Annotated in this window: 54 protein-coding genes (2 of these 54 only partly in view); 29 read left to right on the top strand and 25 right to left on the bottom strand. The window is 69.0% G+C overall.

Annotation, left to right across the window (positions count from 1 at the left end; genetic code table 11):
• Positions 1-139 carry the 5' end (the start) of a TonB-dependent receptor gene (locus BLT45_RS02240; protein ID WP_093294608.1) on the bottom strand. The gene continues 2552 nt to the left of window position 1, outside the view, so only the first 139 of its 2691 coding nucleotides appear in the window; it begins with the start codon at positions 137-139; its stop codon lies beyond the left edge, outside the window.
• 114 nt (positions 140-253) lie between these two features.
• Complete coding sequence (locus tag BLT45_RS02245; RefSeq protein WP_093294614.1) at positions 254-1267, bottom strand: glucokinase family protein; 1014 nt, start codon at positions 1265-1267, stop codon at positions 254-256.
• A gap of 390 nt (positions 1268-1657) precedes the next feature.
• Here BLT45_RS02245 and BLT45_RS02250 point away from each other — a divergent pair, with 390 nt between their 5' ends.
• The 6 genes from BLT45_RS02250 (at position 1658) to BLT45_RS02275 (ending at position 8642) form a co-directional block, all read left to right on the top strand.
• Positions 1658-2974, top strand: coding sequence for a sugar MFS transporter (locus tag BLT45_RS02250; RefSeq protein ID WP_093294617.1), 1317 nt, complete (start codon positions 1658-1660; stop codon positions 2972-2974).
• Positions 2975-2985: 11 nt separating this feature from the next.
• Positions 2986-4053: a LacI family DNA-binding transcriptional regulator gene (locus BLT45_RS02255; protein WP_056880252.1), complete on the top strand. Its 1068-nt coding sequence runs from the start codon at positions 2986-2988 to the stop codon at positions 4051-4053.
• Complete coding sequence (locus BLT45_RS02260; RefSeq protein WP_093294620.1) at positions 4050-5087, top strand: SIS domain-containing protein; 1038 nt, start codon at positions 4050-4052, stop codon at positions 5085-5087. The genes BLT45_RS02255 and BLT45_RS02260 overlap by 4 nt, the downstream gene beginning before the upstream one ends.
• On the top strand, positions 5084-6229 hold the full coding sequence (gene nagA / locus BLT45_RS02265; protein ID WP_175455699.1) for an N-acetylglucosamine-6-phosphate deacetylase: 1146 nt from the start codon (positions 5084-5086) through the stop codon (positions 6227-6229). The genes BLT45_RS02260 and nagA overlap by 4 nt, the downstream gene beginning before the upstream one ends.
• Before the next feature lie 10 nt (positions 6230-6239).
• Positions 6240-7310: an acyltransferase family protein gene (locus tag BLT45_RS02270; RefSeq protein ID WP_093294623.1), complete on the top strand. Its 1071-nt coding sequence runs from the start codon at positions 6240-6242 to the stop codon at positions 7308-7310.
• A 108-nt stretch (positions 7311-7418) separates the two neighbouring features.
• Positions 7419-8642, top strand: coding sequence for a PQQ-dependent sugar dehydrogenase (locus BLT45_RS02275; RefSeq protein ID WP_175455798.1), 1224 nt, complete (start codon positions 7419-7421; stop codon positions 8640-8642).
• Here the strand turns inward: BLT45_RS02275 and BLT45_RS02280 are convergent, their stop codons facing one another.
• The 5 genes from BLT45_RS02280 to BLT45_RS02300 form a co-directional block, all read right to left on the bottom strand.
• A complete protein-coding gene (locus BLT45_RS02280) occupies positions 8643-8972 on the bottom strand; it encodes a lipid-A-disaccharide synthase N-terminal domain-containing protein (protein ID WP_093294626.1) in 330 nt (109 codons plus the stop codon). It abuts the gene before it with no gap.
• A gap of 5 nt (positions 8973-8977) precedes the next feature.
• On the bottom strand, positions 8978-9712 hold the full coding sequence (locus BLT45_RS02285) for a glycosyltransferase family 2 protein (RefSeq protein ID WP_093294629.1): 735 nt from the start codon (positions 9710-9712) through the stop codon (positions 8978-8980).
• Between the two features lie 24 nt (positions 9713-9736).
• Positions 9737-11404: a phosphoethanolamine transferase gene (locus BLT45_RS02290; protein ID WP_093294631.1), complete on the bottom strand. Its 1668-nt coding sequence runs from the start codon at positions 11402-11404 to the stop codon at positions 9737-9739.
• A complete protein-coding gene (locus tag BLT45_RS02295) occupies positions 11401-12120 on the bottom strand; it encodes a phosphatase PAP2 family protein (RefSeq protein ID WP_139187872.1) in 720 nt (239 codons plus the stop codon). The genes BLT45_RS02290 and BLT45_RS02295 overlap by 4 nt, the downstream gene beginning before the upstream one ends.
• Positions 12121-12250: 130 nt before the next feature.
• Positions 12251-13969 (bottom strand): ArnT family glycosyltransferase, encoded by a 1719-nt coding sequence (locus BLT45_RS02300; RefSeq protein ID WP_093294637.1) that lies wholly within the window; start codon positions 13967-13969, stop codon positions 12251-12253.
• A 137-nt stretch (positions 13970-14106) separates the two neighbouring features.
• Here BLT45_RS02300 and BLT45_RS02305 point away from each other — a divergent pair, with 137 nt between their 5' ends.
• From BLT45_RS02305 to BLT45_RS02320, 4 genes are all read left to right on the top strand, one after another.
• A complete protein-coding gene (locus BLT45_RS02305) occupies positions 14107-14811 on the top strand; it encodes a response regulator transcription factor (RefSeq protein ID WP_093298393.1) in 705 nt (234 codons plus the stop codon).
• Complete coding sequence (locus BLT45_RS02310; RefSeq protein WP_093294640.1) at positions 14795-16054, top strand: sensor histidine kinase; 1260 nt, start codon at positions 14795-14797, stop codon at positions 16052-16054. The genes BLT45_RS02305 and BLT45_RS02310 overlap by 17 nt, the downstream gene beginning before the upstream one ends.
• A 55-nt stretch (positions 16055-16109) precedes the next feature.
• On the top strand, positions 16110-16346 hold the full coding sequence (locus BLT45_RS02315; RefSeq protein WP_093294643.1) for a lysozyme inhibitor LprI family protein: 237 nt from the start codon (positions 16110-16112) through the stop codon (positions 16344-16346).
• 99 nt (positions 16347-16445) lie between these two features.
• Entirely contained in the window at positions 16446-16748 is a 303-nt protein-coding gene (locus BLT45_RS02320; protein ID WP_093294646.1) for an MliC family protein, read from the top strand.
• Between the two features lie 42 nt (positions 16749-16790).
• Here the strand turns inward: BLT45_RS02320 and BLT45_RS02325 are convergent, their stop codons facing one another.
• The 3 genes from BLT45_RS02325 to BLT45_RS02335 all read right to left on the bottom strand — a co-directional run bounded on the left by BLT45_RS02325 (position 16791) and on the right by BLT45_RS02335 (position 20734).
• On the bottom strand, positions 16791-17459 hold the full coding sequence (locus BLT45_RS02325) for a DUF3011 domain-containing protein (protein ID WP_093294649.1): 669 nt from the start codon (positions 17457-17459) through the stop codon (positions 16791-16793).
• A 94-nt stretch (positions 17460-17553) separates the two neighbouring features.
• Positions 17554-18780: a multifunctional CCA addition/repair protein gene (locus tag BLT45_RS02330; protein WP_093294652.1), complete on the bottom strand. Its 1227-nt coding sequence runs from the start codon at positions 18778-18780 to the stop codon at positions 17554-17556.
• 28 nt (positions 18781-18808) lie between these two features.
• Positions 18809-20734: a transglycosylase SLT domain-containing protein gene (locus BLT45_RS02335; protein WP_254771831.1), complete on the bottom strand. Its 1926-nt coding sequence runs from the start codon at positions 20732-20734 to the stop codon at positions 18809-18811.
• A 130-nt stretch (positions 20735-20864) separates the two neighbouring features.
• On the opposite strand from BLT45_RS02335, the gene BLT45_RS02340 reads away from it, so the two are divergent.
• The gene (locus tag BLT45_RS02340; RefSeq protein WP_254771768.1) at positions 20865-21647 is read left to right on the top strand and encodes a sulfite exporter TauE/SafE family protein; all 783 of its coding nucleotides are present in this window, start codon (positions 20865-20867) and stop codon (positions 21645-21647) included.
• Between the two features lie 260 nt (positions 21648-21907).
• On the top strand, positions 21908-24703 hold the full coding sequence (locus BLT45_RS02345) for a TonB-dependent receptor (protein ID WP_254771832.1): 2796 nt from the start codon (positions 21908-21910) through the stop codon (positions 24701-24703).
• A gap of 54 nt (positions 24704-24757) precedes the next feature.
• Here the strand turns inward: BLT45_RS02345 and BLT45_RS02350 are convergent, their stop codons facing one another.
• From BLT45_RS02350 to BLT45_RS02365, 4 genes are all read right to left on the bottom strand, one after another.
• Positions 24758-25534 carry an endonuclease/exonuclease/phosphatase family protein gene (locus BLT45_RS02350; RefSeq protein WP_093294661.1) on the bottom strand — a complete coding sequence of 259 codons (777 nt, stop codon included), beginning with the start codon at positions 25532-25534 and terminating at the stop codon, positions 24758-24760.
• A gap of 23 nt (positions 25535-25557) precedes the next feature.
• Positions 25558-26394: a thiol:disulfide interchange protein DsbA/DsbL gene (locus BLT45_RS02355; RefSeq protein WP_093294664.1), complete on the bottom strand. Its 837-nt coding sequence runs from the start codon at positions 26392-26394 to the stop codon at positions 25558-25560.
• Positions 26395-26490: 96 nt separating this feature from the next.
• Complete coding sequence (locus tag BLT45_RS02360) at positions 26491-27141, bottom strand: thiol:disulfide interchange protein DsbA/DsbL (RefSeq protein ID WP_093294667.1); 651 nt, start codon at positions 27139-27141, stop codon at positions 26491-26493.
• A 131-nt stretch (positions 27142-27272) separates the two neighbouring features.
• Complete coding sequence (locus BLT45_RS02365) at positions 27273-28055, bottom strand: c-type cytochrome (protein WP_093294670.1); 783 nt, start codon at positions 28053-28055, stop codon at positions 27273-27275.
• Between the two features lie 129 nt (positions 28056-28184).
• Here BLT45_RS02365 and yihA point away from each other — a divergent pair, with 129 nt between their 5' ends.
• From yihA to BLT45_RS02400, 7 genes are all read left to right on the top strand, one after another.
• Positions 28185-28784, top strand: coding sequence for a ribosome biogenesis GTP-binding protein YihA/YsxC (gene yihA, locus BLT45_RS02370; protein ID WP_093294673.1), 600 nt, complete (start codon positions 28185-28187; stop codon positions 28782-28784).
• A 214-nt stretch (positions 28785-28998) separates the two neighbouring features.
• Positions 28999-30363 carry a glutamate--cysteine ligase gene (locus BLT45_RS02375; RefSeq protein ID WP_093294676.1) on the top strand — a complete coding sequence of 455 codons (1365 nt, stop codon included), beginning with the start codon at positions 28999-29001 and terminating at the stop codon, positions 30361-30363.
• Between the two features lie 183 nt (positions 30364-30546).
• A complete protein-coding gene (frmR, locus tag BLT45_RS02380) occupies positions 30547-30822 on the top strand; it encodes a formaldehyde-responsive transcriptional repressor FrmR (protein WP_093294679.1) in 276 nt (91 codons plus the stop codon).
• 19 nt (positions 30823-30841) lie between these two features.
• Positions 30842-31951, top strand: coding sequence for an S-(hydroxymethyl)glutathione dehydrogenase/class III alcohol dehydrogenase (locus tag BLT45_RS02385; protein ID WP_093294681.1), 1110 nt, complete (start codon positions 30842-30844; stop codon positions 31949-31951).
• Positions 31952-32003: 52 nt separating this feature from the next.
• The gene (locus tag BLT45_RS02390) at positions 32004-32303 is read left to right on the top strand and encodes a DUF3658 domain-containing protein (protein WP_175455700.1); all 300 of its coding nucleotides are present in this window, start codon (positions 32004-32006) and stop codon (positions 32301-32303) included.
• A gap of 7 nt (positions 32304-32310) precedes the next feature.
• Positions 32311-33141 carry an S-formylglutathione hydrolase gene (fghA, locus tag BLT45_RS02395; protein ID WP_093298399.1) on the top strand — a complete coding sequence of 277 codons (831 nt, stop codon included), beginning with the start codon at positions 32311-32313 and terminating at the stop codon, positions 33139-33141.
• Positions 33138-33497, top strand: a complete 360-nt coding sequence (locus BLT45_RS02400; RefSeq protein ID WP_093294683.1) for a putative quinol monooxygenase — start codon at positions 33138-33140, stop codon at positions 33495-33497. The genes fghA and BLT45_RS02400 overlap by 4 nt, the downstream gene beginning before the upstream one ends.
• On the opposite strand, the gene BLT45_RS02405 is transcribed toward BLT45_RS02400, so the two are convergent.
• The 3 genes from BLT45_RS02405 to BLT45_RS02415 are packed head-to-tail and all read right to left on the bottom strand — an operon-like array spanning position 33479 to position 35506.
• The gene (locus BLT45_RS02405) at positions 33479-34189 is read right to left on the bottom strand and encodes a Dph6-related ATP pyrophosphatase (RefSeq protein WP_343123876.1); all 711 of its coding nucleotides are present in this window, start codon (positions 34187-34189) and stop codon (positions 33479-33481) included. The genes BLT45_RS02400 and BLT45_RS02405 overlap by 19 nt on opposite strands.
• Positions 34159-34503, bottom strand: coding sequence for a hypothetical protein (locus tag BLT45_RS02410; protein ID WP_093294685.1), 345 nt, complete (start codon positions 34501-34503; stop codon positions 34159-34161). The genes BLT45_RS02405 and BLT45_RS02410 overlap by 31 nt, the downstream gene beginning before the upstream one ends.
• Positions 34504-34558: 55 nt before the next feature.
• A complete protein-coding gene (locus BLT45_RS02415) occupies positions 34559-35506 on the bottom strand; it encodes a DegV family protein (protein WP_093294690.1) in 948 nt (315 codons plus the stop codon).
• Between the two features lie 260 nt (positions 35507-35766).
• On the opposite strand from BLT45_RS02415, the gene BLT45_RS02420 reads away from it, so the two are divergent.
• Positions 35767-37449, top strand: coding sequence for a sensor domain-containing diguanylate cyclase (locus BLT45_RS02420; RefSeq protein WP_175455701.1), 1683 nt, complete (start codon positions 35767-35769; stop codon positions 37447-37449).
• A gap of 14 nt (positions 37450-37463) precedes the next feature.
• On the opposite strand, the gene BLT45_RS02425 is transcribed toward BLT45_RS02420, so the two are convergent.
• Together BLT45_RS02425 and BLT45_RS02430 are read right to left on the bottom strand one after the other, a co-directional pair.
• A complete protein-coding gene (locus BLT45_RS02425) occupies positions 37464-38732 on the bottom strand; it encodes an amidohydrolase family protein (RefSeq protein WP_093294695.1) in 1269 nt (422 codons plus the stop codon).
• Positions 38729-40150 carry an amidohydrolase gene (locus BLT45_RS02430; RefSeq protein ID WP_093294698.1) on the bottom strand — a complete coding sequence of 474 codons (1422 nt, stop codon included), beginning with the start codon at positions 40148-40150 and terminating at the stop codon, positions 38729-38731. The genes BLT45_RS02425 and BLT45_RS02430 overlap by 4 nt, the downstream gene beginning before the upstream one ends.
• A 113-nt stretch (positions 40151-40263) precedes the next feature.
• Between BLT45_RS02430 and BLT45_RS02435 the strand changes: the two genes are divergently transcribed.
• The 4 genes from BLT45_RS02435 to BLT45_RS02445 all read left to right on the top strand — a co-directional run bounded on the left by BLT45_RS02435 (position 40264) and on the right by BLT45_RS02445 (position 42496).
• Positions 40264-41040, top strand: a complete 777-nt coding sequence (locus BLT45_RS02435) for an AMP nucleosidase (RefSeq protein ID WP_093294700.1) — start codon at positions 40264-40266, stop codon at positions 41038-41040.
• 13 nt (positions 41041-41053) lie between these two features.
• A complete protein-coding gene (locus BLT45_RS18045; protein WP_139187877.1) occupies positions 41054-41488 on the top strand; it encodes a hypothetical protein in 435 nt (144 codons plus the stop codon).
• A gap of 66 nt (positions 41489-41554) precedes the next feature.
• Entirely contained in the window at positions 41555-41923 is a 369-nt protein-coding gene (locus BLT45_RS02440; RefSeq protein ID WP_217629522.1) for a VOC family protein, read from the top strand.
• 33 nt (positions 41924-41956) lie between these two features.
• Positions 41957-42496 carry a DUF924 family protein gene (locus BLT45_RS02445; protein WP_093294702.1) on the top strand — a complete coding sequence of 180 codons (540 nt, stop codon included), beginning with the start codon at positions 41957-41959 and terminating at the stop codon, positions 42494-42496.
• Between the two features lie 196 nt (positions 42497-42692).
• Here BLT45_RS02445 and grxD read toward each other — a convergent pair whose 3' ends face one another.
• Positions 42693-43622 carry a Grx4 family monothiol glutaredoxin gene (gene grxD, locus BLT45_RS02450; protein WP_093294704.1) on the bottom strand — a complete coding sequence of 310 codons (930 nt, stop codon included), beginning with the start codon at positions 43620-43622 and terminating at the stop codon, positions 42693-42695.
• 50 nt (positions 43623-43672) lie between these two features.
• Here grxD and BLT45_RS02455 point away from each other — a divergent pair, with 50 nt between their 5' ends.
• On the top strand, positions 43673-44500 hold the full coding sequence (locus BLT45_RS02455) for a polysaccharide deacetylase family protein (protein WP_175455702.1): 828 nt from the start codon (positions 43673-43675) through the stop codon (positions 44498-44500).
• Positions 44501-44626: 126 nt separating this feature from the next.
• Here BLT45_RS02455 and BLT45_RS02460 read toward each other — a convergent pair whose 3' ends face one another.
• The gene (locus BLT45_RS02460) at positions 44627-45274 is read right to left on the bottom strand and encodes an SGNH/GDSL hydrolase family protein (RefSeq protein ID WP_093294708.1); all 648 of its coding nucleotides are present in this window, start codon (positions 45272-45274) and stop codon (positions 44627-44629) included.
• A 103-nt stretch (positions 45275-45377) separates the two neighbouring features.
• The gene (locus BLT45_RS02465; RefSeq protein ID WP_093294710.1) at positions 45378-46658 is read right to left on the bottom strand and encodes a pyridoxal phosphate-dependent aminotransferase; all 1281 of its coding nucleotides are present in this window, start codon (positions 46656-46658) and stop codon (positions 45378-45380) included.
• 91 nt (positions 46659-46749) lie between these two features.
• On the opposite strand from BLT45_RS02465, the gene rsgA reads away from it, so the two are divergent.
• Positions 46750-47883, top strand: a complete 1134-nt coding sequence (gene rsgA, locus BLT45_RS02470; protein WP_093294712.1) for a ribosome small subunit-dependent GTPase A — start codon at positions 46750-46752, stop codon at positions 47881-47883.
• Positions 47884-48051: 168 nt separating this feature from the next.
• On the opposite strand, the gene gltS is transcribed toward rsgA, so the two are convergent.
• Positions 48052-49254: a sodium/glutamate symporter gene (gene gltS, locus BLT45_RS02475; RefSeq protein ID WP_093294714.1), complete on the bottom strand. Its 1203-nt coding sequence runs from the start codon at positions 49252-49254 to the stop codon at positions 48052-48054.
• 103 nt (positions 49255-49357) lie between these two features.
• On the opposite strand from gltS, the gene BLT45_RS02480 reads away from it, so the two are divergent.
• Together BLT45_RS02480 and BLT45_RS02485 are read left to right on the top strand one after the other, a co-directional pair.
• A complete protein-coding gene (locus tag BLT45_RS02480; protein ID WP_093294716.1) occupies positions 49358-50593 on the top strand; it encodes a flavohemoglobin expression-modulating QEGLA motif protein in 1236 nt (411 codons plus the stop codon).
• A 48-nt stretch (positions 50594-50641) separates the two neighbouring features.
• On the top strand, positions 50642-51286 hold the full coding sequence (locus BLT45_RS02485) for a response regulator (RefSeq protein WP_093294719.1): 645 nt from the start codon (positions 50642-50644) through the stop codon (positions 51284-51286).
• A 1-nt stretch (position 51287) separates the two neighbouring features.
• Here BLT45_RS02485 and BLT45_RS02490 read toward each other — a convergent pair whose 3' ends face one another.
• Both BLT45_RS02490 and BLT45_RS02495 read right to left on the bottom strand, forming a co-directional pair.
• Complete coding sequence (locus BLT45_RS02490) at positions 51288-52202, bottom strand: AEC family transporter (protein ID WP_093294721.1); 915 nt, start codon at positions 52200-52202, stop codon at positions 51288-51290.
• 22 nt (positions 52203-52224) lie between these two features.
• A complete protein-coding gene (locus BLT45_RS02495; protein WP_175455799.1) occupies positions 52225-54867 on the bottom strand; it encodes a hybrid sensor histidine kinase/response regulator in 2643 nt (880 codons plus the stop codon).
• Between the two features lie 136 nt (positions 54868-55003).
• Here BLT45_RS02495 and BLT45_RS02500 point away from each other — a divergent pair, with 136 nt between their 5' ends.
• Positions 55004-55652: the start of a dicarboxylate/amino acid:cation symporter gene (locus tag BLT45_RS02500; RefSeq protein WP_093294726.1), read on the top strand. 707 nt of this gene lie beyond the right edge of the window; the window shows 649 of its 1356 coding nt (coding positions 1-649); the start codon lies at positions 55004-55006; its stop codon lies off the right edge, out of view.

Consider the following 55652-nt stretch of genomic DNA (forward strand, 5'->3'; position numbering starts at 1 on the left):
CGCGGATGCCGGTGACGACGACGGTATCGAGGTCGGTCGCCTGGGTTTCGGTCGGTTGAGCGTCCTGCGCCTGCGCCTGCACCGCTACACCCAGACAGGTCACGATGGCGGCGGAAAGGATGGATCTGCGGTAATTCATGATGTCTCTCCCATCATTCATTGTTTGAGTTTCGGCAGGTCTTGCTCGCGCTTGCTCCGCCGTGCCTGAAGCCTGTGTTGCAATCGACACCACGCCTGTCCCGGCGCTTCCATTTCAATCGTCCTGGTGGTGCTCCAGGTACCACTTGGCGGCACCCACCACCCCCAGCTGCCCGTGTTCCACCAGCTTCACGGGGATGCGTTCGAGCGCCTCGCGCATCGATCCCTTGTTGAGGAAGCGCGCCACGAAGCTGCTCTGGATCAGGAAATCGCGGATCTTCGGCAGGATCCCGCCGGCGAGGTACACGCCGCCCTGCACGCCGTAGAGCAGCGCCATGTCGCCGACCACGCTGCCGAGCAGGCCGCAGAACACGTCGAGGCTTTCGCGCGCCAGGGGGTCGTCGCCGGCCAACGCGGCGGCGGTGATCTGGCCCGGATGCGTATACGAAGACGGCGCCGCGCCGCGCACGGCGCACAGCGCCGCGTGCAGGTTCAACAGCCCCGGGCCGGACAGCGCCTGTTCGACCGGCACATGCGTGCGGGTCTTCAGCATCTCCGCCAGCAGCGCCATCTCCAGCGGATTGCCGGCGGTGAGCGCGGCCTGGCCGGCTTCGGTGGCCAGCACCACGGCGCGCGCGCCGACCGGGATCCACACCGCCGCGCCCAGGCCGGTGCCCGGGCCCAGGATCAGGGTCGGTCCGCGGGTCGGTGCGATGGCGGGGCCGGTGAGCTGCAGCACCTGGCTGGCGTCGACCTGCGCGGCGGCGTGCGCCACGGCTTCGAAATCGTTGACCAGGCGGACATCGTCGAAGCCGAGCTGCGTGCGCAGGTCGGCCAGCGAGAGGCGCCAGGGCAGGTTGTTGGTGATGACCGTGCCGTCTTCCAGCGCGTAGCCGGCGCTGGCGATCACGCCGCGCGACACCCGGCCGTGGCCGAGGGTGGCGAGGAAGTCCTGGATGATGTCGCCGAGCCCGGCATGGTCGGCGCAGGCGTACTTGCGGTACTCCAGCACGCTGACCGCTGCGCCCGGGTCGCCGCTGCCGCGGACCAGGCCGATACGCACATGGGTGCCACCGACGTCCGCCGCGATGAACGCGTCGTGCGCCCCGTGGGCGTCATTCGTCGGCATTGGATTGGCGATGGCGACCACACGTCTCCCCACATGTTCGCGGCCGGGACTCCCGCATCCCGATATGGCCGGAGTGTGGAAACTGTTTGACAACGTTGTCAAGAGTCTGTCATGAAATAGCCGTCCGGCCGGCAAGGATGCGTCGGTAATCAACAACAATTCCCGTATTCAGCATTCGATTGGATGCAGAAGTGTTGTTAATCATTGAACAGGAAGGGCAAATTCGGTGAAGTCCACCAGGACTTGATGTTGCGGCGCAGGATGCCGGTGCACTCACAGATGGGGTCTTCGATCCATCCGAACTGCCTGCTTTACGCCGTTCGTCCGAAAGCCCTGACAACGTTGTTCCCGGCGCCGCGCCCGCGTGACGCCACAGATCGAGGGGAGTCCATGACCACTGCCGCCGGTTCCACCCCGTTCCGCTCGCTCGCCATCGTCGGCGTGCTGTTCTTCATCATCGGGTTCTTCACCTGGATCAACGGGCCGCTGATCACCTTCGTGCAGCTCGCCTTCGACCTGGACGAGGTGAATGCCTTCCTCGTGCTGATGGTGTTCTATCTGTCCTACTTCTTCCTCGCCCTGCCGGCGGCGGCGCTGCTCAAGCGCACCGGCATGAAGAAGGGGCTGGCGGCCAGCCTGTTCGTGATGGCGGTGGGCGCGGCGATGTTCGGCGAGTTCTCCACCCAGCGCTGGTATCCCGGCGCGCTGGCCGGCCTGTTCGTGATCGGTGGCGGCCTGGCGCTGCTGCAGACGGCGGTGAACCCGTACGTCAGCATCCTCGGCCCGATCGAAAGCGCCGCCCAGCGCATCGCGCTGATGGGCATCTGCAACAAGATCGCCGGCATGCTGGCGCCGATCGTGATCGGCACGCTGGTCCTGCAAGGGGTGGGCGACCTGGCCGCGCAGGTCGAAACCGCCGACGCGGCCGGCAAGGCCGCGCTGCTGGATGCCTTCGCCGCGAAGATCCACCTGCCGTATCTGGTGATGGCCGGCGTCCTGGTGGTGGTGGCCATCGGCATCCTGTTCTCGCCGCTGCCGGAGGTGAAGCCTTCGGACGCCAACGCCGCGCCCGCGGCCGATGCCACCGAGGGCGAGCGCGGCCTGTCCCGATTCCCGCACCTGTGGCTGGGCGTGCTGTGCCTGTTCCTGTACGTCGGCGTGGAGGTGTTGGCGGGCGATGCGATCGGCACGTACGGGCGCGGCTTCGGCCTGCCGCTCGACCAGACCAAACTGTTCACGACCTACACGCTGTTCGCGATGCTGGCCGGTTACCTCGTCGGCCTGGCCGTGATCCCGCGCTTCGTGTCGCAGGAACGCTACCTGGCCGTCTCCGCGGCACTCGGTGTGCTGTTCTCGCTGGGCGCGCTGCTGACGCACGGCTACGTGTCGGTCGGCTTCGTCGCCGCGCTCGGCTTCGCCAACGCGATGATGTGGCCGGCGATCTTCCCGCTGGCGATCAAGGGGCTGGGCCGGCATACCGAGACCGGATCGGCCCTGCTGATCATGGGCATCGCCGGTGGCGCGATCCTGCCGCAGCTGTTCGCGGTGCTGAAGCAGCATTACGACTTCCAGGCCGTGTTCGCCGGGCTGGCCGTGCCGGGCTACCTGTACATCCTGTACTACGCACTGGCCGGGCACCGGGTCGGCCGGGCGCGGCCGGCGACGGCCGTCCCGGAACGCGGCATCATGATGGACTCGCCTCCATGACGGAAACGCCCATGCGCCGACCCACCATCAAGGACGTCGCCGAACGCGCGAAGGTCTCGCTGAAGACCGTGTCCCGGGTCATCAACAACGAACCGTCGGTGCTGCAGGGCACGCGCGCGCGCGTGCTGCACGCCATCGCCGAACTGGACTACGAACCGGACCAGTCCGCGCGCAACCTGCGCAGCGGCACGCCGTTCGTGATCGGGCTGGTGTACGACAACCCCAACCCGTACCACATCATCGGCGTGCAGAACGGCGTGCTGGCCGCGTGCAAGGAAACCGGCTTCGGCCTGCAGATCCACCCCGTGGATTCCACCTCGCCGTTGCTGGCGGAGGAGCTGGTCGAATTCGTCCAGCGCTCGCGCCTGGCCGGACTGGTGCTGACCGCGCCGATGTCCGAACGCGCCGACCTGGTCACCGCACTCGCCGCGCGCGGCGTGAAGCTGGTGCGCATCATCGCCGCCACCGAAGATCCGGAAGACGGCTTGCCCTGCGTCTATGTCGACGACCGCGACGCCGCGTACGAGATCACCGAGCACCTGATCCAGCTCGGCCACCAGCGCATCGGTTTCCTCTGGGGCGGGCTGGCGCACCGGTCCAGCACCGAGCGCTACGCCGGCTACGAAAAGGCGTTGAAGGATTACGGCATCACCCTCGACAAGCATCTGGTGGTGCCCGGCGACTACACCTTCGACGACGGCTTCCGTGGCGCGCGCCGCCTGCTCGCGTTGCGCGAGCCGCCGACCGCGATCTTCGGTTCCAACGACGAAATCGCCGCCGGCGTCCTGGCCGCGGCCAAGTCCGCCGGCATGAACGTGCCCTACGACCTGTCCATCGCCGGTTTCGAAGACAGTCCGTTCTCCAAGCAGTCGTGGCCGCCGCTGACCACGGCCAAGCAGGCCACGCAGGACATCGCCAAGCAGGCCGCGCGCCTGCTGATCGCCGGCCTGCGCCAGGACGCCTACGACGACCATCCCACCGCCGTGCACAACCAGGGCTTCGTGCCGCAGCTGGTGGTGCGCGGCTCCACGGCGCCGGTCCGTCCGCGCGCAGACCGACCCGAACCCCTTTCGCCATGACCGACACGCCGCTGCCCGCTCCCGCCGACACCCTGATGCACCAGGAGGCGGCCCAGACCGCCGACATCATCACCGACCAGTACGCGCGCAACGCCGCCACGGTGAAAGCGCTTGCGGAGGACCTGCGGCGCCATCCGCCGCCTTTCGTGGTGACCTGCGCGCGCGGCAGCTCGGACCATGCGGCCACCTACGCGAAGTACCTGTTCGAAACCCAACTCGGCGTCGTCACCGCCTCCGCATCGCCGTCGGTGGGTTCGGTGTACGAAGTGAAGCAGCGGCTGGCCGACGCGCTGTACGTGGTGATCTCGCAGTCGGGCAAGAGCCCGGATCTGCTGCGCAACGCGAGTGCGGCCAAGGAGGCCGGCGCGCGCGTGGTCGCGCTGGTGAATGTCGAGGATTCGCCGCTGGCGCAGCTGGCCGATACCGTGCTGCCGCTGCGCGCCGGCCCCGAGCGCAGCGTGGCGGCGACGAAGAGCTACCTGGGCTCGCTCGCCGCGATCCTGCAACTCGCCGCCTACTGGAAGGACGAAGCGCCGTTGCATGCGGCGACGGAGGCGTTGCCGGAGGCGCTGCGGCGTGCGTGGCAGGCCGACTGGTCGCCACTGGCCGACGGGCTGGTGGGTGCGCACAACCTGTTCGTGCTGGGACGGGGCCTGGGCCTCGCCGCCGCGCAGGAAGCCGCGCTGAAGTTCAAGGAAACCTGCGGCCTGCATGCCGAGGCCTACAGCTCGGCGGAAGTGAAGCACGGGCCGATGGCGCTGGTCGGCCCCGGCTTCCCGGTGCTGTGCTTCGCCCAGCCGGACGAAACCGAAGCCGGCACGCTGGCGTTGGCGCAGGAATTCCGCGGCCGCGGCGCCCAGGTCTGGGTGGCTTCGCACCAGGGCGATTTGCCGCTGGCCGAGGCGCCGCATCCGGCCTGCGCGCCGCTGCTGACGATCCAGAGCTTCTATCGCGCCATCAATGCGCTGGCGCTGCGGCGCGGCCACAATCCCGACGTGCCGCCGCACCTCAACAAGGTCACCGAGACCGTATGAACGCGATGCATGCCGCCACCGCCCTCTGCAACGCCCGCGTGCTGACGCCGGACGGCTTCGTCGAAGGCCTGGCGGTGTTGATGCAGGACGGCCGCATCGCCGATCTCGTCGCCGACGACGCCATCCCTCTGGACGCAGTGCGGCACGACCTTCGCGGTGCGACGCTGCTGCCGGGCTTCATCGATGCGCAGGTCAACGGCGGCGGCGGTGCGTTGTTCAACAACGACACCACCGTGGACGCGATCCGTACGATCGCGCAGGCGCACCGGCGCTTCGGCACCACCGGCCTGCTGCCGACGCTGATCAGCGACGACGCCGAGGTGATGGGGCGCGCGATCGCGGCCACCCGCGAGGCCATCGCACAGGGTGTGCCGGGCGTGCTGGGCATCCATCTGGAAGGTCCGTATATCGCGCCGGCGCGCAAGGGTACGCACGACGCGGCCAAGTTCCGCGTGCCGGGCGCGGACGAAGTCGCGATGGCGACCTCGCTCGACAACGGCGTGACCCTGCTGACGCTGGCCCCGGAACAGGTGTCGACCGACACCATCCGCACGATGGTCGCGCGCGGCGCGATCGTCGTCGCCGGCCACACCGCCGGCAGTTACGACGAGATCCGCGCGGGCATCGACGCGGGCGTCTCCGGCTTCACCCATCTCTACAACGCGATGTCGCCGCTGCAGGGACGCGAGCCCGGCGCGGTGGGCGCCGCGCTGGAGGACGAGGGCTGCTGGTGCGGCGTGATCGTCGACGGCGTGCACGTGCATCCGGCCAGCCTGCGCGTGGCGCTGGCGGCCAAGCCGCGCGGCAAGGTGTTCCTGGTGACCGATGCGATGCCGATGGTGGGTTCGGGCGATCCGTCATTCGATCTCTATGGCGAAACCATCACCGCCGTCGACGGGGTGGTCCGCAATGCGGCCGGCGCCCTGGCCGGTTCGGCGTTGGACATGGCGACTGCCGTCCGCAACAGCGTGCACCTGCTCGGCCTGCCGCTGGAGGAAGCCGCGCGCATGGCGTCCACCTATCCCGCGGAGTTCCTCGGCCTGGCCGATACGCACGGTCGCATCGCGCCCGGTTACCAGGCCGACCTGGTGGCGCTGGATGGCGACCTGCAGGTCGTCGGCACCTGGATCGGCGGCGCGTGATCGCACGCGCATGAGCGCCCGCCCGGCCCGGTTCGCGTCTGTCGACGCGCTGCGTGGCCTGACGGTGGCAGCGATGCTGCTGGTCAATACGCCGGGCGACTGGTCGCATGTCTACGCGCCGCTGCTGCATGCGGAATGGCATGGCATCACGCCGACCGACCTGGTGTTCCCGTTCTTCCTCTTCATCGTCGGTGTGTCGATTTCGCTGGGCATCGTGTCCCGTGCCGAGGCCGGGGCGCCGCGGGATCGGCTGGTGCGCGCGCTGCTGTGGCGCGCGGCGAAGATCATCGCCCTGGGTCTGGCGCTGCATTTGTTCGCTTACCTGATGCTGGACCGTCCGTACTTCCGGCCGTGGGGCGTGCTGCAGCGGATCGGACTGTGTTTCGCATGCGCGGGCCTGATCGCGCTGTACGTGACGCCCCGCCTGCAGTGGGCGCTGATCGCGGCGATCCTGCTCGGCTACTGGGCATTGCTCGCGCCGTTCGGGTATGCCGCGTACACGCACCTGCCGGCGCGGGTGGATACCGCGCTGTTCGCACCGTGGCTGTACCAGTGGGACGCGACGCTCGGGCGCGGACAGGATCCCGAGGGCCTGCTCAGCACGCTGCCCGCCCTCGCCACCACGCTGCTTGGCGTACGCGCGGGGGCATGGCTGCGCGCCGATGCGCTGCGACGGATGGTGATGGCCGGCGCTGCCGCGCTCGTCGCGGGCCTGGCCTGGGCGATGGTGTTTCCGTTGAACAAGGCGTTGTGGACCTCGTCCTATGTGCTGTTCACGGCGGGCTGCGCCCTGCTCGCGCTGGCGCTCGCCCATGCCGCCGTGGAACGGCGCGGATGGCCGGCGGTGGGGCGTCGCTTCGGGGCGAACGCCATCGCGGCCTATGTTGGCGCTGCCGTCATGACCTACCTGCTGCTGGGGCTGGGCTGGATGGAGCCGCTGTACCGGAAAGGCTTCGCCGACTGGATGACGCCCCAGGTCGGGCCCTATCTGCCTTCGCTGGCCTTCGCCCTCGCGTTCGTCGGGGTGTGGTGGTGGGTCGTGTGGGCGATGGATCGGCGGGGCTGGTATCTGAAGGTCTGAAGGCCCGGCGGCCATCACGCTTTTCTTCGCCTGCCCGGCGTACAACGACGTCACCCCCGCCGGAGCCCCCGCATGAAGCTGCCGTTGCTGCTGGTCTGTGTGGTCTGCATGGCGTCGTGCCAACGCGCGACGGTCGACGAGAACGGGGCGCGGGTCGTGCTCGCGTCCGCACCGCGTGCGACGGCCACCGCGGGCCTGATGGCGGCGCCCCGCGGCGAGCCCCCGGCGCCGTTGCCGGGCGTGGAACGCATCGCGGGGGGCATGTCGCCGCCGCGCGCGGTGCCGGATCCGCCGTTCACCAGCACGCCGGTGGCCACGTTCAACGAGCCGTGGGCGATGACCTTCCTGCCGGACGGTCGCCTGCTGGTCACGGAGAAGAGAGGCGTCTTGCGACTGGCCAACGTGGCGAACGGCCAGGTCGGCCAGATCACCGGCGCGCCGACGGTCGCGTACGGGGGCCAGGGCGGTTTCGGCGACGTGCTCCTGCATCCGCGTTTCGCGGACAACCGCTGGGTCTACCTCAGCTACGCGGAAGCCGGGACCGGCAGTACGCGCGGTGCCGCGGTGGCGCGTGCGACGCTGACGCTGGACGCGAGCGGCAACGGGGGCAGCCTGTCCAATCTGCAGGTGATCTGGCGACAGACGCCGAAGGTCAACGGGGACGCGCACTACGGCCACCGCCTCGCGTTCGGCGCGGACGGCAAGCTGTGGATCACGTCCAGCGACCGCCAGGCGATGACCCCGGCGCAGGACCTGCAGTCCACGCTCGGCAAGCTGATCCGCCTCAACGACGACGGCAGCGTGCCGCCGGACAATCCCTTTGCCGCGCAGGGCGGCATCGCCGCACAAGTGTGGACGCTCGGCCACCGCAACCTGCTGGGCATCGCGTTCGACAACGCAGGGCGGCTGTGGACGCACGAGATGGGGCCGGCGGGAGGCGATGAGCTCAATCTGATCGAGCGCGGCACGAACTACGGCTGGCCGATCGTCTCCAACGGCGACCACTACGACGGCACGCCGATCCCCGACCATCCCACGCGCCCGGAATTCAATGCGCCCGAAGCCTCGTGGAACCCGGTGATCGCACCGGCGGGCTTCGTCATCTACTCGGGCAATCTGTTCCCGTGGTACCGGGGCAAGGGCTTCATCGGCGGTCTGGCGTCGCAGGCGCTGATCGAGATCGAGTTCACCGGCACGCAGGCGCGCGAAGCGCGGCGTTATCCGATGGGAAAGCGCATCCGCGAGGTCGAGCAGGGGCCTGACGGCGCGCTGTGGCTGCTCGAGGACGGCAGTGGCGGGCGACTGTTGAAGCTGACGCCCAACCGGAGCTGATCAGGGGGCGTCTTCCGCGGCGCGCTGCTCGCGTCCGTGGCGGATGTCGAGGTAGAGGCTGTAGGCCGCGGTGAATGCCGGCAGCAGGTTCTGCAGCACGCCCACGGCATCCTGCTTGGACGAGAACAGGAAGTAGCTCAGCGCCATCAGGCTGCCGACCAGGCTCATGTACCAGAACAGGCGCGGGATCACCGGCCGGCGTGCGCGCCGCGAGGCGACGAACTGCACCAGCCAGCGGCCGCCGAACATCGCTGCGCCGGTGAGGCCGATCAGCTTCCACGGCGTCATGTGCAGGCCGGTCCATCCCAGCCAGACGATTTCCTGGTTCATCACGCTCACGGTTTGCGCCCCGCGCCGATTTCGCTGACGGGGGTGACATGGCTGCGCTGGATCAGCCACGACACGCCCATCAGGTCGCGGATGCCGGCGAGCGCGCGTTCCAGGTTCGTGTACTTGGACTGGCCCGAGCCGCGCGCGCGGTGCGACACCGGCACGCTGACCGTCTTCCAGCCTGCGCGCTGCATCAGCGCCGGCAGGTAGCGGTGCATGTGGTCGAAGTAGGGCAGGTCGAGGAAGGCCGCGCGTTCGAACAGCTTGATGCCGCAGCCGGTATCCGGCGTATCGTCGCGCAGCAGGCGCTGCCGGATCCGGTTCGCCCAGCGCGATGCCCAACGTTTGCTCGCCGGGTCCTTGCGATCCATCCGCCAACCGGCGTACAGCCGGGTCTGCGCATCGCCCGCGTCGCGCGCGTCGAGCAGCTTCGGGATGTCCGCCGGATCGTTCTGGCCGTCGCCGTCGAGCGTGGCGATCCAGGGCGAGAGCGCGTGCTTCACCCCCGTTCGGATCGCCTTGCTCTGCCCGCTGCGGCGATGGTGCACCAGCACCCGCAGCTCGGGCACCTCGGCCTTGAGTTCGGTGAGCACGTCGCGGGTGTCGTCCTCGGACTGGTCGTCGACGCACACGATGTCGAACGGCACGCGGCCCCGCAGGTGGCGCACGACTTCGTGCACGAGCGGGCCGATGTTGCCTCGCTCGTTGAACACCGGGATCACGATGGAAAGAGCCGTCATGGCGGACCTCGCGGAAGCAGGGGATTATTGTCCGGGCCGACAGGTCAGGAAAATGTCGTGGTCCGGCCGGTACAGGGCCGTGCGCACGTCAGTCAGCCCCAGCAGGGTATGGAAGAGGTCGTCGTGGCTGTGCGGTGCGGCGGCCACCCGGCGCAGGCAGCCGGCCTCGAGCCCGGCCGATGCACGCCAGCCCTCGGAGAACCAGGCCACCATCGGGACCTCCACCTGTTCGCGTGGCGCGATCGAATAGGGCATGCCGTGCAGGTAGAGGCCCTTCTCGCCCAGCGATTCGCCGTGGTCCGACACGTAGAGCAGCGCGGTGTCGTAGCCCGGCAGGCGGGCGAGTTCGTCGATCGCGCCGGCCAGCACGTGGTCCGTGTAGCCGAGCGCGTTGTCGTAGGCGTTGACGATCTGTTCGCGGGTGCAGCGGCCGAGATCCGAGGTTTCGCATACCGGCGTGAAGCGCTGGAAGGCCGGGGGATAGCGTTCGGAATAAGTGGGCCCGTGGTTGCCCAGCATGTGGAGGACGATCACCTGGTCGCCCGCCCGTCGGCGTGCGGCGTCTGCCAGGCCCTGCAGCAGGATGCCGTCATGGCAGCGCGTGCCGTTGCACAGACCGGGATCGAGGCGCGCATGCAGGTCCTCTACCGGCAGGCCCGCGCAGACGCCCTTGCAGCCGGCCTGGTTGTCGCGCCACAGCGTGGCCACGCCGGCACGCTGCAGCACGTGCAGCACCGACTGGTGGCCGCGGATCGCCCGTTCGTCGTAGTGCGCGCGTCCGTAGGGCGAGAACATGCACGGCAGCGAGACTTCGGTACTGCTGCCGCAGGCGGTGACATGCGGGAAGTTCAACACGCCGCGGCGGGCCAGTTCCGGCGTCGTCTGCCGCGCATAGCCGTTGAGGCCCCAGTTCGCGGCGCGGGCGGTTTCGCCCACCACCAGCACCAGCAGGCGCGGCTTGCGCATGCCGGCGCCGGGCGCCCGCACGGCGTCCTCGCCGATCGGCAGCTGCACACGGGTGCGACCGGGAGGCTCCTCGCTGACCACCTTCGCCAGTGACACCAGCACGTTGGCGGGCGTGACCAGGTAGCGGACTTCGCGCTGGTTGCGCAGGAACGCGGTGAGCGGTTGGGTGACCGGCAGCACGCCGGCCAGTGCGATGGCGACCATACCGGCGAGCAGGGCGACGCGCAGGCCCAGCGTGCGTGCCCACGTGCGTTCGCGCAGGCGCACGCGCCAGATCACGAACAAGGCGGGCAGCGCCGCGAGCAACGACAGCAGCACGTCGCCGCCGGCGAGCTCGCTGGCCTCGCGCCAGTCGGTGTGCAGCACGTTGCGCACCATGTCGGCGTCGATGTAGATGCCGTATGCCGCCATGTAGTGGCCGGCAAGCGCGGCCGTGACCACGAGCAGCGAAAGGACGACGCGCGCCGTGCGGCGCCACACCAGCACCGACAGCCACACGCCATGCACGGCGGTCACGAGCAGGAACAGCGAGAGCGCCCATGTCCCCTGCGCCAGGGGCTGCGGTACGGCCGCACGCCAGAACACGGCGTTGGCGAACAGGCTGAAATACAGGCAGGCGCCGAGGATCAGGGACTCGATACCAACCAGGGGTCTCGCCAGCACGATCGGGCGTATGCGTTGCCAGAAGCGCGAGAGCGGAGTCTCTTGCAGCGTGGTGGTGTTCATGCCTGGGACTCCCCTCCCCGCACCCCGCGTTCCCCGAAGAGCGCGTCGACCGCGCAGGCGACCCCCCAGCACATGGTGAGGCTGGCGACGTCGTGCGAGAGGAAATGCGCGCCGCGCAGTTGTTGCGCGAGACCGAAGACGAGACCCGCGAGCAGGCCGATGCCCAGGCCGGCAAGGCGACAGCGCGGCGCCACGCGCAGGAAGAAGAAGTACAGCGCCACCCAGGCGTAGCCGCCTGCGGCATGCGCGGCCGGGAAGCAGGCCGCGGGCCCCAGCGACGCCGGGCGCGCCTCGAACAGCCCCACATAGGGTCGCTGCCCGCCCAGGCCCGCGAGGTCCCATGGGCAATCCATGTGCGTCAGCGACTTCAGTGCCGCCACGCACGCGATGGACGCGAAGACCGCCAGCAACAGGCGCGCGGCCGGCCGAGTCCACGTGGCGGCGGGCGAGCGCCATCGCGACAGCGTGGCCACGAGCAGCCCCGTCCATGCGAGTTGGCTCAGTTGTCGTCCACCCCGGTGCAGCAGGGTTTCCAGCACGACGCTGCGCTTGAGCGCCCACGCACCGCCTTCCCAGTGGAACAGCCAGGAAGCCCAGTGCAGGTCGACCTGACGCGCGCACCACCACGCGAGCACCAGCCATGGCATCGAGGCAACGAACCGCCGCGAGGTTCCGCTGCGGGCAAACGGAAGGAACAGGGACGAGGAAGCCGACATGCAGGACGGGCGCGGGAAGAGGGTCCGCGCATGCTCGTGGTCGCCATGTCGTAGCGCGGTCGGACTCCCGTCGGAAGTCCGTTAATTGGCGCGCGAGCGAGTCACGCGCGCCATTCCTGTTGTTCGGGGTTCAGTCTTCGCTGACGTCCGCGTTCCAGTTCGCGGGCACCTCGCAACCGTCGATCCAGGCCGCGCCGGGCGCGAGGATCCATTCGCGTCGGTTCGATGCGCCGATGTCGGTCACCTTCGCCGGATCGAGGCAGGGGCCGATGGCCTCCTTGCGCAGGAACAGCCAGCGTCGCTCGGGCGCTTCCAGCAGCCACGCATGCGCGTGCTGCCACTGGTCCACCCAGGATTGCTTGAAGCCGAAGTCGGTGACCGGGCGATCTGCCTGCAGCAGGTGCTGTTCGCGCCAGCCCAACATGGCCAGTTCGGCGTCGGGCCCGATCCGCTGGCCCACGCGCTGCATCAACGCCTTCGCGGAACTGTCGGGGCTCAAAGCCGGCATGAAGCCCATGCCGTACGCCGTCCACAGCGCAGCGGTGACCGTCACCAGCGCGACGACGACCCGATGCCGCGAGGCGCGGGCCACCGCCAGCATCGCCACCAGGGCGACCGCGGCGAACGCGACGAACCAGCGTCCGAGCTGGGCCACGGTGTCCAGGTCCATGCCACGGCCTTCGACCAACGACTGCAGGCGCGCCGGCGGCGCGGCCAGCAGCCATGTGCCGAGCGCGCCGGCCGCGACGACCAGTACGGCCATGTAGCTCCACAGCGTCGCGCGCACGGCACGGCGCTGCAGCAGGGCGGGCAGCAACGGTGCGGCGGCCACTGCCAATGCCGGCAGCATCGGGAAGATGTAGACCTCGCGCTTGCCGGGGCTCGCGCTGAAGAACACCACCACCAGCAGTGCCCATCCCAGCAGCAGCGCATGGCGCGCATCCACGCGCTTCAGCCGTCGCCACCACGCCGGCAGCAGCCACGGCGCCAGCAGCACGCCGGGCAGCCACAGCGTCAGCATCGTCTGCAGGTAGTACCAGGCCGGCTTCACGTGGTGCCACGCATTGGCGTAGCGGGTGCCGGTCTGCTTGAACAGCATCTCGCGTGCGTAGGTGTGCAGCGCGGGGTCGGCCGAGGTCAGTGCGACCGACAGCATCGGCACCAGCCACACGCCCGCGCCGGCGATGAATCCGGCCACGCCGGCCAGCGCATGCAGGCCGCGATGGGGCGGCAGCGCCTGCCGCGACTTCAGCCGCACCCACAGCCAGGGCACGAAGACCAGCAGCGGAAGGAAACCCACGCCCTTCGTCACCGTGCCCAGGCCGGCGGCGAAGGTGCCCAGGGCGAGCAGCCACGGACTGGGCTTCTCCAGCAGATAGCGCAGCAGGGCCCACAGCGACAGTGTGGTCATGCCGACCAGCACCATGTCGATCTGCGCGCGTTTGGCCTGCAACGCGAACTGCAGGCAGACGAACAGCCCGAACACCGCGTACGGCGCGGCGCGCCGCCCCCACAGCCGGCGCGCCAGGTCGCCGGTCAGCCACAACGTCAGCAGCGCGGCCAACAGCGACGGCAGCAGGAACGCGACCTGCCAGCTGCGCACCACCCCGTAGCTCGCCGCCTGCAACCACATGAAGACCGGCGGCTTTTCCGCATACAGCTCGATGCCCCGGTGCGGGAACAGCCATTGCCCCGTCTCGATCATCGTGCGCGCCGCCAGCACGAAGCGCGGCTCGTCGGCCGGCATCGGCTCGCGCAGGCCCAGGCCGGCCAGCAACGCCCAGACCATCAGCAGGAGCAGCAGCGGGGTCTGCCAACGGGGCGCGTTGCGGAGGTGCATCGGGGTCATCGGCGGTCGCGGTGGCCTGCAGCGGGACGCATGATGGTGGATCATGGGGCGTAAGAGAATCGTCGGAACTCCGACGGCGCTTCGACATCCGGCCTGCGATGCTGCCGGCCCTTTCCCGCCTGCACGAGTCCCTGCTGATGCGGCTGCTGGTCATCGAAGACAACCGGAGCCTGGTGGCGAACCTCTTCGACTACTTCGAGGCGCGCGGCCACACGCTCGATGCAGCGCCGGACGGCATCACCGGCCTGCACCTGGCCAGTACCCAGGTCTACGATGCCATCGTGCTCGACTGGATGCTGCCGCGGCTGGAAGGGCCGGAGGTGCTCCGCCGCCTGCGCGAGGAGCATGCCTCCGACGTGCCGGTGATCATGCTGACCGCGCGCGACGAACTGCCCGACAAGATCGCCGGTTTCCGCGCCGGCGCCGACGACTACCTGACCAAGCCCTTCGCGCTACCGGAGCTGGAGGTGCGGCTGGAAGCGCTGATGGCGCGCGTGCAGGGCCGGCAGCGCCGCAAGATGCTGGAAGTGCACGACCTCAGGCTCGACCTCGCCACGCTCGAGGCCACCCGCGCCGGCCAGCCGCTGCACCTGTATCCGGCGTGCCGCAAATTGCTGGAGGCCCTGATGCAGGCCAGCCCCGCCGCCGTCACCCGGCAGCAGCTGGAACATGCGCTGTGGGGCGACCATCCGCCGGATGGCGACATGCTGCGCTCCCACATCTACGAACTGCGGCGCAGTGTGGACGGGCCTTTCCCGGTGAAGCTGATCCACACGCTGCCACGCACCGGCTACCGGTTGGCGGTGCCGCATCGGGAGGACGAAGATGGAAAAGCGTCGTAGCCTGCACTCGCAGATCAGGCGCTTGCTGGGTGGCTACGCCGTGTTGCTGGCCGCCATCATCCTTCTGGTGTTCGCGGACGACTTTCTCGAAGACAGGGTCTGGAAGTCGCTGCTGGAACGCGAGATCGCCCAGCACGTGAAGCGGCAGGCCGACGATCCGCGCGCCGGATGGCAGGACACCGACGCGGTGCGGCTGTACTACGTGCCGGGCCGTCCGCCGCCGCCCGGCCTGTCGATGTTGCCGCAGGGCGTACACGATGATTTCTGGTTCGGCGGGCGCGAGAACGTGGTGCTGGTCCAGCGCGTGGGCGCCGTGGACTACTTCGTCGTGCGCGACATCACCGGCATCGAGACCATCGAGGACGCGCTGATCATCGGGTCGCTCGGTCTGGCGCTCGTCGTCCTGGTGATCATCGGAATACTGGTCGCCCGGGGCGTGCGGAACGCGCTGCGACCCTTGTCCGATCTGGCCGGCGACATCGCCGCACTGTCTCCCCATCACACCGGGCAGCGCGTGGTCGTGACGCAGGACGCCAGTTCCGAGCTGCATGTCATCACCAACGCGCTGAACGACTACCTGCGGCGCCAGGATGCGTTCATCGAGCGCGAACGCGTCTTCATCGATACCGCCAGCCACGAGTTGCGCACGCCCATCGCCATCATCGCCGGCGCCGGCGAACTGGCCCTGGAGCAGCCCGACCTGCCGGCGCCCGCGCGCCAGCAGGTGCAGCGAATCCACCGCACGGCGCGCGACGTCGAGCGCCTGATCGCGTTGCTGCTGACGCTGGCCAAAGATCCCGCACGGCTGTCGCGGAGCAACGAGGTGGTCCTGCTTCACGAACTGCTGCCCGACATCATCGAAGACCACCAGCATCTGATGCAGGGCAAGGACCTGGCCGTGGTGGTCGACGCGCTGGTGCCGTGCAGCGTGGCGGCGCCGCTGCACATCGTGCAGGCCGCGATCGGCAACCTGCTGCGCAATGCGATCGAGAACAGCGACCGCGGCGAGATCCATGTGCGCCTCGATGCCGACGCCACGGTCACGCTGGAGGATCCGGGCCACGGCATGACGCCGGAAGACATCAGCCGCATCTATGCGCAGATGGCGCGTGGCGGCAGCCGCGACGGCGGTGGCATCGGCCTGGAGCTGCTGGCCCGCCTGTGCGAGCACCTGGGCTGGACGCTGTCGATCCAATCCGCGCCCGGTCGAGGCACCATCAGTCGGCTGCGCCTCTCGCGTTGACGCCGCCCTACGCGCCCCGCGCTAGCGTGGCGCCAGCGTTCCGCCGGAGAGTTCCATGAAACCGCTGCTGCTGTGCTCGACCTTCCTGCTGCTGGGCGCCTGCACGGCACCCGCGCCGCCCGTGGCCGCGCCGACGGACGCGCCAGCCGCGCCGGTGGAGACGCCGGTCGCCACCATGAAGACGCCCGCCCCGGTGCCGCCGTCGTTCGATTGCGCGAAGGCCGCATCGGAGGCGGAGAAACTGGTCTGCGGCGACGCCGAGCTCGCCGCGCTGGACCGCCAGCTCGCGTAGCGCTATGCCGAGGCGGAGAAGAAGGACTCTGCGGTCGAGCGGGGCTGGGCGAAGGGACGCGACGCATGCTGGAAGGAGGGCGACGGCGCGCGGCGGTGCGTGCTCGACGCCTACCGGACACGCCTGGTCGAACTGGCGATCCAGGCACCCGGCACGATCATGCCGACAGCGGTCGAGTACCGCTGCAGCGACAATGCCCAGCCGTTCACGATGACGTACTACAACGACATCGACCCGCAGGCGGCCGTCATGACGTGGGGCAACGACCAGGCCATCGTGTTCCCGCAACCTGCCGCAAGCGGCGCCAAGTACGGCCGCGCAGGAATCGAATACTGGGAACACCAGGGCGAGGCGAGCGTGGATTTCTTCGGCAACAGGATGAGCTGCCGTCCGGTGCCGTGACGTGGGCGGGCAGGTGCATCGCACCCGCCCGCGCCGTGGCGCTCAGCGCACCCGCCGGTAACGCACCTCGTTCTGGCGGTCGCCGACCTGCGAGGTGACCAGTCCCTCGCGGGACTGGTCGATGTCGAAGACGGTGTCGCCGACATTGAGGCGGCCGTCGTTGATCCAGCCGTTGATGGTCTGGTCCCGGGTACGTGCCGTCGCGCGGCCGTCATCGGCAATGGTCAGGGTGACGTCGCGGTCGTAGACCGTGTTGTAGCCCTCGAAGGTACCCACCATCCACGAGGGCACATAAGAGCTGTGCCGGGCGCCCTGGTAACGCGTGTCGTCGTACTTGTCGTCCTTCTTGTTCGCGTTGTGGGCGATGGCTCCGAGGATGGCCGCACCGATCAGCACGCCGGCCGCCACCTTCGCATCGTGGTCGTCGTCGTCGTGGCCGGACGAACCGGTGTGCACGCGGAACGTCGCGCGGCATCCGTCGTCCACCCAGATCTCGCGGCGGTTGTAGTCCCAGGTGCGTCCCTGCCGGCACGACGTGCTCGACAGCTGGCGTTCCAGCGTCACGTAGCCGGCCCGGGAGATCGGACAGGTCTGGTAGCGGTCGTTGCGGCTCTCGCAGGTGAGGGTGTCGTCGGCCAGGGCGTCCAGGCTCCAGAGACTGGCGAATGCCAGGCAGACGGGCAGGACGGCGTTCGTGCGCGTGCGTTCCATGTCGGGTCCTCGCGGTGGGTGTGGCGTGCGCGCGGCCCCCTCCGCGTGCCGGCGATCCTCTCACCCCTGTCCGGTAAATGCGAATCGTCGCCGGTCAGCCGGTCCGGCGTGCCTCATGCACGGCGCGCACGCGGGCTTCGCGCAGGGCGTCGCCGATCTCGGGGCCGCTCATTCCGTCGCGCACCACGTCGCGCGCACCGACCTGCAATGCAGCGGCATGCAACCGCACCAGCGAGCGCCCCTGCGGGTAGTCGGCGTCCTCGTTGCCGCCGCGGCCGCGCTTGTCCGCCTCGCAGACCGTGGCCAGCCACGGAATGCGCTCGGGACGACGGAAGGCATCGCAGCGGGTCAGCAGTTCCACCACCGTGGCATCGCGCAGTTCGTCGAGCCGGTGCACGTTGAGGTGCTCACGGCAGGCCATGACCGCCAGGTCGCGGTGGTCCACCGGCACCTTCAACCGCTCGCACAGGGCCATCACCGGTTTCACGCCGGCATGTTCATGGCCGATATGTTTGGGCAGCACGTCGGCCGGGGTCAGCGCCTTGCCCAGGTCGTGCACGAGCGCAGCGAAACCGATCAACGCGTCACCGGGCGCAAGGCGCGCGGCCATGTCGCTGACCATCTGCTGGTGCACACCGGTGTCGATCTCGGGGTGGTACTCCGCACGTTGCGGCACGCCATACAGCGCTTCCACTTCAGGCAGGACCACCGCCAGTGCGCCGCAGTCGTGCAGGGTGGACAGGAAGGCCGAGGGCTGCGCGGACGCCAGCGCGCGGCGCAGCTCCTGCCAGACGCGCTCGGGCACCAGGGCGTCGAGCTCGCCGCTGTCGACCATAGTGCGCATCAACGCCATCGTCTCCGGTGCGACGGTGAAGCCCAGGGAGGCGAAGCGCGCCATGAAGCGGGCTGCGCGCAGCACGCGCAGCGGATCTTCGACGAACGCCGGGCCCACGTGGCGCAGCACACGGGCCTCGATGTCGCGCGCACCGCCGTACGGGTCGACGAGCACGCCGTCATCGGCCTGGGCGATCGCATTGACGGTGAAGTCGCGTCGCTGCAGGTCCTCTTCGAGCGTCACCGAAGGATCGGCATCGACGACGAAACCACGGTAGCCGCGTCCGCTCTTGCGTTCGGTGCGCGCGAGCGCATGTTCCTCGCCGGTGTCGGGGTGCAGGAAGACCGGGAAGTCGCGGCCCACCGCCTTGAACCCCTGTGCCTCCATCTCCGCCTGGGTCGCGCCCACGACGACCCAGTCGCGGTCGCCGGGCGGCAGGCCCAGCAACCGGTCGCGTATCGCGCCGCCGACGAGATAGGTCTTCATGCCGCCATGATAGCGGCGCCGGCCGCTGTCAGCTCTTCGGCATCTGTGCGGTCGGGCAGGCGAACGCTTTCCGCTTCGCCTGCACGCGGCCCATCATCCGATCGGTCACCGGCAGCGCAGTGCCATTGAGGCGCCAGTCGTAGATCACACTGAAAGCCAGCACGCGCGCGACATACTCGCGCGTCTCCTTGTAGCTGATGGTCTCGATCCAGATGTCGGGATCGAAACCCGGGCGCTGCGCCTGCCAGCGGGCGGTCGGCGCGGGCCCGGCGTTGTACGCGGCGATGGCGACATAGGGCACGCCGTACTTGTCTTCCATCTCGCGCAGGTAGGCGGTGCCGATGGCGATGTTGGTGTCCGAGTCGTACAGGCTCGACGCGCCCGCATAGGGAATGCCCAGCCGCTTGGCCACGCCCGCGCCGGTGCCGGGCAGCACCTGCATCAGGCCCATGGCATTGGCCCCGGAGCGGGCCTTGGGATTGAAGATGCTCTCCGCGCGGATCTCGGCGGCCACCCAGGCCGGATCGATCGCATGCTTGGCCGCCTCGCGGCGGATGGTGTCGCCGTGGTGCAGCGGGAACCGCAATTCGTACAGCCGCTGTTCGTCCGGCCGGCTCTCGCCACGCACGCTGCCCAGCGAGAACACCGCACGGTCGAACCAGCCGTTGTCGCGGGCGACCTCCACCGCGATGCGCCGCTGGGTGTCGTCGAAGCGCGACAGCGCGTCGTTCCATTCCGCGGTCGCCCAGCCCGGCCGATCGAGTTGCCACAACGCCATCGCGCGCACGATCGCGGGGTCGCGGGCGATGGCCTGCTTCGCGGGCGCCGGATCGTTCGGTATCCAGGCGCACAGCGCATAGGGCTGATTGACGCGGTCCGCGGCGAGAAAGCCGTGGAATGTCGGGCTGCCTGCGTTCTCGCGGAACAGGCGTTGGGCAGTGGCGCCATCGCCGGCCTTCTCCGCCATGCGCGCCTCGAAGTAACGCCAGCGCGAATCCTCGCGTTGCGAGGCCGGCATCTTCCGCAGGGCAGCCAGGGCAGCAGGCCAGTCGCCGCGCGACAGCGCCTCGCGCACGCGCCACTCGTGCAGGCGCTCGTCGTATGCGGACTCCGGGACGTTGCCCAGGCGACGCGCCGAGTCGGGACCGTACGAAGCCACCGTCCACAGCGCGACCTGGTACAGCACCTGCCCGCGTTCGGCTTCGCCCAGGCCCAGCGCGTCGGCGTACTGCGGCAACAGGCGCTCGGCGGCGTCGGGGTCGTTCTGCGCGAGTTTCGCCAGACCCTGCGCGGCCATGCGACGGCTGCGGTCCGTCTTCGGCCAGGTGAGCGCGCGCGTATGGACGGCGTCGATGAAGGCGGCATAGTCGTTGGCCAGCGCCGCTTCGTCGGCGGGCAGGCCACGCGCGGCGCTGCGCATCACGCCGGTCTGGCGTTCTGCTGCCGCGGCTTCGATCCGCTCCCACCTCAGTGCGGGGGGAAGCCCGCCCTGGCCGGCCAGCACGGCGAACACGGGATCGCAGCCGTCGGGCAACGATTTCGCACCCTTGCGCCACAGCGCCTGCGCCTGCTCCGTCCAGGCCGCATCGGTGCGGCCGGTGGCCTGGCGCGCGGTGAGATGGGCGCACTGCAGTGCGGTGCTTTCGGTGGGCTTCCACGCCGCGAGGAAGGTCGGCCAGTCCTGGCGGCGCGCCAACGCCGCCAACCACAGCGCACGCAGCTGCGAGGCCACCACCTGCCCGTCGTAGCGCCGCAGGAAATCCTGCGCCTGCGTCGTGGTGATCAGGTCGGGGTCGCGGCGCAGCGTGGCGAACTCGATCCAGCCGTACAACGGATGGCGCACGAGCGCGGCCGACTGCGCGGGATCGAGACGGCCGGCGTCTGCGGCTTCCAGCGCGGCCATGACCTGGGCGCGCTGGGGGTCGGCCGTCTGCGCGCGCGCGTCGCGCGACATGCCCGTGCCGAGCGCCGCAGCGAGTACGATGAATTGGGAAATGCGGACCATGCCGGGACTATACCGATGCCGGCTGAACGTCCCTGTAGACAGGCACGGCGAGGAGTGCGATCGAGTGGAAGGCGTGTGGATGTTCCCGTTGTTGGGTGTGCTGGCCGGTGTGTTGGCTGGGTTGCTGGGGATCGGTGGCGGCCTGGTGCTGGTCGGCGCGCTGGCGTGGATCCTGCCGTTGCACGGCGTGCCGAAAGACGCGGCGATGCATGCCGCGCTCGCCAGTTCTCTGGCGAGCATCGTGCTGACCGCGACCTCGTCGGCCTATGCGCATCACCGCCGCGGCAGCGTGTTGTGGCCGACCGTGGCGTGGATGGTGCCGGGCCTGCTGCTCGGCGGCTGGCTGGGCAGCGGGCTGGCGGTGCACCTCGACGACAAGGTGCTGCGCTGGATCGTCGCGGGCTACTGCTTCATCGCCGGTGCGCAGATGCTCCTGGGCGGGCGGGCGCATCCGGAAGGCCGGGGCGTGCCCGCGCCGCGCGGCCCCTGGATGAGTGCCGCCGGATCGGTGGTCGGCGCAGTGTCGGCCGTCGTCGGTATCGGCGGCGGCAGCATGACCGTGCCGCTGCTGGTGTCGCGCGGCGTGCAGCCGGTGCGTGCCGTGGGTACGTCGAGTGCGTGCGGCGTGGCGATCGGCATCGCGAGTGCTGCGGGCTACGCGATGCACGCACCGCCCGGCGCCTTGCCGGAGCATGCGGTGGGCTACATCTACCTGCCGGCCGCCATCGGCGTGGCGATCGCGTCGGTGCTGGCTGCGCCCTGGGGTACGCGGCTCGCGCACCGGATCGGTGGCAGCGCGCTCAAACGCGTCTTCGCCGCCTTCATGGTCGTCATGGGCATTGCGATCCTGGCCAGCGGCTGAGGAAGCGCGCGTCCATCCATTTACTCGTTAAGTATCGTGATAAGCGTGTGTAGAAACTCGCGAGTAAATGCATTCACTCGAACAAAACGGAGATTACCCTCTCTCGGAACGGTGACTTTCTGCTGTTGTTAGGTGGTTGGCGATTACCTACAAGGGAAGGCACGCCGCTTCAGGCATCGGCCGTGAGGCGGGACCCCTACCCGGAGAGAAAGCCCATGAAAGCGCGCCGCCAAAGACTGGCTTCGGCCATCCACGTTGCCATGCTGTGTGCCTTGCCTGCTGTCGCCCTGGCTCAGGACGCGACGACCCTCGACACCGTGACGGTGACCGGCAGCCGCATCAAGCGCGCCGAAATGGAGGGCCGGGTACCCGTGCAGACGCTGTCGCGCGAGGAGATCGAACGCACCGGCCTCACCTCCATCGGCGACATCCTGCAGGAGCTCACCGGCTCCGGTTCCGCGCTCAACACCAAGTTCAATTCGTCCGGCAATTTCGGCTTCTCGCCCAACGGCGACGGCGTGGGCGCGGGCTCCGCGCAGGTGGACCTGCGCAACCTCGGTCCGAAGCGTGTACTGGTGCTGGTCGACGGCATGCGCTGGGTCAACGAATCCTCGGCGTCGGGCGTCAGCGCGGCGGTGGACCTCAACACCATTCCGCTCGCGCTGGTGGACCGCATCGAGGTGCTGGAAGACGGCGCCTCGTCGCTGTACGGCTCCGACGCCATCGCAGGCGTGGTCAACATCATCACCCGGCGGAACTTCGACGGTGGCCAGGTCACCCTGCACTATGGCGAGTACGGCGAGGGCGACGGCGAACTGTCCGGCGCGGACCTGGCATGGGGCTTCGACAACGACCGCAGCAACCTGTTCCTCAGCCTCAGCTACACCAAGCAGGAGGAAGTGAGTTCGGCCGACCGGGCGATCTCGGCGATTCCCATCCAGGGAGGAAGCTCGCGCGTTCCCGGCGGCTTCTTCCGGTTCCGCGATCCGAACGGCGTGGAGTACCTGCTTACTTCGAACGCAGGGCAGACCAATCCCACGTACACGCCCAACCTGCCGGATTGCGCCTCGGGCGTTCCGCGTACCGACGGCTTCCACTGCCTCGACCTCGGCACCGAGGCGTACAACTACGCGCCGTTCAACATGGTGATCACGCCCTCCGAGCGGGTGGGCGTATTCGGCCAGTACCGGTTCGCCGTCAACGAGCAGCTGAACTTCTATGCGAAGGCGCTGTACAACCGGCGCGAGTCCACCAACCGCGCAGCCCCGGAACCGATCGACCTGGGGCCGGGCGCGGGCAGCACCTACACGGCCAACGTGGTGATTCCCGCCAACCATCCGTTCAATCCGTTCGGTTTCGCCCTCGACGGCAATACCGGCGGCAATCTGCTCAGCTTCCGACGCCGCCCGTACGAAGGCGGGCCGCGCATCTTCGAGCAGGAGGTCGATACGCGCTATGTCGCCGTGGGTCTCGAGGGCTCGTTCGGCGGCGAGCGGCAGTTCTTCTGGGACATCAACGCCGCGCAGGGGAAGAACGAGGCCGAGCAGCTCAACCACGGCAGTTACAACGCGCGCAACATCGCGCTCGCGCTGGGCGATCCGGCGGTCTGCGCGGCGACCGCCGGCTGCACGCCCCTGGACATCTTCGGTTTCGACACCATCACGCCGGCGATGCTTTCCTACATCAGCCCGCTGTTCCGCGACCGCAGCGAGCAGAAGCTGACGCAGGTGACCGCGAACCTCAGCGGCGCGCTGTTCCCCGGCTGGGCAGGCGATATCGAGTTCGCGGCCGGCTACGAGTACCGCAAGTACGAAGGCAGCTACAACCCCGACCCCCAGACCGTCGCGGGCGAATACAACGGCGTGCCGTCGCTGCCGACATCGGGCGAGTACGACGTCAACGAGGCCTACCTGGAATTGAACGTGCCGCTGTACGCAGAGCAGGACGGGCCGGGCAAGTTCGACCTGAGTCTGGCCGGGCGGTACTCGGACTATTCCACCTTCGGTGGCGAGTTCACGCCGAAGTACGGCCTGCGCTGGCAGGTGGCGGAAGACCTGCTGCTGCGCGCGACCTACGCGGAAGGGTTCCGCGCGCCGTCGATCGGCGAACTGTACGGCTCGCAGAGCCGGTTCGACGCCTTGCTGGAAGACCCCTGCCTCGTGCCCGCCGGTGCGCCCGCCGGATCGGTGGCGCCGGTCGCGTGCCCCGGCGTCCCCGTGGGCGCGCGCCAGAACGATCCGCAGATCCCGGTGCTGACCGGCGGCAATCCGGCGTTGAAGCCGGAGACGGCGCGCAGCTTCAGCGCAGGCCTCGTGTTCAGTCCGTCGTTCGGCGAAAACGTGGCGTGGTCGGACAAGTTCGACATCGAGGTCACGTACTACCGGCACGACCTCGAAGGCGCCGTCCAGGCCATCGATGCGCAGACCCAGCTCGACCTGTGCGCGACCACGCAGGATCCGCAGTACTGCACCGGCATCAACCGCCTGGCCTCCGGTGAGATCGAGACGTTCGCGAACTTCCTGATCAACCTCGGTTCGATCAAGACCGACGGCTGGGATGCCGACGTGTTCTGGACGCTGCCGGAAACGCGCATCGGGCGCTTCAAGCTGAGCTGGCAGAACACCTTCGTGACCCGTTACGAGGCGCGCGGTGCGGGTGGCCAGCTGCAGCCGCAGGGGCCGGGCCTCGTCGTCAACGACTCGGCCATTCCGGAGTGGACCTCCACCGCGACGCTGGACTGGACGCGCGGCGAATGGACCGCCGCGTGGAGTATCCGCCACCTGTCGGAGATGGAGGAGGCCTGCCTGGCCGCCGAGCCCGACGTGTTCTGTTCCACCGGCACCACCAATACGCTCGGGGCGACGACGTACCACGATCTGCAGCTGGGCTACGAATTCGCGTGGTTCAAGGGCCTGCAGCTGACCGCTGGCGTCAACAACCTGTTCGACGAAGATCCGCCGGTCTGCACCTCGTGCTCGCTCAACGGCTACGAAGCGTCCACCTACGACATTCCGGGTGGTCGGTTCTTCTACGTGCGGGCGAACCTGCGTTTCTGACGCCACTTGCGCCCCGCGCCAGGCGCGGGGCGTCCTCGCCCGGTCGGATCGTCTTCAGCGCAGCGCGGCGTCCGGCACGTCGATGTCCATCGCCAGCGCCAGGTGATCCGAATTGGCGGCAGGCATCGCGCGCGCGTTGTCGGCGCGGAGACCGTCGCTGACCAGGATGTGGTCGATGGCGCGTTGCGGGCGCCAGCTGGGGAACGTGGGCACGCACACCGACGGCGGACGCAGGCGCGTGCGCTTGTAGAGCAGCTCCATTTCCGGGGTGTCGGGCATGCAGTTGAAGTCGCCCATCAGCACGGCGTGCGGATGGCCCGACAACAACTCGCCGATGAAGGCCAGCTGCGAGCGCCGCGAATTGGCGCCGAGCGACAGGTGGGCGACGGCGACCGTCAGGCCCTCGTCGCCCTCGCCGAAGCGCGCCACCAGCACGCCGCGGCCGCTGATGCGGCCCGGCAGGCTGTGGTCGCTCACTTCCACCGGCTCGAGCTTGCTCAGCAGGCCATTGGCGCTGCCGGCCACGCGCGCCACGTTGCGGTTCGGCTGGTGCGTCCAGTAGTCGAAGCCGGCGCGCTCGGCCAGGTAATGCGTCTGGTTGGTGAAGCCCGAGCGCAGGCTGCCGGGGTCCGCCTCCTGCAGGCCGACGATGTCGTGCTCGCCGGCGAGCTGCGCGATCAGGTCCAGGCTGCCGCGCTTGTTGCCTGCCGGCAACGCATGCGACCAGCTGCGGGTCACGTAGTCGCTGTAGCGGCGCGTGCTCGAGCCTGCCTGGATGTTGGCGCTCAGCACGCGCAGCCGGCGCGCGGCGGAGGAAGCGGTGTCGGTCATGGAAGTGGGGGCTTCCGCCGGGCTCAGCGCTTGGCGCGCTCCATCGCGACCAGGTGGTCGGTGATGCGCAGCACGTCGGCGTACGTCTGGCCGCCGGTCACGCGGTACTTGCCGTTGACCACGATGGTCGGCGTGCCTTCGACGCCGCTGTTCCTGGCGAACTGCATGCCGCGGGCGATCTGGGCGTTGGTGCCGAAGCTGTTCATCAGCGACGCGAATTCCTTCGCGTCGACGCCGTAGCCGGCGTACCACTGGGCGATCTGCGCCGGGTCCGCCGGCGGCTTGCCTTCGCCCGGCAGCGTGCGCTGCAGGTGGATGGCGGCGAACATGGCATCGTGGGTCTTGTCCACCAGGCCCTTGGCCTGCGCCGCATAGAACGCCTTGCCGTAAGGCGCCCACACGTCACCGAAGACCACGGGCACGTAGCTCACGCGCACGTCGGCGGGCTGCCGCTTCTTCCACGACGCCACGTCGGGCGCGAAGCGCGCGCAGGCCGGGCAGACGTAGCCGAACACCTCGACCACTTCGACCTGGCCGTTGAGCGGCGCATAGGGCTGGCCATTCGGGATCTCGACGTAGTCCTTGCCGGCCACCGGGGGCGGGCCCTGGGGCGGAACCACCGGATTGGTGTTGGGGGCGGCCGCGCCTTCGGCCGTGGCGGTCGCTGCCGTCGCAGGGTCGGCCGGCGTCGCGGTCGCATCGGCCGCCGGCGCAGCTTCGGCGGCCGGCGCCGTCTCGACGGCGGGGGCCGCGGGTGTCGCGGCCTCGCCCGTCGGCGTCGTGTCGGTGGAGGGCTTGGGTCCGCAGGCCGCCAGCACCGGCAGCAGCAGGGACAACATCAGGACGTGGCGGGATTTCATCGCGCGGACTCCAACGTATCGGGAAAAGGGGTGGCCACGAAGGGCGGGGACATCACATTCTGCATGGGCCCCTGTGGGGCTGCCATGACGGCGTCATCACTTGCGGGGGCGCTCGCGTGCGATCAGGCGGTCGACGATCTTCAGCATGTCGCCGTAGGTGCGGCCGCCGATCACGCGGTACTTGCCGTTGACGATGATGCTCGGCGTGCCTTCGACGCCGGCGGCCGCCGCCCATTCGCGCGCCCGGGCGAGTTGCTGGTCGACCTGTTCGCCCCGCAGCGCGGCGCTGAACTTGGCGCGGTCCACGCCTTGGCTGGCGTAGAACGTGGCGATCTCGTCGGCGGAGGCGTTCTGGATGGGCAGGGCACCGGTCTTGTGCAGGGCGTCGAACACGGCCTGGTGCGTGCGCTCCTGCACGCCAAGCTGGCGGGCGGCGAAGAAGGCGCGGGCATAGGGGATCCAGTAACCCCCGAAGGCCGCCGGCACCGGGGTCAGGCGCACGTGCTTGGGCAGGGTCTTCTTCCAGGCCGCGAGCGTCGGCTCGAAATGGGCGCAGTGCACGCAGGTGTAGCCGAACACCTCCACCACTTCGACCTTCCCGTTGAGCGGGGCGTACGGCGTGCCGTTCTCGATCACCACGTAATCCTCACCCTCGACCAGCGGCGCGGGGGCCGGCGGGGCCGCCAGGGCGACGGCGGGCATCAGGGCCAGCAGGGTGATGAGGACGGGCAGCAGACGGGACGCCATCGGGACTCTCCAGCTTCGGACGGGCCCCGGCGCGGTGCGGGGCGCGGAAAAAGAAACGCCGGCCATGGTGGGGCCGGCGCGATGAACAGGAGCTTGCACTTCCGGCCGCAGCGGGCGGCGGAAGCCGGGGATTACTTGTTGCCGGCCTTGGCCGCCGCGAGGTCGTCGGCGCGGGCGTGCAGGCCCTGCAGGTAGCTGGCCAGCGCCTGGATTTCCTGCTCGGTCAGCGGGCCGGCCACCTGGGCCATGATGTTGAAGTGGGCCGGATCCTTCAGCGTGGTCGTGCCGGCCTTGTATTCGGTCAGGCGGCGCACGGTGTAGTCCTGCATCTGGCCGCCGATGTGCGGATAAGCCGGGCCCGGGTTGCCGGCGCCGGTCGGGCCGTGGCAGGCCAGGCAGGCGGGCACGCCGCGCTTGGCGTCGCCGTTGCGGTAGAGCTGCTGGCCGACTTCGTAGAACTTCATGCCTTCGTAGGTGCCGCTGGCGACGACACTGTCGTCGGCCAGGCCGGCGCCCGACTTCTGGGTGGCGAAGTAGGCACCCACGTCGCGCATGTCCTGCGCGTTGAGGGTCTGGGCGAACGGGATCATGACCGCGGCCATGCCGGTATTGCGCTCGCCCGAGGCGAACAGCGCCAGCTGCTGGGCGACATAACGCTCGCTCTGGCCCGCCAGGCGCGGGTACTGCGGATCGCTGGGGTTGCCGTCGGCGCCGTGGCAGGCCGCGCAGGCGGCCGCCTTGGTCTGGCCGGCCTTGGCGTCGCCCCAGGTGGTCTTGGCGAGGTTGACGTCCAGCGGAGCGGTCTCCACCGGTGCATTGTCCGGCACCGGGACCACCGTGGTCTGTGCAAAAGCGACTGCGCCCACGGCCAATACGGCCAGTCCGGCAAGTCCCATAACGCGAGCGTGGCGCATGCTAAAGCTCCGAAACCCTTGACTGATGCGGCGCGTGAGGCAGCCGCGAAACCCGCGAATTATCGTCGCGGCGGCCGCTTCCGGTCAATTCAGGCGGTAACCGGCCCGCCCTCGTGCGATCCTATCGGCATGTCGAACCCCCTGAATTCCGCCACTTACCTGCTTTCCGCCCACACCCCGCGCCAGTTGCCGGAGGATGGCGGGTTCGAGGTCGCCTTCGCCGGCCGCTCCAACGCCGGCAAATCCAGCGGGCTCAATGCGCTGGTCAACCACAACCGCCTGGCGCGGGTGTCCAAGACCCCCGGGCGCACCCAGCAGTTGGTGTTCTTCCAGGTCCAGCCCGAACGCTACCTGGTCGACCTGCCCGGGTATGGCTACGCCAAGGTGCCGCAGGACCTGCAGGCGCATTGGCAGGCCTTCATCGACCGCTACTTCCGCACCCGCGAAGCGTTGAAGGGCCTGGTGGTGGTGATGGACATCCGCCATCCGCTGAAGGACTACGACCGGCAGATGCTCGGCTACGCCGTCCAGCGCGGCCTGCCGGCGCACGCCCTGCTGACCAAGGCCGACAAGCTGGGTCGCGGCCAGCAGGGCAACGCACTGCAGGCGGTGAAGAAGGAGCTGTTCTCCGCGTTCGGCGACACCGTCAGCGTGCAGACGTTCTCGGCCGAGTCGAAGCAGGGCGTGGAAGAAGCCCGCGCCGTCGTGTCGGGCTGGCTGGGACTCTAGGCCGCCGGCAGGCGGTCCCTCACTGCGGCCGCCTTCTCCATCGCATCCCGGCATCGACCGCCTGCGCACGCGGCGCGGAGGCTTCGCATGCATGGATGGGACGCTGCGGCGTTCCCATGGCGACGATCGCGTGCGCACGGTCACGTTATAGTGCCGGCCTTGCAATGGAGGGCCCTGGCCCGACATTGCGTCTTCCCTTCCGCGAGTCCCGCCCTTGTCCAGCCCCAGCCACGTCGCCGATACGCCCATCACCGACCGCGCGCAGCTGGTGACCTACGTCGCGTCGGGCGAGAAGCCGCGCGCCGACTGGCGCATCGGCACCGAGCACGAGAAGTTCGGTTTCCGCCTCGACGACCTGCGTCCGCCGACCTTCGATGGCGACCGTGGCATCGAGGCCTTGCTGAAGGGGCTCACCCGCTTCGGTTGGGAGGCCATCGAAGAGAAGGGGCGCGTGATCGCATTGTCGAAGGACGGCGCGTCGGTGACCCTGGAGCCGGCCGGGCAACTGGAACTGTCGGGCGCGGCGCTGGAAACCCTCCACGAAACCTGTGTGGAAGTGGGCACGCACCTGAAGGAAGTGAAGCAGGTCGCCGACGAACTGCAGCTCGGCTTCCTCGGCATGGGCTTCCAGCCCAAGTGGCGCCGCGACGAGATGCCGTGGATGCCCAAGGGCCGCTACCAGATCATGAAGTCGTACATGCCCAAGGTCGGCCAGCTGGGCCTGGACATGATGACGCGCACCTGCACGGTGCAGGTCAACCTCGACTACGCCAGCGAAGCGGACATGGTGAAGAAGTTCCGCGTGTCGCTGGCGCTGCAACCGGTGGCCACGGCGCTGTTCGCCGACTCGCCGTTCACCGAAGGCAAGCCGAACGGCTACCAGAGCTATCGCTCGCACATCTGGACCGACACCGACGGCGACCGCACCGGCATGCTCGATTTCGTGTTCGAGGACGGATTCGGTTACGAGCGCTACGTCGACTACCTGCTCGACGTGCCGATGTACTTCTCCTACCGCGACGGCATCTACCACGACGCCAGCGGCAAGTCGTTCCGCAAATTCCTGCGCGGAGAGCTGGATGTGCTCCCGGGCGCGCTGCCCACGCTGCGCGACTGGTCCGACCACATGACCACCGCCTTCCCGGAAGTGCGGATGAAGAAGTTCCTGGAGATGCGCGGCGCCGACAGCGGTCCGTGGAACCGCATCTGCGCGCTGCCCGCGTTCTGGGTGGGCCTGCTGTACGACGATGCCGCACTCGACGCGGCATGGGACCTGGTCAAGGATTTCTCGATGGCGGAGCGGCATGCGTTGCGCGACGGCGTGCCGAAGCACGCGCTGAAGCTCCCGTTCCGCGGCGGCACCGTGCGCGACCTCGCCCGTGAAGCGGTGAAGATCGCGATCGGTGGCCTGCAGCGTCGCGCGCGCCTCAACGGCAAGGGCGTGGACGAAGCCGGCTTCCTCGATGCGCTGGTGGAGATCGTCGAAGCCAACGAGACCTCCGCTGAGCGCAAGCTCGCGCTGTTCAACGGCGCCTGGCAGGGCGACATCGACCGCGTGTTCCGCGAGTTCGCCTACTAGCGCAAGCCCGACCGCGCGCCGCCGTCGGTGCCGCGCCCGCCCACCCTGCCGCCGCCAGCCTCCGCGAGGTTGCGCGCGGCGTTGGCGTGCCCGAGGGTCCTGCGTCCGTACGCATGACGAGGCCAACGGGTTCACGGCAGGATGCGTGTATACTCCCCCCCACTATCGACCCGGGCCGCCGGCATGCCGCATTCCCCTGCCGAAAAGAAGAAGGCCCTGACCCGCGTGCGCCGTATGCGCGGCCAGTTGGACGCGCTCGAGCGCGCGCTGGAGGAAGGCGCGGACTGCGCGCCCGTGCTGCAGCAGCTCGCGGCCGTGCGCGGGGCCGTCAATGGCCTGATGTCGGAGGTCCTCGAAAGCCACCTGCGCGAAGAGTTCGCGCATCCGGCGTCCACCCCTTCGCAGCGCGAGGCCGGCATCGATGCCGCCGTCGCGCTGGTCCGTTCCTATCTCAAGTAAGCCAGCAGGAGTGCCTCCCATGAAATCCCGTGCCGCCGTCGCCTTCGCCGCGGGCGAACCGCTGAAGATCGTCGAGATCGACGTCGCCCCGCCGCAGAAGGGCGAGGTGCTGGTGAAGATCACCCACACCGGCGTCTGCCACACGGATGCGTTCACCCTGTCCGGCGATGATCCCGAAGGCCTGTTCCCGGTCGTGCTCGGGCACGAAGGCGCCGGCATCGTCGTCGAAGTGGGCGAGGGCGTGACCAGCGTGAAACCCGGCGACCACGTCATCCCGCTCTACACCGCCGAATGCGGCGAATGCCTGTTCTGCAAGAGCGGCAAGACCAATCTCTGCACCTCCGTGCGCGCCACCCAGGGCAAGGGCGTGATGCCGGACGGCACCTCGCGCTTCTCCTACGAAGGCCAGCCGCTGTACCACTACATGGGCTGCTCGACCTTCAGCGAATACACGGTCGTCGCCGAGGTTTCGCTGGCGAAGATCAACCCCGATGCCAACCCGGAACACGTCTGCCTGCTCGGCTGCGGCGTCACCACCGGCATCGGTGCCGTGCACAACACCGCCAAGGTGCAGGCAGGCGATTCGGTCGCCGTGTTCGGCCTGGGCGGCATCGGCCTGGCGGTGATCCAGGGTGCGCGCCAGGCGAAGGCCGGCCGCATCATCGCCATCGACACCAATCCGTCCAAGTTCGAGATGGCGCGGCAATTCGGCGCCACCGACTGTGTCAATCCGAAGGACCACGACAAGCCGATCCAGCAGGTCATCGTCGAGATGACCGGATGGGGAGTCGACCACTCGTTCGAATGCATCGGCAACGTCAACGTGATGCGTGCGGCGCTGGAATGCGCGCACCGCGGCTGGGGCCAGAGCGTCATCATCGGCGTGGCCGGTGCCGGGCAGGAAATCGGCACGCGGCCGTTCCAGCTGGTGACCGGCCGCAAGTGGATGGGTACGGCGTTCGGCGGCGTGAAGGGCCGTTCGCAGCTGCCGGGCATGGTCGAGGACGCGATGAAGGGCGACATCGAACTCGCGCCCTTCGTCACCCACACCATGCCGCTGGACGACATCAACGAGGCCTTCGACCTGATGCATGAAGGCAAGTCGATCCGCAGCGTGGTGCACTACTGAGATGACGATGTCCTTTGAGAAGTCGCCCGTTGATGCGACGTCAGACGCGGCGATGGAAAGCTTCGCCTTCGACCAGGAAGCGCGCGACGCGATTGCGCGACTGGGCGAACACGACCTGCTGAAGATCGACCGGGCGATCCTGTCGTCGCTGGGTCGGGAGTGGAAGAAGGCGGGCTTCATCACCGCAGGCGTCATGATTGCCGCGCCGGACGAATACGAGGATCTGCCGGAGATGTTCTACGCATCCCGCATCCGCTTGCTCGCCGACGCATCGCGTATCGAGACGAGAGGGGATGCGCTTGCATTGAAGACCTTCGAGATCCGTCTCGCGTCCGGAAAAGGAGTTGCCTGACATGACGATCGAACGCCTCGAACATCGTGCCTGCTTCGGTGGCTGGCAGGACGTTTACCGCCATCGCTCCGAGGTGCTCGGCTGCGACATGACGGTGGGCGTCTACGTACCGCCGCAAGCCGAGCAAGGACCGTGCCCCGTGCTGTACTGGCTCAGCGGCCTGACCTGCACCGAGCAGAACTTCATCACCAAGGCCGGGGCGCAGCGTTACGCCGCCGAACACGGCGTGATCCTCGTCGCGCCGGACACCAGCCCCCGTGGCGAGGATGTGGCCGATGCCGAGGGGTACGACCTGGGCAAGGGCGCGGGCTTCTACGTCAATGCGACGCAGGCGCCGTGGGCGTCGCACTACCGGATGTACGACTACATCGTCGACGAACTGCCGGCCTGGGTCGAAGCCGATCCGGTGGCCAGCGACCGGCGCGCGATCAGCGGGCATTCGATGGGCGGGCATGGCGCCCTGGCCATCGCGCTGAAGAACCCCGGGCGCTACCGCAGCGTGTCCGCGTTCTCGCCGATCGTCGCGCCCTCGCAGGTGCCGTGGGGGCAGAAGGCCTTCACGGCGTATCTCGGCGAAGACCGCGACGCCTGGAAGGCGTACGACACGGTGGAGCTGATCCGCGATGCGGAAGAGCGGCTGCCGCTGCTCGTCGACCAGGGCGACGCGGACGAGTTCCTGCAGACCCAGCTGAAGCCCGAACGGCTGCGCGCGGCTGCCGACGCTGTGGGCCATCCGCTGACGCTGCGCCTGCAGCCCGGTTACGACCACAGCTACTACTTCATCGCCAGCTTCATCGGCGAGCACATTGCCCACCACGCGGAGGCCCTGCATCGATGAGCCACGACCCTGTTGCAGGCGCGGCCGTACCGCTGGTGTTCCACGTCCGTCTGCGGGTGAAGCCCGAGCGCGTCGACGAATGGCTGCGGGCCGTGCATGACATCGTCGAGGCGATGTCGAAGGAAGACACGTTCCTGTCCTGCACGCTGCATCGCGACGCGAACGAGCCGACCCTGTTCACCCTGTACGAGCGGTGGGCCGAGCCTGACGTGGCCACGTTCCTCGCGCGACAGGACAAGCCCTATCGGCGCGACTACGAGGCCCGCTTGCCCGCGTTGCTGCAGGGTCCGCGCGAGCCGCAGGTCCTGGTGCCGTTGGCCCACTGGCCGGAATCGGATCAGGCGCTGGGCACGTAGTCGGTGAAGGCGAAGCGGCCGTCGCGCAGTTCGGTGCCGCCTTGCACGAGCGACAGGGGCGCATCGAACATCGGGCCCGCCGACACGCAGGTATGGAACTCGCCGTTCTCGCCGCAGGGATCGACCCCGGCGGGCAGGGCGGCGAGCAGCGTCGTATCGAAGGCGCGACCGGCAAAGTCCGCGTCCAACTGGCGCGTATCCACGCAGCACAGCTGGGCGCGCAGGCCGCCGGCGATCATGTCCCGCGCCAGCGATGCCGTGTCGCGGCCGAACAGCGGCGTGGCGACTTCCCATCCCACACGTGCCAGGTTCTCCACGCGGTAGGCGCGGATGTCCTCGAGGAACAGGTCCCCGAACGCCATCGTGCGCAGGCCGGGCCAGCGCGACGCGGCGTCCGCCAGCGCGGAGGCCATGGCGGCTTCATAGTCGGCATTGGAACACTGCGCCGGGATCATCGCTTCGATCAGCGGCAGGCCGGCGGCGCGTGCCTGCGCATGCAGCACGCTGCGGCGAATGCCCTGCATCGAAACGCGCTGGGACTCGCGCGTGACGGTGGTCAGCAAGCCCAGGACGGCGAGGTCGTCGCGCTGCCGCAGCACGTGCAGCGTCCACGCCGCATCCTTGCCGCCGCTCCAGGCCAGCAGGAGGGGTGTGGCGCCGCTCAGGCCGCGGCCACGTCGCGCAGTTCCCAGGCGCCACCGGCGAGCAGGCGCAGGCGGTGCTTCAGGACATGGCCGGGGATCGAAGAGCGGGCGACCAGCAGGATGCTGAGATCGTCCTGCTTGCCGGCGACGGTCGCGTCCGGGTCCACGGCGCCGAGGCTGGCGTCGACTTCGTCCGGTTCTTCCTGGCGGGAGCGCCAGCGTTCGAACAGGCTGCTGGTGCGCAGCGCGTGCTGCAGTTGCGCGGCGAATTCCTCCGCGCCGTGTGCGTCGAAGCTGAAAGCCGGATCGCCGCCGCGCGCGCGGACGGGATCGGGCAGGCTGATGTAGTAACGGACCGCCATGGCACCCCCGGTGCAAACCAGGGGCCTAGCGTAGCCCCGCCGCGTTAGGCCGCCGTTATGCCGCCTTGAACGGCGCGGGCGGCGCGGCGAAGGCGGCCACGACGGCGCCCTTGCCCACGTTGACCATGCCGGTGAGGCTCATGACGCTTTCGAACACTTCGACCTTGTTGTTCTCGCAGATGTCCCGCAGGCGCTGGTAGCCGGGCAGGGCCCGCATTTCCGACAGCTCGCCGCCGTAGCTCAGGCAGACGGTGGGCGTCATCAGGCCGGCCATCACCCGGTTGCCGGTGAACTTGAACATCTGTTCGACCGCGTTGTCGAAGCCCTTGATCTTGGCCACCGGCTCCGTGTTGCCGGCATGGCCGTACAGCACCGGCTTGATGTCCAGCGCGCTGCCCAGCGCGGCGCTCAACAGGCCAACGCTGCGGTCGCCCTTGGTGCGGGCGCGGTTGCGCAGGTAGTAGAGGTCGCGCGGGATCATGTAGCCGTGCGTGTTCTGCGCCAGTTCCTCCAGGCGCACGCGGATCTGCTGCACGTTGGCGCCGGCGGCGCGCATGCGCACCGCTTCCACGGCGGTGATGCCCTGCGCGGCGAACAGGTTCTGCGTGTCGATCACCCGCAACGCGAACGGCGAGTTGTGGCCCGCGGCCTGGCGCACCGGCTTGTAGTCGTTGAGGATGGCGAAGCTGGCCTGCATCGCGTTGTCGTGGATCGGCGAACGCGTCTTCGTGATCGTCATGCAGAACACGTGGTCGTAGTCGATCACCAACTGGCCCAGGAACAGGTCCCGGATCTGGTTGACCGTGAACGGCGTGGTCTCGGCCTCGTGGCCGCGCTCGGCGACGTGGGCGTGGAGGAAGCTCAGGGTCGCCTGTTCGTCGCGATGGTCCGCGAGCACGGCTTCGCCGATCCGCACCGTGATCGGCAGGATGACGACGTTGTGTTGCTGCAGGTAGTCCAGCGGCAGGTCGCACGCTGAATCCACGACAATCCCTATGCGCATCTTGCCCCTCCCGGCATCCGTCGCATCCCCTCGGCCCGCCACGCTAGCGGACAACCGCGAGGCCGTCGCCGCGTAAACGCATGAACTGTGAAGCAATTCACCCTTTTTGGACCTGGGCCACACGCGAAGCGCGGCACATGTCCCGCATGGGATGCTTAATGAATCGCGATATTAATGTGATGATTATCACAATAATAGCCGATCCGGGCTTGCCCGCACCTCGGGCCGGTCCGACACTCCGGCCCAAAGCAAGGGGCAACATGAAACAGGGGTGGTGGTCGCTACTACTGCTTCTGGCCCTGCTGCCCGTCTCCGCCGCGTTTGGGGAAAACATCGCGCGGATCGACAGGATCCAGCCTCTGGCGCTGGAGCAGCAGGCCGGACAGCGTGCCGGGCTCTTCTCGGAACGTCGCTTCGAAGGCGACGACGACGGCGTGCGCGTGATCGGCAATGGTCAATGGCGCGTGCAGCCGCGCCCGGGCGTGGCCGAGCCGCTGCTGGTGGTCTACCACCCGTACACCGCGCGCGTGACCGTGCTCGACACGCCCGACGGCGCGCCGCGCACGCAGGACGTGTTCCGCCACGATCTGGATCCCCAATACACCCGTCGCGCGCTGGTGTTCCCGCTCGCCGGCGATGGCCCGGTCTACGTGCGCGTCGAAGGCGCCCGCTACCCGCTGCACGTGGCGGTCGAATCGCGCCCGCACTACGCCGCCGCGGACCTGCGCCATCTGCGGCTGGTGATGCCGGCGATCGGCGCGGTGCTCGGCGTCTCGCTGGCGGTGCTGCTGTTCTGGGCGATGCTGCGCGAGCGCGTATACCTGCTGTACGCCGGCGCGATGCTGTTCCAGCTGCTCTACGCGCTCTGTTCGTATGGGGAAGCCTATGCGTGGCCGGGCCTGGATGCGCTGGCCGGCTTCGGTGCCCAGGGCATCTGGGCGTCCGGCACGCTCGCAACCATCCTGCTGGTCTACCTGTGGCAGGACTACGCCAGCCTGCGCCGGGTGGCGCCGCGGCTGAGCCTGCTGATGAAGTGCGTGGGCGTGTACGGCTGCGGGGCCACGCTGATCCTCCTCGTGCTGCCATGGCCCGCTAACAAGGCGTGGTTTCCGGACGTGGCCAACGCGTTGTTCCTGCTGACCAATGCCATCGCGCTGGTCACCCTGGTGGTGGCGTGGGTACGCGGCCAGAAGCATGCGGCCTATGTGCTGATCGCTTGGGTGCCGTTGCTGGTGTTCACGATGTGGCGGGCACTGCGCTTCAGTGGCGGCGAACGCGCCGAACCCTGGCTGGAATACGGATTGCCTTGGGTGCTCGCATTCACCGCCGTGGTGCTGGCGCTGGGCCTGGCCGACCGCATGCTGACGTTCCGGCGCGAGCGCGACAGCGCGAAGCAGCACGCCGAACGCGACGGCCTGACCGGCGTGCTCAACCGGGGCGGCATCGAACACCGCCTCGACTGGGCCCTGATCGAGCGCGAGCGCGAACGGATTCCCGCCTCGCTGCTGTTCATCGATCTCGACCACTTCAAGCAGGTCAACGACCGCCACGGCCACGCGCTGGGCGATGCCTGCCTGCGCGCGGTGACGCGCGTCGTGAGCGAACAGTTCCAGTACGGCGACCAGCTCGGCCGCCTGGGAGGCGAGGAGTTCGTGCTGGTGCTGTCCGGCGTCGAACTGCCGGCGGCCCTGCGCATCGCCGAACAGGTGGCCGCGCGCATCCGTCGCGACTGCGCGCGCGTGGATGGGGTCTCCGTCGCGCTCACCGCCAGTATCGGTGCGGCCCAGGCGCGCGATGGGGACTCGGTGGCGTCGCTGATCGCGCGTGCGGACCAGGCCATGTACGTGGCCAAGCGCGCCGGCGGCGACCGGGTGGTGGCGGAAGACGCCTCCTGCCACGAGGCCGAAAAGACGAAGGCGCCCGAAGGCGCCTCCGTCGACTGACCGGCGCGCTCGAACTACTTCGAGTACGCGCGCGGCAGCGGGCCTGCCTGCTGCAGATAGCGGTCCCGCAGTTCGGTCTGGCGCGAGCGCATCGGGATCGCGCGGCCGCCCAGCCACACCTGCTGCGCGGTGTTCGCGACGTCGAGCGGATCGCCGCTCCACAGCACCAGGTCGGCGAGCTTGCCCGGCGCGATGGTGCCCACGCGGTCGCCCACGCCGAACGTCTCCGCCGGCACGCGGGTCAGGCCGGCCAGGCCGTCTTCCCACGGCAGGCCGTTCGCCACGGCGTTGCCCGCCAGCTGGCGGACCTTGCGTGCGTTGTGCGAGGCATCGCCGGCCTGCGAGAAGCTGACGCTCACACCGGCCGCATCCAGCCGCGCCGCGTTCTCCAGCGTCGCGCCGATCTGGTCGAAATCCGACGGCAGGTCGGCCAGTGCGTCGACGAACACCGGCACCTTCGCCTGCGCCAGCTGCGGGGCCAGCTTCCAGGCTTCGGCGCCGCCGGCGATGGCGATGCGCACGTTCTCGCGCTGCGCCCAGCGCAACAGCTGGCGGATGTCGGCCGCGCGGTTCACCGCCACCACGATGCGGCCGTTGCCCGCCAGGTACCGCGCCAGCGTGGCGCGACCCGCCGGCGTCAGCAGCGCATGCGGCGAGTCGACGGGCACGCGGCCGCGGGCTTCGGCCACCATCTGGTCGAGCAGCATCCAGTGCGCGGCGCGCGACTTGCCCGCCAGTTCGGCGGTGCCACTGCCGAGCCGGACGAACAGCGCGCGCGGGCCGACCGGATCGGCGCTGCCATCCAGCCGCACCACGCCGCCCTGGCCGGCGATGAAGGAACCGCCCGTCGACGCGGCCAGCAAGGTGAAGCCGATGCCTTCCACGCGCGCCACCGGAATTACGATCGAAGCCGGGTTGTAGGCCAGCGTCACGTCGAACTCCGGCCGCATCGGCTGGTCCTGCAGCGTGACCGCCGCGTCGACCGTGGAGGATTCGCCGGAGACTTCCTCGATGCCGATCTCGGTGATGCCGCCGAAGAAGGCGGGCGTCAGCGGACGGCCGTCGGCTTCCACGACTGTCGCGGCGGCCGGCGCGACGAGGCCGTTGCCGACGGCCTGCACCACGCCGTTGCGCACCAGCACGTCGGCGCCCTTCAACGTGCCCTGCGCCCCGGCGGTATGCACGGTGGCGTTGCGGATCAGTACGTCCTGCGCGACCGCGGGCAGGGCGGCAGCGAGCGCCAGCGCGAGCGCGCCGGTGCGGAGGATCGAACGGCGGCTCATGGCGTCACCTCCTGGCCGAGCATGAAGTCGGAGACGGGTTGCCTGCTGCGGTCGTTGCGGTCGTAGAGGCGGGCGCCGTCGATGTAGACCTGTTCGGCCTTGGCGTACACGCTGAAGGGGTTCTGGTTCCACACCACCACGTCGGCCATCTTGCCGGCCTCCAGCGTGCCGGTCTTATCGGCGATGCCCAGCGCCTTGGCGGCATTGCCGGTCACCCAGCGGATCGCGCGCTCGGGCGCGATGTCGCCCATGCCGGCGCGATGCGCGTTCGCCATCACCTTCGCCGCTTCCTGGTTGAGGCGCTGGATGCCCTCGTCCGAATCCGAATGCACGATCGCGCAGCTGTTGGCCGGACGATCGACGATCGCGATGTTCTCCTGGATGCCGTCGAAGGCCTCCATCTTGAAGCCCCACCAGTCGGCCCACAGCGCGCCGCAGACGTTCTCCTGGGCCAGCCGGTCGGCCAGCTTGTAGGCTTCCACGCCGTGGTGGAACGCGGCGATCTTGAAGCCGAACTCCTTGGCCAGGTCGAGCATCGTCGCCATCTCGTCGGCGCGGTAGCAATGGATGTGCACCAGGATCTCGCCGTTGATCGCGCCGGCCAGCGTGTCCAGCTTCAGGTCGCGCTTGCCGCCGGCATCGCCACCACTGTCCGTACCTTCGCCACCGCTGGCGCGCTCCCACCAGCGCTTCTTCTTGGGCTGCTGCGCCTTGGGCGCGTTCTTCTTCAGGTATTCGGCGGCGTCGATGAAGGCCGCGCGATAGCCCGCCACGTTGCCCATGCGCGTGGCCGGGCCGCTCTTGCCGCCGTACACGCGTTTGGGATTCTCGCCGCAGGCCATCTTCAGGCCCCACGGTGCGCCCGGGAACTTCATGCCCTGGTAGCTGGTGGACGCGACGTTCTTCAGCGTCACCCCGCGACCGCCGACCAGGTTCGCCGAGCCCGGCAGCACCTGCAGCGAGGTCACGCCGCCGGCCAGCGCGGTGTGGAAGCCGGGGTCCTGCGCCCAGATCGAATGCTCGGCCCAGACGTTCGCCGTCACCGGCGCGGTCATCTCGTTGCCGTCGCTGTGCGCCTTCACGCCCGGGCTGGGATACACGCCCAGGTGCGAATGCACGTCGATCAGGCCGGGCGTGACCCACTTGCCGGTCGCGTCGACGCGGGTGGCGCCTTCGGGTGCGGACAGGCCGCGGCCCACCGCCACGACCTTGCCGTCGGCCAGCAGTACGTCGGCACCGTCGAGGCGTTCGCCGGTGCCGGTCAGCACCGTCGCGTTGGCCAGCAGCACGGGGCCGGACGGGACCGCACGGTAGGTGCTCGGGTACGGGTCCTGGGTGAAGCGGGAGGCGGGCGTGGCGGCAAGCGCGCTGCCGCCCAGCGAGGCCAGGATCAGCCCGGCCAGCAAGGTCGTTCGCATGGTGTATCCCCTGGAAGAGACGCCGACCCTAACCGGCCGCGGCGCGTCCTGCCAAGTGCACGCATCGCAGTCGTGCCAGAATCGCCGCACAACAACTAGAAAAAGAGGCTTCCATGAAGGACAAGAACGAAATCGTCGACAACTGGCTGCCGCGCTACACCGGCGTGCCCCTGGACCAGTTCGGCGAACACATCCTGCTGACTAATTTCGGCGGCTACCTCAACGTGTTCTCGCAGCTCACCGGCGCACCCATCGTCGGCCTGGACCGGCCGATGGCCAGCGCGACCGCCGACGGCATCACCATGATCAACTTCGGCATGGGCAGCCCCAACGCCGCAACGATGATGGACCTGCTGTCGGCCATCATGCCCAAGGCGGTGCTGTTCCTCGGCAAGTGCGGCGGCCTGAAGCGCAAGAACGAGCTGGGCGACCTGGTGCTGCCGATCGCCGCCATCCGCGGCGAAGGCACCAGCAACGACTACCTGTTGCCGGAAGTGCCGGCGCTGCCCGCCTTCGCCCTGCAGCGCGCGGTCTCCACGATGATCCGCGACCTCGGCCACGACTACTGGACCGGCACGGTCTACACCACCAACCGCCGCGTCTGGGAACACGACCTGGCGTTCAAGGAGCGCCTGCGCGCGATGCGCTGCATGGCCATCGACATGGAGACCGCCACCGTCTTCGCCGCCGGCTTTGCCAACCGCATCCCCTGCGGCGCGCTGCTGCTGGTCAGCGACCAGCCGATGATCCCCGAAGGCGTGAAGACCGAAGCCAGCGACGCCAAGGTCAGCTCCTCGTTCGTCGAGAACCACATCACCGTCGGCATCGAAGCGCTGAAGCTGATCCGTCGCAACGGGAAGTCGGTGCGGCATCTAAGGTTTGATGAGTAACTCGATATTCTCCATGTGCGCCTTGTCGACTCCGCACATCCCGGTCCTCGGCCCCTTCTACTCGAACTGGGGGTTCAAGAACTGGCTTCTTCATTTGCACCCGGCGCACATCGAAGCCGAGCCGCTGGGTATCTGGCTATCGGTCAAAGGTGGCGCGCTTGGATCTACGGGGAGTCAGGCTGCCGCTCAGTCTGCGTATGCGCCGGGCAAGAACCCGCCATCCCAGGCAAGGCGGGGGTCCTCACAGCATTGGACCGTCGACGCCTTGGAGAAGATCGAAGTTGTAAGACAGGTCTTCACCGCCAATGAGGTGCGGGTATCCTGGCGTAACGGTCGCGCGTTGACGCTTGCGCTGGGATTTCGTCGATCCACCGATGCGGTCCGCCAAGCGTTGCGCGCATGCTATCCGGCGCTGTACGCGGAGCGTGGATTCAAGGTTCAGGACTGAGCCTCGCTCATGCCGAGCCGCGCGGTGCCTCTCCTCAAGCGTGAACCTCGACGGATGACTGATCGCATGAACCTCGACACGATCGAAATGAAAGCCTTCGTTCCCGCTAAGGATCTCGCGGAATCGATCGCGTTCTACGAAGCACTCGGCTTCGAAGTGACGATGGAGTCCGACGACTTGGCCTATCTTCGTCATGGCAGCACGGCCTTCCTGCTGTCGCAGTTCTATCTTCGGGAGCATGCGGAGAACTTCGTCATGCACCTGCTGGTCGCGAATGCGGACGATTGGCACAGGAACGTAGAAGCGTCAGGTGTTGTTGCCAGATTTTCCGTGCGCCTCAGTCCGCCCGATGATCGGCCGTGGGGGATCCGGGATTTCACCCTCATTGATCCGACCGGTGTGTTGTGGCGCATTGGGCATGTCCTTCCGGGTTGACGTCCGATCCACCATCCGAACACGAGGCAGTCCATGAACGAATCCAACGACGTCATCACCTTCTGGCGCAATGCGGGCTACGAGAAGTGGTTCGCCAGCGACGATGCCTTCGATGCCGAGTTCGACCAGCGGTTCCGGGGGCTGCACTTCCGTGCGGCGCGACGGGAGCTGGAGGGCTGGATGGGCGATGCCGAGGGTGCGCTGGCGCTGGTGCTGCTGCTGGACCAGTTCCCGCGCAACTGTTTCCGGCAGAGCGCGCATTCTTATGCCACGGACGGACTGGCGAGGCATTACGCAGAACGCGCCATCGAAGCGGGCTTCGACGGGCAGGTCGATCCGGCGTTGAAGATCTTCTTCTACATGCCGTACGAACATTCCGAAGCGCTGGACGACCAGCAGCGCTCGCTCGACCTGTTCCGTGCGACCGGCAACGACGAGTACGTCAAGTACGCGCAGCTGCACTACGACCTGATCGCGCGCTTTGGCCGCTTCCCGCATCGCAATGAGGCTGTGGGCCGGACGTCCACACAGGAGGAGCGCGATTACCTTGCCGGTGGCGGCTTCAAGGGGTGAGGCAGGGCGGGCCTTGGCCCGCCGGTGCCATGCCTCCGGACCGCGACGGGTGGCGTGGAGTCCAGCCTCTCGCTGCGTGGCCCGAGGTCCCGGGGTGGTGGTCCAAGGCCCACCCTGCAAGACGTCGCCTCTACAGGTCCCGCAATAGAAAAGGCGGGCCGAGGCCCGCCATTCTCGTGGCTGCGCGAACGCGTACTCAGTACTTGCTGATCGTGCCATCCACGTCGTCGGCCCAGGCGTTGATGCCGCCGGTGATGTTGTAGACGTTGGAGAAGCCGAGCGCGCGGAACTCTTCCGCCGCCTGCTGGCTGCGCCCACCGCTGCGGCACAGGAAGGCCAGCGCGGTGTCCTTCGGCAGCGCTTCGAGCTCGGCGCGGCCGTTGCCGTCGAAGGTCTTGAACGGCAGCTTCACCGACGCGATGGCGCGCTCGTCGGCGGGGCGCACGTCCACCAGCAGCACTTCGCTGGCGCGTACCTTCGCATCGGCATCCATCGGCGACAGCGCCTGCACCGGCTTGGGTGCATTGGGGTTGTCGATGGCCAGGCCCTTGCCGCGGATGTCGTCCACCCAGTCGATGGTGATGCCGTCGGCGCGGCGCGCGCTGGCCAGGTCGAACTGCACGCGCACGCCGTTGGATTCGGCGGCGATCGCGTTGGCATCGAACTGCGCCAGCTGGAAGTTGGGCTGGAACTGCGCATTGATCGCCAGCGCCAGCGCGGCGCCCGGGCCGGCGTCGGCCACGGCGTTCTGCAGCATCTCGGCGGCGGCGGGGGTGATCGTGATCGCCGGCGGCGTGCGGTCCGGCGCGGCCAGGCCGAGCAGCGAGGCGAGTTCGCCGGAGTTGGTCATCTGCTCGATGATGTCGCTGCCGCCGACGAGTTCGCCGTCGATGTACAGCTGCGGGATGGTCGGCCAGTCGCCATAGGCCTTGATGCCCTCGCGGATCTCCTGGTCGGCCAGCACGTTGACGTGCGCATAGTCCACGCCGAGCGCCGACAGCGCGCCCACGGCCTTGGCCGAGAAACCGCATTGCGGCATGGTCGGCTGGCCCTTCATGAAGAGCACGACGCGGTTGGACTGCAGGAGGGATTCGATGCGCGAGCGCAGGGCGGGGTCGAGGGACATGTCGGGTACCGGAATGCGTGAAGGGCTCTGAAGAAGGGATTTTACGCCCCGTGGCATCATGGGGCATGAGCACGACAGGAACACTGCATCGTCCGCCGCGCCGTCCCGGACTGATATTGGGCCTGCTGGCGCTGTCGCAAGTGGGCGTGGCCTGGCTGTGGTGGCGCTGGGGCTGGTCCGTGGGCGTACCGGCCATGCTGACCACGCACCTCGCGGTGGTCTGGGCCACGCTGCATCCGCGCGCCACCCTGCTCTGCCCGGCGCTGGCACGGCTGCCCACGGACGAACGCGTGGTCTGGCTGACCATCGACGACGGCCCGTCGGACGATACCGCCGCGATGCTGGACCTGCTGGACCGGCATGGGGCCAAGGCCACGTTCTTCGTCGTCGGCGAGCGCGGGCAGGCGCGGCCGGCGCTGGTGCAGGCCATCCGGGACCGCGGCCATGGCATCGGCAATCACAGCGCCACGCATCCGGATACGCGCTTCTGGCGACTGGGGCCCGGCGCGATGGAAGACCAGGTCGGCCGCAACCAGTCCATCCTCACCGCGATCACCGGCGAGACGCCGCGCTGGTTCCGCAGCGTGGTGGGCATGACCAACCCGTTCGTCGGGCTGTCGCTGAAGCGGCATGGCCTGGCGCGCGTGGCATGGAGCGCGCGCGGCTTCGACGGCGTCGACTGCGAGCCCGACAAAGTGCTGGCCCGCATCACCGGCGACATCCATCCGGGGGCGATCGTCCTGCTGCACGAAGGCGCGGCGCACGGGCACAACCTCACGATCCTGGCACAGCTGCTGGCATGGCTGGATGCGCAGGGGTATCGCACCGTGGTGCCCGAACCCGAAGGGCTGCGGGTGCCGGCGGTCGCGACGGCTTGATTCCTTCTCCCTTCGGGAGAAGGTGGCGCGAAGCGCCGGATGAGGGTGCGGCGAAATCGGGAGGGTTCACCGCCGATGATTCCGCCGAACCCTCACCCCAACCCCTCTCCCGGGGGGAGAGGGGCTTTAAGCCAGCAATCGATGCGCCACCGGGAACGCGAGCCGTGTCCACTCGGTATACATCGCGGCAGACGGATGCAGGCCATCGTCGGCGACCATCGCCGGTTCGGTGCCGCGCGTGCGGCTGACCGCGGTGATGTCCACGAAGGCGACATCGCGTTGCGCGCAGACGGTGCGGGCGGCGAGGTTGTAGGCATCCAGCTCGCGTGAGATCTGTTCGACATCGCGGCCCGACGCGGCACCGAACGGCGTGACGCCCCAGTCGGGAATCGACAGCACCAGCACGCGCCCAGGCCGATTGCCGGCGAAGCCTATAGCGCGCCACAGCAGCGCGGCGAACTGCGTGCGGTATTCCTCCACATCGCGGCCGCGGTACTGGTTGTTGACGCCGATCAACAGGGTGACGAAATCATGCTGGCCGAGGGGTTCAGCGGCGGTGATCGCGGCATCCAGTTCGTCGGTGGTCCAGCCGGTGGTGGCGATGATGCGCGGATCGCCGACCAGCACACCTTCCATGCGCAGCAGGCGTGCCAGCTGCATCGGCCAGCGGCCTGCCTCATCCACGCTTTCGCCGATCGTGTAGGAATCGCCCAGCGCGAGGTAACGCAGTTCGGTGGTGAGGGCGGTGGTGTGCGGGGCCGGGATCGTCGTCATGGAACCTGCCTGTGGGAGCCACGTAAGTCGCGATGGACGACGAGGAGATCCGTTCGCGACTTACGTCGCTCCCACAACATCCCCCACACCAGCGACGGGAGGCTTACGCCGCCGCCGGCCGCGACTTGCCCTTGATCGGGACCACCTTGGTGGCGGCCTCGGCCCGGCGCGACAGGGCGCGGTCGATGCGGGCGAAGACTTCGCGCATCGTGGCCGCTTCCGGCAGCAGGGTGACGCGGAAGTGGTGGCGGTAGGGCACGTTGAAGCTCGAGCCCGGCACGACCAGCACGCCTTCGGTTTCCATCAGTTCCAGCGCGAATGCGTGGTCGTCGAAGTTCTTCGCCGCATCGCCGACCACGGCCGGGAATGCATACAGCGCGCCGGCGGGATTCACCAGTTCCAGGTGCGGGCTGGCCTCGCAGGCCTCGATCACCGCGCGGCGGGTTTCGTACAGGCGGCCGCCCGGCGCGCACAGCGCACTGATGGTGTCGGGGCCGTTGACCGCTGCGTCGATGGCGTACTGGCCGGGCACGTTCGCGCACAGGCGCAGCGCGCTCAGCAGGTCCATCGCATGCAGGAAGTCGCGCACCACGTCGCCGTGGCCGGAGACCACACCCCAGCCCACGCGCCAGCCGCAGGCGCGGTGCACCTTGCTCAGGCCGCTGAAGGTGATGCACGGCACGTCGCCTGCCAGCGGTGCGACCGGCACGAAGGTCGCGCCGTCGTACAGCACCTGATCGTAGATCTCGTCGACCATCAGCAGCAGCCGGTGTTTCGCGGCAATCGCCACGATGCGCTCCAGCAACTCGCGCGAGTACGTCGCGCCGGTGGGGTTGTTCGGGTTGATCAGCACGATGGCGCGGGTGCGCGAGCTGATCAGCTGCTCGATCTCGTTCGGATCGGGCTGGAAGTCGTTCTCCGGATCGCAGCGGTAGTACACCGGGCGGCCGTCGTTGAGGATGGTCGCCGCCGACCACAGCGGGTAGTCGGGCGAGGGCACCAGCACTTCGTCGCCGGGATTGAGCAGCGCGCGCAGCGACAGGTCGATCAGCTCCGATACGCCGTTGCCGACGAACACGCGGTCCGGATGCGCATCCGGCACGCCCCGCTGGGCGTACGCGGCGGCGATGGCCTCGCGCGCAGCAGGCAGGCCCTGCTGGTGCGTGTAGGGATCGGTGCGGCCCATGTCGTCCGCGATCGCGCGCTGCAGGTGCTCGGGTGCGCGGAAGCCGAAGGCGCCCGGGTTGCCGATGTTGAGCTTGATCAGCTTCTGCCCCTGCGCTTCCAGCTCCCGGGCTCGCCGTGCCAGTTCGCCCCGGATTTCGTAGCGGACTTCGGACAGGCGTTCGCGCGTGGCGAGCGGTTTGACGGGCGGGGTGGACATGGCGGGACCGCAGGGGGCACAGGATGGAAGGAGGGCCAGCTTAACGGATATTTAGCCTGCCCGGCCCCGCCCGCTTCAGGGCCCGTCTAGAATGCGCGCCATGCCCGAAACCCCCGTCCCCAGCGTGTCCGACGTCACCCTTCTGCGGTCCATTGGCTGGCCGTACCCGGGGGAACCGGAGGACAGCGTCTGGCGCGAGGCGATGGCCGCGCACCCGCAGGCCACCCCCGCGCGCGTGATCGAGCAGCACCGCTCCGGCTATGTGGTCGCTGATGCCCCCGGTGGGGGGGTGAAGGCGGAGTCCCTGCCGGAATGGCAGCGCCCGCGCTTCCCCGCCCATGAACGCCCCGCCGTCGGCGACTGGGTGCTGCTGGAAGACGCCGCCTCGAAGCGTCCGCGCATCGTTGCGCTGCTGCCGCGCCATACGGGCATCAAGCGAGGTGCGGCGGGCGAGCATTACCACCAGCAGGTGATCGCGGCGAACATCGATACGGTGTTCATCGTCTGCGGCCTGGATGCCGACTTCAATCCGCGCCGCATCGAACGCTACCTGTTGCTGGTCGGTGGCGGCGGCGCGCAGCCGGTAGTGGTGCTGACCAAGGCCGACCGCACCGAGTACGCCGACGATGCGGTCGAGGTGCTGGCCGATCTCACTGCACAGGGCGTGCCGGTCTTCACCGTCAACGCGAAGGACGCCGCCAGCGTGGCGCAACTCGCCCCATGGCTGGAACCGGGCCACACCGTGGTGCTGGTGGGTTCGTCCGGTGCCGGCAAGTCCACGCTGACCAACACGCTGCTCGGCGACGAGCGCATGAAGACCGGCGAAGTGCGCGAGAGCGATTCGCGTGGGCGCCACACCACGACCTATCGCGCGCTGATCCCGCTGCCCGCGGGTGCGTGCCTGATCGACACGCCGGGCATGCGCGAGCTCAAGCCCACCGGCGAGGAAGACCTGGCCGACGGCGGCTTCGCCGATATCGAAGCGCTGGCCGAGCAGTGCAAGTTCCGCGACTGTTCGCATGATCGCGAACCGGGCTGCGCGGTGCGCGCGGCGATCGAGCGCGAGGAACTGGACGAAGGCCGTTTCCTCAACTACCTCAAGCTGCGCGACGAAGTCGCCGCCGCCGCCGACAAGCTCGCCTCGCGCCTGGCCGACAAGGCCAACGCCAAGGTGCAGAACAAGGCGTTGAACAAGCGCCTGGCTGACAAGTACGGGAAGCGCTAGGTCCTCCGCGCGTCGCGCGAAGAATCTCCCACGCTTCGCTTCGCAAAGCGCGGGCCCCAGCCCACGCTGCCGATCCCCCATTCGCGCCGCAGGCGCGAATCGCCCCCTTACCAAAGGGGCTGCGTCATGAAGGCGCAAATACCTTCTTGAATCCGACGATGTCCGGCTTCAATCCCACAGGTTGATGAACCCGGTGATGATCAGCGCATTGGTGAAGTCGATGAAGAACGCGCCCACCAGCGGGGCGACGAGGAAGGCGCGCGGGGCCATGCCGTAGCGTTCGACCAGGGTGCGCATCACCGCCATCGCATTCGCCGTGGTGCCCAGCATGAAGCCGATGAAACCGCCGCCCATCACCGCGGCGTCGTAATCCCGGCCCATCACCCGGAACACCACCCCGCAGAACAGCGCGACCACCACGACCTGCAGCGCCAGGTTCACCATCAACGGCGCGGCGAGCCCGGCCAGTTCCCACAGCTTGAGGTTCATCAGCGCCACCGCCAGGAACAGCGCCAGGCACACGTTGCCGATCAGGTCGGTGGTGGCGACCGGCAGGCCGATCCAGCCGGTGCGGTCGTCGAAATAGCGGATCAGTGCGCCGACCATCATCGCGCCGACGTAGGCGGGCAGCGTCAGTCCGGCGGCGCTCAGGCCGGCGCTGACCCCCGCGCCGATCCACATCGCCACCAGGATGACGACGACGCTCTTCAGCGCATCGGTCTCGCGCGTGGCGAAGTCGGGCGTGTCGCGTGCACCGGTGGGCTCGGCGGCGGATTCATCCGGCGCGCCCAGCTTCACCCCGCCATACAGTTTGTGGCGGCGGATCAACACGGTGCTGACCGGGCCGCCGAGCAGCCCGCCGCAGATGATGCCGGCCATCGCCGACGCCACCGCGATGGATTCCGCACCGGTGACGCCGGCCGCTTCGAACAGCGGTGCGAACGCCAGGCCGGTGGCGGGGCCGCCGGTCAGCGTGGTGGAGCCGGCCAGCACGCCGAACAGCGGATGCAGGCCGAATCCGAGGGCCACGGCCATGCCCAGCAGGTTCTGCACCACGGCGAAGCCGGTGGCCAGCAGCAGGAAGATCACCACCTGGCGTCCGCTGATGCGCAGCAGCGACACGCTGGCGTTGACGCCGATGGTGGTGAAGAAGGCGATCATCAGCGGCGCCTGCAGGCTGGTGTCCAGCGTGAACAGGGTGACGCCGTTGTTGCGCGCGACCAGCACGGCCAGGGCGACGGCCAGGCCGCCGATCACGGGGGCCGGCAGGTTGTACCGGGACAGCAGGGGAATGAAGCGGCAGAGGGCGTAACCGAGGAAAAGCGCCAGCCCGGCGAAGGCCAGCGTCTGCACCGCGTCGAGTTCCAGCATGCTGCCCCCGCAACCGATGGAAGAGTGCCGAGCATAGTGCAGGCGCGGCCCCTTGTGACGTTGGCGTCGTGCGCTGGGCTACAGTGGCCGCCGGGAGGGCACCATGCAGGCCGACATCGTCCATCACGCCGCGCTCGACGCGCGCCTGGTCAAGGCCGTGCGCGGGATCAAGCTGCTCAGCCTGGCCAGTTGGCCGGCCGAGGCGCAGGCCCCGTTCCTGGCCGGCGTGGCGCGCGGGCAACCGGTGCTGCCGGTGATCGAATATCCGCGGCTGGACTTCGGCGACGCGCGGCGCGAGCTGGCCGCCGTGTCGGCGGCGGCCGACGCATCCCATCCGCTGGGCCACTACCTGCGCGAGTCCGCGCGCAGCTGGGACATCGCCGCGCAACTGCTGGAGTCGCTCGGTTCGCCGCAGGTCAGCGCCCACTCCATCGCATTGTTCGGCACGCCCGAGGAATGCCTGCCTGGCGATGGCCCGACCACGCGCGATGCCGCGCGGCACTTCATCACCATCGCCAACGACCTCGACCACGAGCTGCTGGCGCCGGAAGAGCAGATCCCGGTGTCGGCCACGGCCCTGCAGTTGCAGTTGCAGGCGGACCTGGACGATTTCTTCGACGGCCGGGTCATCACCGTCGAGCTCGACCCCACCCTGATCGCGAAGGCGGCCGCCGGCGCCACCCGCATCCGTCTGCGCCACGGCGCGGCCTTCAGCGATTACGACCGCCGCCAGCTGCTTCAGCACGAAGCGCTGGTGCACTCGCTCACCGCGTTGAACGGCCGCGAGCAGGTGCACCTGCCCAGCCTGGCGCTGTCCTCGCCGCGCGTGACCGCCACCCAGGAAGGACTGGCGACGTTCGCCGAGCAGATCACCGGCAGCATCGACATCGAGCGGATGAAGCGCATCAGCCTGCGCATCGAGGCGGTGGCGATGGCGTTGGCCGGCGCGGACTTCGTCGAGGTGTTCCGGTACTTCGCCGACGCCGGCCAGAATCCCGCGGAGAGCTTCTCGTCGGCGCAGCGCGTGTTTCGCGGCGTGCCCACGACGGGCGGCGCGGCGTTCACCAAGGACACGGTGTACCTGCGCGGACTGGTCGGCGTGCACACGTTCTTCCGCCACTCGCTGCAGCAGGACCGGCTGCGCCTGTGCCGGCGCCTGTTCGCCGGCAAGATGACGCTGGAGGACGTGGCCGGCTTCGAACCGTTGTTCGAATCGGGCGTGCTGGCGCCGCCGCGCTGGCTGCCGCGCTGGGTGAGCCGCGCCAGCGGACTGGCGGGCATGCTGGCCTTTTCGCTGTTCGCCAACCGCATCCGCCTGGATCGCCTGTCGGCGGACTAGCCACAAAGTGCTAACCGGCCTGTCCACGCCGGATGGCACACTGGTGGCATGAGTGCGCCCGCCATCCTCGTTGCCGACGACCATCCGCTGTTCCGCAATGCGGTGATCCACGCGTTGCGCGAGGCGCTCCCCGGCGCCTCCGTGACCGAGGCCGCCGGCGCTGCCGCGCTGGGCCAGGCGCTGGACCAGCGCCCCGACACCGACCTGGTGCTGCTGGACCTGACCATGCCGGGCGCGCACGGCTTCTCGGCGCTGCTGCACGTGCGCGGCGAGCACCCCGAAGTGCCGGTGGTGGTGATCTCGTCGAACGAGCACCCGCGCGTGATCCGCCGCGCACAGCAGTTCGGCGCGGCCGGCTTCATCCCCAAGTCCTCCCCGGCCGAGGCCATCGGCGAGGCCGTGGTGATGGTGCTGGATGGCGGCACGTGGTTCCCGCCGCTCACCGCCGAACGCTCCGAAGAAGACGCCACCCTGGCCGCGCGCTTGGCGCAGCTGACGCCGCAGCAGTTCCGCGTGCTCCTGTGCCTGGCCGACGGCCTGCTCAACAAGCAGATCGCGCACGCACTGGGCCTGGCCGAGAACACGGTGAAGGTGCACGTCACCGCGATCCTCAAGAAGCTCGAGTGCCACAGCCGCACGCAGGCGGCAGTGCTGGTGAAGTCGCTGGAGCCGGAAGGCCCGCCGGCCGAGTGACTCAGCCCAGCCAGCGGGGCAGCTGCATCGCCAGCGGCACGGTGGCGGCGGCGAACAGCGTCTGCCACGTCACCAGCGAGGCCATCAGCGGCGCGTCGCCGCCCATCTGCCGCGCCATGATGTAGGCGTTCGATGCGGTCGGCAGCGCGGCGTAGAAGCAGGCCGCGACGGTTACCTCCGCGCTCGCCTCCAGCCAACGGCAGACCAGCACGGCCAGCAGCGGCAGTGCGAGCAGTTTCAGCGCTGAGGTCGCGCCGAGCAGCACCGGGCGCACATGGTCGCGAGTGAACTGCAGGCCGCCGCCGACGCACAGCAGGCCGAGCGCCAGCGCCGCATCGGCGAGGATGTCGAGCGCCGCCGCCAGCGGTACCGGCAACGGCAGGCCGCTGAGGTTGAACAGCAGGCCGGCCAGCGTCGCCAGGATGATGGGATTGCGCGCCAGCGCCCGCGCGATGCCGCGCGCGCTCGCATCGCCGCTGCCCCAGACCGCCAGCGCGACCACCGCGATGACGTTGACCACCGGCAGGCAGATCGCCAGCGCCAGCATCACCATCGCGGTGGTGTCGGGCGGGAACAGCAGTGCCGCCACCGCCAGCCCGAAGTAGCTGCTCGGCCGCACCGCGCCCTGCACCACCGACGACCGACTGGGGTCGGGCAGGCGTTTCGCAAAGCGCAAGGCCAGCAGCACCAGGCCCGTCAGCACCAGCGTGGGCAGCAGGGCGGCCAGCGACAGGTCGAGCGCGTCGGTGGCGGACAGTTTCAACCGTGCAGCGCCGACGAACAGCAGCGCCGGGAAGGCGACGTAGAAGGAAAACCACTCCATCGCCGGAAACAAGCCGTCGGGCGTGCCGCGCATCCGCCGCAACGCGGCGCCGAGCAGCACGATGGCGAGGACGGGAATGACGTAGGTCAGCATCGGCACGGCATCGGGTCGGTCCTCAGCGCGCGCGACGCACGTGCAGTTGGGTCATCAGCGCGCGCAGCGCCGCGGGTTTCACCGGCTTGGCGAGGAAGCCCCAGCCGTGCTGCAGCGCCAGCGCGCGGAGCGCATCGTCGCGCTCGGCGGTGACCAGGATCACCGGCGGCGCGCTGCTCCAGCGTTCGCACAGGCGCGTGTAGACCGTCGGGCCGTCGGTATCGCCCAGCCGCACGTCGAGCAGCAGCAGGTCGGGCGCCCGTCCCGGGGTCGCGGCCGCCATGGCCTCGTCCGGCCCCGCGGCGAGGCCGACCTCGCATTCCCAGCGTTGCAAGAGGGCGCGCGTGGCCTCGCAGACGCGCGGGTCGTCGTCCACGCACCACACATGGCGGCCACGCAGCGGCGATCCGTCATCGATATCGGCCATGGCCGGCGACGGTTCCGCCATCGCCGCATGCGCCATGCCGCGCGGGAGTTCCACCCAGAACACGCTGCCCCGGCCCAGCTGCGACCGCAGGCCGATGCGGTGGCCGAGCACGCGGCCGATGCGTTCGACGATCGCCAGGCCCAGGCCCGCGCCACGGTCGTTGGCGACACCGTCGTTGAGGCGTCGGAACTCCTCGAAGATGTCCTTCTGCAGGCTCTCGGGGATGCCCGGTCCCTGGTCGTGCACCTCGATGCGCACGCCCTCGCCAGTGCGGCGTACGCCGAGCAGCACCCGGCCGCGCGGCGTGTAGCGGATCGCATTCGACAGATAGTTCTGCAGGATGCGTCGCAGCAGGGCTTCGTCGCTGCGTGCGACCACGCGCGTCGGCACGCTGTCCAGGGCCAGTCCGCGGTCCGCGGCGACGATGCCGAACTCGCGCGACAGCGTCTCCAGCAAGGGCGCCAGGGCGAAGTCGCGCACCCGCGTGGGCAGCGCGCCCGATTCCAGCCGGGCGATGTCCAGCAGGCTGTTGAGGATGGCGTCCTGCGCGACCAGGGCGTTGTCCACATGGTCGGCGATGCGGCGGGCGTCGTCGTCGGGCAGGCGTCCACGCAGCGCGGACACGAACATGCGTGCGGCGTTGAGCGGTTGCAGCAGGTCGTGCACGGCCGAGGCCACGAAGCGCGTCTTGTAGCGGTTGGCGCTCTCCGCGGCCTGGGTGGCGTCGGCCAGGGCGCGCGTGCGTTCTTCCACCCGATGCTCCAGCGCATCGGCCAGCGAGCGCAGCTCGCGCGCGGCGTTCTTGTAGCTGGTGATGTCGGCGTAGCTGGTCACGAAGCCGCCGTCGGGCAATGGGTTGCCGCGGATCTCCAGCACCACGCCGTCGTCCTTCTCGCTCTCGCGCATGTGCGGCTTGCCGCTGCGCAGGTGCTCCAGGCGGCGCTGGATCGCGTCTTCCACCGGGCCCGGCCCGAGCAGGCCGCGGCGGGCGTTGAAGCGGAACACATCCTCGATCGGCCGGCCGACGTGGATCAGGTCGGGCGGGAAGCGGAACAGGTCCATGTAGCGCGAGTTCCACGCCACCAGCCGCAGGTCCGCATCGATGATGACCACGCCCTGCGGCAGGTGCTCCAGGCTGCGGCTGAGACCGGCGTCGGCCGAGCGCGCCGCTTCGACGATCCCGTCCTGCGCGGTGCGCAGTTCCTGGGCATGCTGCTGGAGCACGGCTTCCAGTTCGGCGCGACTGCGCTGGCGGAGCACGGCCAATCGGCGGCGCTGCTGCATGAACAGCCCCAGGAACGACAGTGCCAGCCAGCCGCCTCCCGCGGCGATGGCGGCGGTGCGCGCGGCCGCCACGGGGGCCGACGCGTCGTGCAGCAGGTGCAGGTGCCAGCCTTCCTCCGGCAGCGCCATGGACTGCCACAGCACCGGGTCCGCGAGCGCCGGATCCAGCAATCGCACGCGTCGCGCATCGCCCGCATCCGACGGTAGCGCCTGCATGCGCAGCGGCGAGAGCCGCTGGCGCGCGTACTGGCGGGTGGCGGCGAGCTCGCGCCGGTCGCCTTCGCTGAGCGTGCGCAGGGTGCGATAGCGCCATTCGTCGCGGCTGGCCAGGAAGATCACGTCGTGCGCGTCGCTGACCAGGACGATGTCGGGCGTCTGCAGCCACTCCTGTTCCAGCGCATCGAGTTCGATCTTGATGACGACCAGGCCCGCGACCTCGCCGTCGGGCTCCTCGATCGCCTGCGAGAGGAAGTAACCCGGCTCGCCCGTGGTCAGGCCGATCCCGTAGAACTGGCCGCGGCCGTCGCGCAGCGCCTGCTGCACGTAGGGGCGGAAGCTGTAGTCCTCGCCGACGTTGCTGGTGGGTTCGCGCCAGTTGCTCGCGGCCACCGCGATGCCGTGGCGGTCGATCAGGGTCAGCGTGGACGAACGGGTGACGCTGTTGGCGTCCTCCAGACGCTGGTTCAGCGCGTTGCGGCGCGCGTCGTCCACCGGCGAGGTGAGCGCGTGGCGCAGGTCCGGATCCTGCGCCAGCACCTGCGGCAGCGTGCGGTAGCGGTCGATGCGCTGCTGAAGCGCCTGCGAATGCAGGTCGAGCTGGCGATGCAGCTGCGCGGTCTCGTCGCCCAACGCGCGCGTACCGGCCCAGCGGTAGGCCAGCCCCATCGCCAGCGCCGCGCCACCCACGGTGAGCAGCACGACGAGCAGGGTCTGGCGGTGGCGACGGGCACGCAGCATGGCGGCCAGTCTAAGCGGTGGCCATCGCGGGAGCGGCGGCTAGTACCAATAGGTTATCGGTGCCGCGGCGATACGGGGGTACAACATGCCGGCCGCCGATCCGGGCGGTGTCGCCGTCCGTTCCGGAGTTCCCATGCATCTGGCCGAAGCCCCCGTCCTGCCGCCGCCGAAGCAGCCGCTGTACAAGCAGCTGTACTTCCAGGTGATCGTGGCCATCGTGCTGGGCGCGGTGCTGGGGCACTACGAGCCGACGCTGGCCGAATCGATGAAGCCGCTGGGCGACGCGTTCATCAAGCTGGTGAAGATGATCATCGCGCCGGTGATCTTCCTGACCATCGTCACCGGCATCGCCGGCATGACCCAGCTGCGCACGGTCGGCCGCGTGTTCGCCAAGGCGATGGTGTACTTCCTGTTCTTCTCCACGCTGGCGCTCGTGGTCGGCATGATCGTGGCGCACGTGGTGCAGCCGGGCGCCGGCATGAACATCAACCCGGCCGACCTGGACCAGTCGGCGGTCAACGACTACGTGCAGAAATCGCACGAACTGACCTTGGTCGGCTTCCTGCTCGACATCATTCCGAAGACGCTGATCAGCCCGTTCGTGGGCGACAACATCCTGCAGGTGCTGTTCGTCGCGGTGCTGTTCGGTCTGTCGCTGGCGCTGGTCGGCGAGAAGGGCCGGCCGGTGCTGAACCTGCTGGAGGCGCTGACGGCGCCCGTGTTCCGGCTGGTGCACCTGCTGATGCGCGCGGCGCCGATCGGTGCGTTCGGCGCCATCGCCT

Source organism: Pseudoxanthomonas sp. CF385, assembly GCF_900104255.1.
Lineage (GTDB): Bacteria > Pseudomonadota > Gammaproteobacteria > Xanthomonadales > Xanthomonadaceae > Pseudoxanthomonas_A.

Bases quoted from the DNA above. Each gene is read 5' to 3' on its own strand.
- BLT45_RS02245 (WP_093294614.1), bottom strand. From the start codon at position 1,267: ATGCCGACGAATGACGCCCACGGGGCGCACGACGCGTTCATCGCGGCG.
- BLT45_RS02250 (WP_093294617.1), top strand. From the start codon at position 1,658: ATGACCACTGCCGCCGGTTCCACCCCGTTCCGCTCGCTCGCCATCGTC.
- BLT45_RS02255 (WP_056880252.1), top strand. From the start codon at position 2,986: ATGCGCCGACCCACCATCAAGGACGTCGCCGAACGCGCGAAGGTCTCG.
- BLT45_RS02260 (WP_093294620.1), top strand. From the start codon at position 4,050: ATGACCGACACGCCGCTGCCCGCTCCCGCCGACACCCTGATGCACCAG.
- nagA (WP_175455699.1), top strand. From the start codon at position 5,084: ATGAACGCGATGCATGCCGCCACCGCCCTCTGCAACGCCCGCGTGCTG.
- BLT45_RS02270 (WP_093294623.1), top strand. From the start codon at position 6,240: ATGAGCGCCCGCCCGGCCCGGTTCGCGTCTGTCGACGCGCTGCGTGGC.
- BLT45_RS02275 (WP_175455798.1), top strand. From the start codon at position 7,419: ATGGCGTCGTGCCAACGCGCGACGGTCGACGAGAACGGGGCGCGGGTC.
- BLT45_RS02280 (WP_093294626.1), bottom strand. From the start codon at position 8,972: ATGAACCAGGAAATCGTCTGGCTGGGATGGACCGGCCTGCACATGACG.
- BLT45_RS02285 (WP_093294629.1), bottom strand. From the start codon at position 9,712: ATGACGGCTCTTTCCATCGTGATCCCGGTGTTCAACGAGCGAGGCAAC.
- BLT45_RS02290 (WP_093294631.1), bottom strand. From the start codon at position 11,404: ATGAACACCACCACGCTGCAAGAGACTCCGCTCTCGCGCTTCTGGCAA.
- BLT45_RS02295 (WP_139187872.1), bottom strand. From the start codon at position 12,120: ATGTCGGCTTCCTCGTCCCTGTTCCTTCCGTTTGCCCGCAGCGGAACC.
- BLT45_RS02300 (WP_093294637.1), bottom strand. From the start codon at position 13,969: ATGACCCCGATGCACCTCCGCAACGCGCCCCGTTGGCAGACCCCGCTG.
- BLT45_RS02305 (WP_093298393.1), top strand. From the start codon at position 14,107: ATGCGGCTGCTGGTCATCGAAGACAACCGGAGCCTGGTGGCGAACCTC.
- BLT45_RS02310 (WP_093294640.1), top strand. From the start codon at position 14,795: ATGGAAAAGCGTCGTAGCCTGCACTCGCAGATCAGGCGCTTGCTGGGT.
- BLT45_RS02315 (WP_093294643.1), top strand. From the start codon at position 16,110: ATGAAACCGCTGCTGCTGTGCTCGACCTTCCTGCTGCTGGGCGCCTGC.
- BLT45_RS02325 (WP_093294649.1), bottom strand. From the start codon at position 17,459: ATGGAACGCACGCGCACGAACGCCGTCCTGCCCGTCTGCCTGGCATTC.
- BLT45_RS02330 (WP_093294652.1), bottom strand. From the start codon at position 18,780: ATGAAGACCTATCTCGTCGGCGGCGCGATACGCGACCGGTTGCTGGGC.
- BLT45_RS02335 (WP_254771831.1), bottom strand. From the start codon at position 20,734: ATGTCGCGCGACGCGCGCGCGCAGACGGCCGACCCCCAGCGCGCCCAG.
- BLT45_RS02340 (WP_254771768.1), top strand. From the start codon at position 20,865: ATGTTCCCGTTGTTGGGTGTGCTGGCCGGTGTGTTGGCTGGGTTGCTG.
- BLT45_RS02345 (WP_254771832.1), top strand. From the start codon at position 21,908: ATGCTGTGTGCCTTGCCTGCTGTCGCCCTGGCTCAGGACGCGACGACC.
- BLT45_RS02350 (WP_093294661.1), bottom strand. From the start codon at position 25,534: ATGACCGACACCGCTTCCTCCGCCGCGCGCCGGCTGCGCGTGCTGAGC.
- BLT45_RS02355 (WP_093294664.1), bottom strand. From the start codon at position 26,394: ATGAAATCCCGCCACGTCCTGATGTTGTCCCTGCTGCTGCCGGTGCTG.
- BLT45_RS02360 (WP_093294667.1), bottom strand. From the start codon at position 27,141: ATGGCGTCCCGTCTGCTGCCCGTCCTCATCACCCTGCTGGCCCTGATG.
- BLT45_RS02365 (WP_093294670.1), bottom strand. From the start codon at position 28,055: ATGCGCCACGCTCGCGTTATGGGACTTGCCGGACTGGCCGTATTGGCC.
- yihA (WP_093294673.1), top strand. From the start codon at position 28,185: ATGTCGAACCCCCTGAATTCCGCCACTTACCTGCTTTCCGCCCACACC.
- frmR (WP_093294679.1), top strand. From the start codon at position 30,547: ATGCCGCATTCCCCTGCCGAAAAGAAGAAGGCCCTGACCCGCGTGCGC.
- BLT45_RS02385 (WP_093294681.1), top strand. From the start codon at position 30,842: ATGAAATCCCGTGCCGCCGTCGCCTTCGCCGCGGGCGAACCGCTGAAG.
- BLT45_RS02390 (WP_175455700.1), top strand. From the start codon at position 32,004: ATGGAAAGCTTCGCCTTCGACCAGGAAGCGCGCGACGCGATTGCGCGA.
- BLT45_RS02400 (WP_093294683.1), top strand. From the start codon at position 33,138: ATGAGCCACGACCCTGTTGCAGGCGCGGCCGTACCGCTGGTGTTCCAC.
- BLT45_RS02410 (WP_093294685.1), bottom strand. From the start codon at position 34,503: ATGGCGGTCCGTTACTACATCAGCCTGCCCGATCCCGTCCGCGCGCGC.
- BLT45_RS02415 (WP_093294690.1), bottom strand. From the start codon at position 35,506: ATGCGCATAGGGATTGTCGTGGATTCAGCGTGCGACCTGCCGCTGGAC.
- BLT45_RS02420 (WP_175455701.1), top strand. From the start codon at position 35,767: ATGAAACAGGGGTGGTGGTCGCTACTACTGCTTCTGGCCCTGCTGCCC.
- BLT45_RS02425 (WP_093294695.1), bottom strand. From the start codon at position 38,732: ATGAGCCGCCGTTCGATCCTCCGCACCGGCGCGCTCGCGCTGGCGCTC.
- BLT45_RS02430 (WP_093294698.1), bottom strand. From the start codon at position 40,150: ATGCGAACGACCTTGCTGGCCGGGCTGATCCTGGCCTCGCTGGGCGGC.
- BLT45_RS02435 (WP_093294700.1), top strand. From the start codon at position 40,264: ATGAAGGACAAGAACGAAATCGTCGACAACTGGCTGCCGCGCTACACC.
- BLT45_RS18045 (WP_139187877.1), top strand. From the start codon at position 41,054: ATGTGCGCCTTGTCGACTCCGCACATCCCGGTCCTCGGCCCCTTCTAC.
- BLT45_RS02440 (WP_217629522.1), top strand. From the start codon at position 41,555: ATGAACCTCGACACGATCGAAATGAAAGCCTTCGTTCCCGCTAAGGAT.
- BLT45_RS02445 (WP_093294702.1), top strand. From the start codon at position 41,957: ATGAACGAATCCAACGACGTCATCACCTTCTGGCGCAATGCGGGCTAC.
- grxD (WP_093294704.1), bottom strand. From the start codon at position 43,622: ATGTCCCTCGACCCCGCCCTGCGCTCGCGCATCGAATCCCTCCTGCAG.
- BLT45_RS02460 (WP_093294708.1), bottom strand. From the start codon at position 45,274: ATGACGACGATCCCGGCCCCGCACACCACCGCCCTCACCACCGAACTG.
- BLT45_RS02465 (WP_093294710.1), bottom strand. From the start codon at position 46,658: ATGTCCACCCCGCCCGTCAAACCGCTCGCCACGCGCGAACGCCTGTCC.
- rsgA (WP_093294712.1), top strand. From the start codon at position 46,750: ATGCGCGCCATGCCCGAAACCCCCGTCCCCAGCGTGTCCGACGTCACC.
- gltS (WP_093294714.1), bottom strand. From the start codon at position 49,254: ATGCTGGAACTCGACGCGGTGCAGACGCTGGCCTTCGCCGGGCTGGCG.
- BLT45_RS02480 (WP_093294716.1), top strand. From the start codon at position 49,358: ATGCAGGCCGACATCGTCCATCACGCCGCGCTCGACGCGCGCCTGGTC.
- BLT45_RS02485 (WP_093294719.1), top strand. From the start codon at position 50,642: ATGAGTGCGCCCGCCATCCTCGTTGCCGACGACCATCCGCTGTTCCGC.
- BLT45_RS02490 (WP_093294721.1), bottom strand. From the start codon at position 52,202: ATGCTGACCTACGTCATTCCCGTCCTCGCCATCGTGCTGCTCGGCGCC.